We start from the raw sequence: 52,798 nt of genomic DNA on the forward strand, positions 1-52,798 counted from the left end.
CGTCAGCGTGGTATCACGATCAACATCTCGCACGTCGAGTACGAGACCCCCAAGCGTCACTACGCTCACGTCGACGCCCCGGGTCACGCTGACTACATCAAGAACATGATCACCGGTGCCGCTCAGATGGACGGCGCGATCCTCGTGGTCGCCGCCACCGACGGCCCGATGGCTCAGACCCGCGAGCACGTCCTGCTCGCCAAGCAGGTCGGCGTTCCCTACCTGCTGGTCGCGCTCAACAAGTCGGACATGGTCGACGACGAGGAGATCCTGGAGCTCGTCGAGCTCGAGGTTCGCGAGCTCCTGTCGTCGCAGGACTTCGACGGCGACAACGCTCCTGTCGTCCGCGTCTCGGGCCTGAAGGCTCTCGAGGGCGACGAGAAGTGGGTCAACGCGATCGTCGAGCTCATGGACGCCGTCGACGAGTCGATCCCCGACCCGGTGCGTGACAAGGACAAGCCGTTCCTCATGCCCGTCGAGGACGTCTTCACGATCACCGGTCGTGGAACCGTCGTCACGGGCCGCGCCGAGCGCGGCACCCTCGCCATCAACTCCGAGGTCGAGATCGTCGGCATCCGCCCGACGCAGAAGACCACGGTCACCGGTATCGAGATGTTCCACAAGCAGCTCGACGAGGCCTGGGCCGGCGAGAACTGTGGTCTGCTCCTCCGCGGCACCAAGCGTGACGACGTCGAGCGTGGCCAGGTCGTCGTGAAGCCGGGTTCGGTTACCCCGCACACCAACTTCGAGGGCACTGCCTACATCCTCTCGAAGGAGGAGGGTGGCCGTCACAACCCCTTCTACACGAACTACCGCCCGCAGTTCTACTTCCGCACCACGGACGTCACCGGCGTCATCTCGCTGCCCGAGGGCACCGAGATGGTCATGCCCGGTGACACCACCGACATGTCGGTCGAGCTCATCCAGCCGATCGCCATGGAAGAGGGCCTCGGCTTCGCGATCCGTGAGGGTGGCCGCACCGTCGGCGCCGGCACGGTGACCAAGATCATCAAGTAAGTCTCGCGACTTCCTTCGTGGAACCCCTCGGACCTTCGGGTCCGGGGGGTTTCGTCGTTTCCGCAAGCTGTTGACGTTGTGTGCCGCCACGCGCTCTCATAGCGGGATACGACCCGACGAAAGGACGATCATGGGCGTCGACGACATCATCAACAAGGGCAAGCAGATGTTCGAACAGAACCGCGACAAGATCGAGGAAGCGCTCAAGAGCGAGAAGGCCGAGGAGGTCAGCGACAAGTTCCTCCAGGGTGCGGCGGATGCCGTGAAGAAGGTCGTCCCGGAGCAGCACCATGGCAAGGTCGACGAGGTCCGCGAGAACGTCGACAAGAACATCGGCAACCAGTAGGCCGAGCGCCGAGAACGCACCGCCTCCGCGAGAGCGCACCGTGAACGGTGCGTGGTCGCGGGGTCGGTGCGTTCTCGCGTTCGGGGCGGTGGTTCCTCCCCAGGACGGGCGGGGGCGGGAGTGCGCACGGGGAGCAGGGGGGGGCGCGGATGCGGGGGCGGCGCGGGCGGCATCGTGGGGGAGTGACCGAATACGCTGACCTCATCTTCCGGTGCGATGCGCGCCGTCGCGGCGAGACGTCCACGCTCGAACGGGCCGTCGGTGACGGAGAGCTCGTGCGCGTCCGGCGGGGCGTCTACGTCGCGGCGGCGCGCTGGGCGGCCGCGCGACCGGAGGAGCGGATGCGGCTGCGCGCGCACGCCCTCGCCGCTGTCGCGACCCGCGAGCCGGTCTTCTCGCACACGACGGCGGCCGCGCTGCACGGACTGCCGGTCCACCGAGGCGACGTTTCCCGGGTGCATACGCTCGCGCTCGGTCCGGCGCCCGCGCCGAGTCGCAGCGACGTCGTGCGCCACCGGCACGAGGTCGCGGACGCCGACGTCTCGCGCATCGGTGCGTTGCAGGCGACGAACCTCGCGCGCACGCTGTTCGACGTGCTCTGCGCCGAGAGTGCCGAGACCGCGACGGCAGCGATGGACGCGGCGCTGCGAGCGGCGGCGTGGCGCGGCAACGGCGCCTACGACCCCGCCGCCGCCGCAGCGCTCGTCGCCGATGTGACTGCTCGCATCGAGCAGGCGCCCGGTGCCCGCGGCATCCGCAGTGCGCGGTTCGTCGCCTCGATCGCCGACGGGCGGGCACAGCTGCCGGGCGAGAGCATCAGCCGGCTGTGGATGCTGCAGCTGGGCGCTGCGGAACCGGTGCTCCAGCATCCCGTCGCGATCGGCGATGGGCAGTGGGCGTTCCTCGACTTCGCGTGGCCTCGGCTGCGGAGGTTCGGTGAGTTCGACGGCGACGGCAAGTACCTCGACCCGGCGTTGACGGCCGGACGCTCGCCCCGCGACGTGTTGCGCGCCCAGCGCGAGCGCGAGAGCCGCGTCGTCGCGGCGACCGGCTGGACCCCGGTGCGCTGGGGCTGGGAGCGCCTGGCATCCCGCCCGACGTTCGCCGCGTTCCTCCGCGCCCACGGTCTCCTGCGTTGAGCGCGATCCGTCGCTCCGAGGACGCACCGTCGCCGCGAGGGTGCACCATAGAAGGTGCGTGTTCGCGGGGAGGGTGCGTGCTCGGCGGCCCGCCGCCACGGTGCGGGACGCAGGGCGGATATCGCGACACGCCCGGGTTTGCGACACGCCCGGGCGGCACGTAGACTATTCAGGTTCCACATTCCGACGGGTGCCCAGCATCCCGGATCACTGTCACGACAGTGCATAGGCGGCGCGAAGCGCAGAGTCCTAGGCCGCGGGCAGATGAACATCGAACCCCACACCGACCTGGAGACAGGATGCGCGCGTGCGCGCACGGTGCGGAACCGCAGGGAGACCCGCGGGTTTGACATCAGAACAGTGGTGCAGCATCACCGCCCCGGCGGTGAGAAGTGCCCGGCGCAGACCGCGCCACCGGGCGTCCAATGCGCTCGCGACCAGCGAGACGTAAGACGCGATAAAGAGAGTGAGCAGACAAATGGCGGGACAGAAGATCCGCATTCGCCTGAAGTCGTACGACCACGAGGTCATCGACACCTCGGCACGCAAGATCGTCGACACCGTGACCCGTGCGGGCGCGACTGTCGTCGGACCCGTGCCGCTGCCGACCGAGAAGAACGTCGTGTGCGTCATCCGGTCGCCCCACAAGTACAAGGACAGCCGCGAGCACTTCGAGATGCGCACCCACAAGCGTCTGATCGACATCGTCGACCCGACGCCCAAGGCTGTCGACTCGCTCATGCGACTCGACCTCCCGGCCGACGTCAACATCGAGATCAAGCTCTGAGGTTCGACATGGCTGACATCAACTCCAAGGTTTCCAAGGGCCTCCTCGGCACCAAGCTCGGCATGACCCAGGTCTGGAACGAGCAGGGCAAGCTCGTCCCCGTCACGGTCATCGAGATCGCGCCGAACGTGGTCACCCAGGTCCGTACGCCCGAGAAGGACGGCTACTCGGCCGTCCAGATCGCTGCCGGCCAGATCGACCCCCGCAAGGTCAACAAGCCCCTCACGGCCCACTTCGAGGCCGCCGGCGTGACCCCCCGTCGCCACCTCACCGAGGTGCGCACGGCGGATGCCGCTGACTACTCACTCGGTCAGGAGCTCACCGCCGGTGACACGTTCGAGGCCGGTCAGCTGGTCGACGTCGTCGGCACCAGCAAGGGCAAGGGCACCGCGGGTGTCATGAAGCGCCACAACTTCAAGGGCGTCTCGGCCTCGCACGGTGCGCACCGCAACCACCGCAAGCCCGGTTCCATCGGTGCCTCGTCGACGCCCAGCCGCGTCTTCAAGGGCATGCGCATGGCCGGCCGCATGGGTGGCGAGCGCGTGACCGTCCTCAACCTCACGGTGCACGCCGTCGACGCCGAGAAGGGTCTGCTGCTCGTCAAGGGCGCCGTCCCCGGTGCACGCGGCCGCATCGTCTACGTCCGCAACGCTGTGAAGGGTGCCTGATCATGGCTGACTCGACTCTCGCGCTCGACGTCCGGAGCGCCTCCGGCAAGAAGGCCGGCTCCGTGGAGCTGCCCGCCGCGCTCTTCGACGTCAAGACCAACGTTCCCCTCATCCACCAGGTCGTCGTCGCGCAGCTCGCGGCGGCTCGCCAGGGCACCCACTCGACCAAGCGTCGCGGTGAGGTCTCGGGCGCCGGCCGCAAGCCCTTCAAGCAGAAGGGCACGGGTAACGCCCGTCAGGGCTCGATCCGCGCGCCGCACATGACCGGTGGTGGCATCGTGCACGGCCCCAAGCCGCGCAACTACTCGCAGCGCACCCCCAAGAAGATGGTCGCCGCCGCACTCCTCGGAGCGCTCAGCGACCGTGCTCGCGGCCAGCGTCTGCACATCGTCGACTCGTTCGGTGTCGAGGGCACGCCCTCGACCAAGGCTGCCGCGGCGGTTCTGACCGGCCTCGGCGCCACGAAGAACGTCCTCGTGGTCATCGAGCGCGGTGACGAGATCACCGTCAAGAGCGTGCGCAACCTCGCGTACGTCCACGTGCTGACGTTCGACCAGCTCAACGCCTACGACGTGCTCGTCTCGGACGACCTCGTCTTCACCAAGGCCGCCTACGACGCGTTCGTCGCGTCCAAGGCCGGCGCCACCGAGGAGGTCTCGGCATGACCGCCGTCAACAAGGACCCGCGCGACATCATCCTGAAGCCGGTCGTCTCCGAGAAGAGCTACGGGCTCATCGACGAGGGCAAGTACACGTTCCTCGTGGACCCCCGTGCGTCGAAGACCGAGATCAAGCTCGCGATCGAGAAGATCTTCGGCGTCAAGGTCGCAGCGGTCAACACGCTCAACCGCGCGGGCAAGTCCCGTCGCACCCGCTTCGGCACCGGCAAGCGCAAGGACACCAAGCGCGCCATCGTCACCCTGAAGTCGGGCACCATCGACATCTTCACGGCAGTCGGCTGACGGTCGGGATAGAGGACAACGAACATGGCTATTCGCAAGTACAAGCCCACGACCCCGGGTCGCCGCGGTTCGTCGGTGGCCGACTTCGCCGAGATCACCCGATCGACGCCCGAGAAGTCGCTCCTCCGCCCGATCGCCAAGACCGGTGGCCGTAACAACCAGGGCCGCATCACGACGCGTCACATCGGTGGTGGCCACAAGCGCCAGTACCGCGTGATCGACTTCCGTCGCAACGACAAGGACGGCGTCAACGCCAAGGTCGCTCACATCGAGTACGACCCCAACCGCACCGCGCGCATCGCGCTGCTGCACTACTTCGACGGCGAGAAGCGCTACATCATCGCCCCGAACAAGCTCCAGCAGGGCGACATCGTCGAGTCGGGTGCCGGCGCCGACATCAAGCCCGGCAACAACCTGCCGCTGCGCAACATCCCGACCGGTACGGTCATCCACGCCATCGAGCTCCGTCCCGGCGGCGGCGCGAAGATGGCTCGCTCGGCCGGCGCCAGCGTGCGTCTGGTCGCGAAGGACGGCCCCTACGCCCAGCTGCGTCTGCCCTCGGGCGAGATCCGCAACGTCGATGCGCGCTGCCGCGCGACCATCGGCGAGGTCGGCAACGCCGAGCAGTCGAACATCAACTGGGGCAAGGCCGGCCGCAAGCGCTGGAAGGGCGTTCGCCCGACGGTTCGTGGTGTCGCCATGAACCCGGTCGACCACCCGCACGGTGGTGGTGAGGGCAAGACGTCCGGTGGACGTCACCCCGTCACTCCCTGGGGTCAGGCTGAGGGTCGCACCCGCCACCCCAACAAGGAGAGCGACAAGTACATCGTCCGCCGTCGCAACGCCGGCAAGAAGCGCAAGTAGGAGTAGAGGAAGATGCCTCGCAGCCTGAAGAAGGGCCCCTTCGTCGACGAGCACCTGCTTCGCAAGGTGGTCGCGCAGAACGAAGCCGGCTCCAAGAACGTCATCAAGACCTGGTCGCGCCGTTCGATGATCATCCCGGCCATGCTCGGCCACACGATCGCCGTGCACGACGGACGCAAGCACATCCCCGTGTTCGTGTCCGAGACCATGGTCGGCCACAAGCTGGGCGAATTCGCGCCCACCCGCACCTTCCGCGGCCACGTGAAGGACGACAAGAAGGGCCGCCGCCGCTGACGCGGGGGCAGTTCCAGAGAGGACAGAGGAGGAGAGACATGGTGGAATCCACCGCGCGCGTGAAGCACATCCGCGTGACCCCTCAGAAGGCTCGTCGTGTCGTCGCGCTCATCAAGGGCAAGCAGGCTCAGGAGGCACTCGCCATCCTGAAGTTCGCCCCGCAGAGCGCCAGCGAGCCGATTTACAAGCTCGTCGCCTCGGCCGTCGCGAACGCTCGCGTCAAGGCCGACAAGGACAACGAGTTCCTGGACGATGCAGACCTGTACGTGAAGAACGCGTACGTCGACGAGGGCACGACGCTCAAGCGTTTCCAGCCCCGCGCCCAGGGTCGTGCCTTCCAGATCAAGAAGCGCACGAGCCACATCACGGTCGTGCTGTCGACGCCGGAGAACGCGGATGCCGCGGCCGCCGGTACGAGCAAGAAGGCGAGCAAGTAATGGGACAGAAAGTCAACCCGTACGGCTTCCGCCTCGGCATCACCACGGACCACGTGTCGCGTTGGTTCTCGGACTCGACCAAGCCGGGCCAGCGTTACGCCGACTACGTCGCCGAGGACATCAAGATCCGTCGTCTGCTGACCACGTCGCTCGACCGCGCCGGCGTCAGCAACATCGAGATCGAGCGCACCCGTGACCGCGTCCGCGTCGACATCCACACCGCCCGCCCGGGCATCGTGATCGGTCGTCGTGGCGCCGAGGCCGAGCGCATCCGCGCCGACCTCGAGAAGCTCACCGGCAAGCAGATCCAGCTCAACATCCTCGAGGTCAAGAACCCCGAGGCCGACGCCCAGCTCGTCGCGCAGGGCATCGCCGAGCAGCTCTCCGCTCGTGTGGCTTTCCGCCGCGCGATGCGCAAGGGTCTGCAGGGTGCTCAGCGCGCCGGTGCCAAGGGCATCCGGATCCAGGTCTCGGGCCGCCTCGGCGGCGCGGAGATGAGCCGCTCGGAGTTCTACCGCGAGGGCCGCGTGCCCCTGCACACGCTCCGCGCGAACATCGACTACGGCTTCTACGAGGCCAAGACCACCTTCGGCCGCATCGGCGTGAAGGTCTGGATCTACAAGGGCGACCTGACGGCCAAGGAGCTCGCTCGCGAGCAGGCCAACGCGCCGAAGACCTCGCGCGGTCGCGACGACCGCGGTGACCGCCGTCGCGGTCCCCGCAACGAGGCCCCCGTGGCAGAAGGAGCGTCGGCCTGATGCTTATCCCCCGCAAGGTCAAGTACCGCAAGCAGCACCACCCCAAGCGCGATGGCCAGGCCACCGGCGGCACGAAGGTCTCCTTCGGCGAGTTCGGTATCCAGGCACTCACGCCCGCTTACGTGACCAACCGTCAGATCGAGTCCGCTCGTATCGCCATGACGCGTCACATCAAGCGTGGCGGCAAGGTGTGGATCAACGTCTACCCCGACCGTCCGCTCACCAAGAAGCCCGCCGAGACCCGCATGGGTTCGGGTAAGGGCTCGCCGGAGTGGTGGGTCGCCAACGTCAAGCCGGGTCGCGTCCTCTTCGAGGTCGCCGGAGTCAACGAGGAGCTCGCTCGCGAGGCCCTGACCCGTGCCATTCACAAGCTGCCGCTGAAGGCACGCATCATCAAGCGCGAGGAGGGCGACGCGTAATGGCTGTCGGCACCAAGACGCTCGCCCCGAGCGAGCTCGACACGTTCGAAGACCAGCGCCTCGTCGAGGAGCTGCGCAAGGCCAAGGAAGAGCTGTTCAACCTGCGCTTCCAGTCGGCCACCGGCCAGCTCGAGAGCCACGGCCGCATCCGTGCGGTCAAGCGCGACATCGCGCGGCTCTACACGGTGATCCGCGAGCGCGAGCTCGGCATTCGTGCCACGCCCGTCGCGGAGGCGCCGAAGGCGAAGAAGACCAAGGCCAAGAAGGCGGATGACGCCACCGAGGCCGCGAAGGAAGAGACCGAGTAATGGCTACCGACAAGAACGCCGCTGAGGCTGTCGCCGAGGGCCACGAGCACGGCGAGCACGACGTCCGCGACCCGCAGGCCCGCGGTTACCGCAAGGCTCGTCGCGGCTACGTCGTGAGCGACAAGATGGACAAGACGATCGTCGTCGAGGTCGAGGACCGCGTGAAGCACCCGCTCTACGGCAAGGTCATCCGCCGCACGTCGAAGGTCAAGGCCCACGACGAGGCCAACACCGCCGGCATCGGCGACCTCGTCCTCATCAACGAGACTCGCCCGCTGAGCGCCACCAAGCGCTGGCGTCTGGTCGAGGTCCTCGAGAAGGCGAAGTGATCTCATGATTCAGACCGAATCCCGCCTCAAGGTCGCCGACAACACCGGCGCCAAGGAGCTGCTCACCATCCGCGTGCTCGGCGGCTCCGCCCGCCGGTACGCCGGACTGGGCGACATCATCGTCGCCACCGTCAAGGACGCGATCCCCGGTGGCAACGTCAAGAAGGGTGATGTCGTCAAGGCCGTCATCGTCCGCACCGTCAAGCAGACGCGCCGTCCCGACGGCTCGTACATCAAGTTCGACGAGAACGCCGCCGTCATCCTGAAGAACGACGGGGAGCCCCGCGGCACCCGCATCTTCGGACCGGTCGGTCGTGAGCTTCGCGACAAGAAGTTCATGAAGATCGTCTCGCTCGCCCCGGAGGTCATCTGATCATGGCGAACATCAAGAAGGGTGACCTGGTTCAGGTCATCACGGGCGCCAAGCCCGAGCGCGGCGGCGACCGTGGCAAGCAGGGCAAGGTCCTCGAGGTCCTCGTCGAGCAGAACCGCGTCATCGTCGAGGGCGTGAACTACGTCACCAAGCACACCCGCGTCGGCCAGACGCAGCGTGGCACCAAGACGGGCGGCATCGAGACCTTCGAGGCCCCCATCCACATCTCGAACGTCCAGGTCGTCGACCCCGAGACGAAGAAGCCGACCCGCGTCGGCCACCGCGTCGAGGAGAAGACGAAGGACGGCGTGAAGCGCACCGTCCGCGTGCGTTACGCGAAGAAGAGCGGCAAGGACCTCTGAATATGAGCAGCACCACTGCCGCGGCGGCTGGCAAGATCCAGCCCCGCCTGAAGCAGAAGTACCAGAGCGAGATCAAGAAGGCTCTGCAGGAAGAGTTCGGCTACGCCAACGTCATGCAGATCCCCGGTCTCGTGAAGGTCGTCGTGAACACCGGTGTCGGCGAGGCAGCTCGCGACAGCAAGGTGATCGACGGCGCCGTGGACGACCTGACGAAGATCACGGGTCAGAAGCCGATCGTCACGAAGGCCCGCAAGTCCATCGCGCAGTTCAAGCTGCGCGAGGGCCAGGCCATCGGTGCGCACGTCACCCTCCGCGGTGACCGTGCGTGGGAGTTCATCGACCGTCTCGTGAACCTCGCGCTGCCCCGCATCCGCGACTTCCGCGGTCTGTCGCCCAAGCAGTTCGACGGTCACGGCAACTACACCTTCGGTCTGCAGGAGCAGGCGGTCTTCCACGAGATCAACCAGGACCGGATCGACCGCGTCCGTGGTTTCGACATCACGATCGTCACCACGGCGAAGTCGGATGACGAGGGACGCTCGCTGCTCCGCCAGCTCGGCTTCCCGTTCAAGTCGGACGACGCCCAGGCGTAATCCGGTACAATCGATCGTTCGGCCTCGGGGCATGCTCCGGGGCCGAACGACTGCACAACTGAATATGGACATTCATCGAAGGTCGCCTGTCGTGTAACGGCAGTCGAAACCTCATGATCGAAGGAACACACCTATGACGATGACAGACCCGGTCGCAGATATGCTGACCCGTCTGCGCAACGCGAACTCGGCGCACCACGACTCCGTGTCGCTGCCGAGCTCGAAGCTCAAGACCAACATCGCCGAGATCCTCAAGCAGGAGGGCTACATCTCCGGCTGGGAGGTCACCGATGCCCGCGTCGGCCAGACCCTCACCATGACGCTGAAGTACGGCCCCAACCGCGAGCGGTCGATCGCCGGCATCAAGCGCGTCTCCAAGCCCGGTCTCCGCGTGTACGCGAAGTCGACCGAGCTGCCCACGGTCCTCGGTGGCCTGGGTGTCGCGATTCTGTCCACCTCCTCTGGCCTCCTCACGGACCGCCAGGCCGACTCGAAGGGCGTCGGCGGGGAAGTCCTCGCCTACGTGTGGTGATCTGATGTCGCGTATTGGACGTCTCCCCATCGACATCCCTGCCGGTGTGACCGTCGAGGTCACCGGACAGGACGTCCTCGTCACGGGCCCCAAGGGCGAGCTGCGACTGACCGTCGCCAAGCCCATCGAGGCCAAGGTCGAGGAGAACCAGGTTCTCGTCACCCGTCCGGATGACGAGCGCGAGTCGCGTGCCCTGCACGGCCTGACCCGCACCCTGATCAACAACAACATCATCGGCGTGACCCAGGGCTACACCAAGGGTCTCGAGGTCGTCGGCACCGGTTACCGCGTCGCTCAGAAGGGCTCGTCCGTCGAGTTCGCTCTCGGCTTCTCGCACCCCGTCACCGTCGAGGCACCCGCCGGCATCACCCTGACCGTCGAGGGCAACAACAAGCTCACGGTCAGCGGCATCGACAAGCAGGCGGTCGGCGAGACCGCGGCCAACATCCGCAAGATCCGCAAGCCCGAGCCCTACAAGGGCAAGGGTGTGCGGTACGCGGGCGAGGTCGTCCGCCGCAAGGCCGGAAAGGCTGGTAAGTAAGCATGGCTGTGAAGAGCAAGTCCGACGCGCGCGCGCGTCGTCACGCCCGCCTTCGCAAGAAGATCGTGGGCACCGAGGCCCGGCCGCGCCTGGTCGTGACCCGCTCGGCCCGCCACGTCTTCGTGCAGCTCGTCGACGACGCCAAGGGTCACACCGTGGCTTCGGCGTCGACCCTCGAGGCCGACCTGCGCACGTTCGACGGTGACAAGACCGCCAAGGCCCGCAAGGTCGGCGAGCTCGTCGCCGCGCGCGCCAAGGCCGCCGGCGTCGAAGACGTCGTGTTCGACCGCGGTGGCAACCGCTACGCGGGCCGTGTCGCAGCGATCGCCGACGGCGCTCGCGAGGGAGGTCTGAACCTGTGAGCGATGCAGTGACCAACAACAACGGAGAGAACCCTGTGACCGAACAGGCTACGACCGAGCAGGCCGCAGGCACGGCTCCCGTCGAGCGCGAGGCCCGCGAGCCCCGCCGCGGCAGCCGCGAGCGCAGCAACAACCGCGACCGCGGTTCGCGCGACGCCGACAAGAGCCAGTTCCTGGAGCGCGTCGTCACCATCAACCGCGTGTCGAAGGTCGTCAAGGGTGGTCGTCGCTTCAGCTTCACCGCTCTCGTCGTCGTCGGCGACGGCAACGGGCTGGTCGGCGTCGGCTACGGCAAGGCGCGTGAGGTCCCCCTCGCCATCTCGAAGGGTGTCGAAGAGGCCAAGCGCAACTTCTTCCGCGTTCCCCGCACCGGCTCGACCATCCCGCACCCCGTGCAGGGTGAGGCAGCCGCCGGCGTGGTGCTCCTGCGCCCCGCTGCCGCCGGTACCGGTGTTATCGCCGGTGGTCCCGTCCGCGCCGTGCTCGAGTGCGCCGGTATCCACGACGTCCTGTCGAAGTCGCTCGGCTCGTCGAACACGATCAACATCGTGCACGCGACCGTCGAGGCACTGAAGCAGCTCGAGGAGCCCCGTGCGGTCGCCGCACGCCGTGGCCTGGACTTCGACCAGGTCGCACCGGCTCGCCTCGTGCGCGCTGAGGCCGAGGCGAACGCCGCACAGAAGGTAGGTGCCTGATGGCCGCTCGACTGAAGGTCACCCAGGTCAAGTCCAAGGTGAGCGAGAAGCAGAACCAGCGCGACACGCTGCGTTCGCTGGGTCTCAAGCGGATCGGCGACTCGGTCGTCCGTCCCGACGACGCGCAGACGCGCGGCTACGTCAAGACCGTCGCGCACCTCGTGAAGGTTGAGGAGATCGACTGATGGCTGAGAAGAAGGACGACAAGAAGGCGAAGGCCGAGACCACGGCCGCTCGCCCCGGTGTGCTGAAGGTCCACCACCTGCGTCCCGTGCCCGGATCCAACACGGCGAAGACCCGTGTCGGCCGCGGTGAGGGCTCGAAGGGTAAGACCGCGGGCCGCGGAACCAAGGGTCAGAAGGCCCGGTACCAGGTCAAGGCGGGCTTCGAGGGTGGCCAGATGCCGCTCCACATGCGCACCCCCAAGCTGCGCGGGTTCAAGAACCCGTTCCGCGTCGAGTACCAGGTCGTGAACCTGGACAAGCTCGCGGAGCTCTACCCGCAGGGCGGTGACGTCACCGTCACCGACCTGGTCGCGAAGGGTGCCGTCCGCAAGAACGAGAAGGTCAAGGTGCTCGGCACCGGCGACATCTCGGTGGCGCTGAACGTGTCGGTCGATAAGGTCTCGGGCTCTGCCGAGCAGAAGATCGTCGCGGCCGGCGGGTCCATCAAGTAATTCGCCAGCGAGGGCCGGAGTTCGCTCCGGCCCTCGCTTCGTCGTATCCGAGGCGCGCCTGTGAACGGCCTGGGATACCCTGGTTGACGGTGTCTTCCCGAGACGCCGCCCATCCCTTGGGAGGAATCCACTTGTTCAGCGCCATAGCGCGGGTTTTCCGCACTCCGGATCTCCGGCGGAAGATCGGCTTCACCCTGGCGATCATCGCCATCTACCGCCTGGGCGCGCACGTGCCGACGCCGTTCGTGAACTTCCCGAACGTGCAGAGCTGTCTCGACCAGAGCGGCACCGCGCAGGGCCTGCTCTCGCTCGTGAACCTGTTCTCGGGCGGCGCCCTGCTGCAGCTGTCGATCTTCGCGCTCGGCGTCATGCCGTACATCACCGCGACGATCATCGTGCAGCTGCTGCGCGTGGTCATCCCGCACTTCGAGACCCTCTACAAGGAGGGTCAGTCCGGCCAGGCGAAGCTCACGCAGTACACCCGCTACCTGACCATCGCGCTGGCGCTGCTGCAGTCCACGACGCTCGTCACGGTGGCCCGTTCGGGTCAGCTGATCCCGGTGACCGGTGTTCCCGAGTGCGCTCAGCTCGTGACCTCGGAGGCCTGGTACGCCCAGCTCCTGATGATCATCACGATGACCGCCGGCACCGGCCTGATCATGTGGTTCGCCGAGCTCGTCACCGAGCGCGGCGTCGGCAACGGCATGTCGATCCTCATCTTCACCTCGATCGCCGCCACGTTCCCCGCGGCCCTCTGGTCGATCGCGATCGCCCGCGGCTTCGAGATCTTCCTGCTCGTGCTCGCGGTGGGCATCGCCGTCGTCGCCCTCGTCGTCTTCGTCGAGCAGTCGCAGCGGCGCATCCCGGTCCAGTACGCCAAGCGCATGGTGGGCCGGCGCACGTACGGCGGCACGAACACGTACATTCCCATCAAGGTCAACATGGCGGGTGTCGTCCCGGTCATCTTCGCGTCGTCGCTGCTGTACATCCCCGCGCTGATCGCGCAGTTCAACCAGAACCCGGATGCCGACGGCAACGTGCCCGGCTGGGTGGCGTGGATCCAGCAGTACTTCACGACCGGCGACAGCCCGCTGTACATGGCGGTCTACTTCCTGCTGATCATCGGCTTCACCTACTTCTACGTGGCCATCACGTTCAACCCGGTCGACGTCGCGGACAACATGAAGAAGTACGGCGGGTTCATCCCCGGCATCCGTGCCGGCCGGCCCACCGCGGAGTACCTCGACTACGTCCTCACCCGCATCACCGCTCCCGGCTCGATCTACCTGGGTCTCATCGCCCTGCTTCCGCTGATCGCGCTCGCGACGGTCGGTGCCAACCAGAACTTCCCGTTCGGCGGCGCCTCGATCCTCATCATCGTCGGTGTCGGACTCGAGACGGTGAAGCAGATCGACGCGCAGCTCCAGCAGCGCCACTACGAAGGGCTGCTGCGATGACGGCTGCACGTCTGCTGATCGTCGGGCCCCAGGGCTCGGGCAAGGGCACTCAGGGAGTGCGCATCGCCGAGGCGCTGGGCATCCCCGCCGTCTCGACGGGCGACGTCTTCCGGGCGAACGTCAAGGAGGGCACCGAGCTCGGCCAGCAGGTCAAGGCGATCATCGACGCCGGCGACCTGGTTCCCGACGAGCTGACGAGCGCGATCGTGCGCGACCGGCTGGAGCAGGCCGACGCTGCCGGCGGCTTCCTGCTCGACGGGTACCCGCGCAACCTGGCTCAGGTCCGCGATCTCGACGGTTTCCTCCAGGGCCGCGGCGAAGAGCTGACGGCCGTGATCGAGCTCGTCGTCCCCCGCGAGGAGTCCATCGCGCGACTCTCCAAGCGTGCGGCCGAGCAGGGTCGCGACGACGACAACGAGGAGTCGATCGCCAAGCGCCTCTCGATCTACGAGAACGAGACCGCCCCGATCCTCGACGTCTTCCGCGAGCGCGGGATCGTCGATCAGATCGACGGTGTCGGCTCGCTCGACGAGATCACCGAGCGGATCACCGCGGCTCTGACGGCCCGCGGCATCACAGCGTGATCGGTCGCCGCTCCATCTACAAGTCGCCCGCCCAGCTGCAGGCGATGGTCGAGCCCGGCCTGATCACGGCCGCGGCCCTGCAGGCGGTGCGCGACCACGTCGCGCCCGGCGTGACGACGCTCGAGCTCGATGCCATCGCCGCGGACGTGATCCGCTCACGCGGTGCCGAGTCGAACTTCCAGCTCGTCCGGGGCTACCGCCACACCGTGTGCGCGTCGGTCAACGAGCAGGTCGTGCACGGCATCCCGAACTCGCGTCCGCTGGAGCCGGGCGACATCCTCTCGATCGACGCCGGCGCGCAGTTCCGCGGCTGGAACGGCGACTCGGCGTTCACGATCGTCATCCCCGATCCCGAGCGACCGGAGCTCGTCGCGTCGCGCGAGCGGCTGTCGCAGGTCACCGAGGAATCGCTGTGGGCCGGCATCGCCGCCATGGCCAACGCCAAGCGCATCGGCGAGATCGGTGACGCGATCCAAACCTCGATCGAGGCGTCCGGCGAGCAGTACGGCATCCTGCGCGACTACGTCGGGCACGGCATCGGCCGCAAGATGCACGAAGCGCCCTCGGTCTTCAACTACCGCGTGGCCGACCTGGGCCCCGAGGTGAAGCCCGGTCTCGTGCTCGCGATCGAGCCGATGGTCGTAGCCGGCTCGGAGGAGACGTTCACCGAGGACGACGACTGGACGGTCTCGACGATCGACGGCTCGGACGGCTCCCATTGGGAACATAGCGTCGCGGTGCATGATGGGGGCATCTGGGTTCTCACGGCGCCCGACGGTGGCGCCGCGGGGCTCGCCCCGTATGGAATCGTGCCGACGGAAATCGGCTGAGGAGAGAAGTGATGGCTACTGCGGCGACGGGCAAGACCAACTGGTTCGCGATCTGGGTGTCGACGGCCGTGGTGGTCGTGGTGGCCCTCATCGTCGCGCTGGTCGTGTGGATGAACAACAGCGCGACTGACCCCGGCACCCCGCCCACGGGGTCGGGCATCGAGCAGGAGACCGGCGCCGTCGTCGTCGGAGACGGCTCGCAGACGCTCGACACGTACGTCGACTTCATGTGCCCGATCTGCGGTCAGTTCGAGACGACCTACGGACCCGAGATCCTCGATCTCGTGAACGACGGAACGATCACCCTCAAGATCCACCCGATCTCGATCCTCGACCGTGCGTCGCAGGGCACCGAGTACTCGACGCGTTCGGCCAATGCGATGTACTGCGTCGCCGAGGCCGACCCCGACGCCGCCGTCCCGTTCATGCAGGCCCTCTTCGAGCAGCAGCCCGCCGAGCAGTCGACGGGTCTCACCGACGAGCAGCTCCTGCAGATCGCATCCGATGCGGGGGTGACGGGCATCGAATCGTGCGTCACCGATCGCACCTACGAGTCTTACGTCGCCGCGAAGACCAAGGAGACGCCGCTCCAGCCCGGATCGGACCGCGTCGGAACGCCGACGATCGCCGTCAACGGCGAGACGATCTCGAACAGCACGATCCCGGCACGCGGCTCGTTCGCCACGCTCTTCAACTGAGCGGAGCGGGGCGACGCGCCGTGCGAGATACGGCGAGTTGCTCGAGCGTGCGGTAGCGCGTATGCTTGCTCTTTGGTGCGTTGCGCCTCTGTTGGCGTGTCACCGAAAATCCCATCCAACGCAGACCGACCGGCCTGCACAACTGTAAGCGAGCGTATGGCGAAGAAAGACGGTGTCATCGAGATCGAGGGCGTGATCTCCGAGGCTCTGCCCAACGCGATGTTCCGCGTCGAGCTCAGCAACGGACACAAGGTCCTCGCAACGATCTCGGGCAAGATGCGGCAGAACTACATCCGCATCATCCCCGAAGACCGCGTGGTCGTGGAGCTCAGCCCCTACGACCTGACCCGCGGTCGCATCGTCTACCGCTACCGCTGAGCCCAGCGCACGCCGGTCGAGAAGTAACGCCCCGGAGCCCCTGCTCCGTCGGCGAAGACAGCGAATCAGGAACATCATGAAGGTCAACCCCTCCGTCAAGCCCATCTGCGACCACTGCAAGGTCATCCGTCGCCACGGTCGCGTCATGGTCATCTGCAAGTCGAACCCGCGTCACAAGCAGCGCCAGGGCTGATCGGATGCCGCGTCCGCGCGGCACCCGGTACGACGACAACTCAATACACCTCAGGCAGATCAGAACCCGCGCGGCGCAGCCGGCGGGGGACACCTCGGGACGAAGGCCCGAGCACCGATCCTGCTCCACACCTTCGATTACTCCTAGGAGAACCGCATGGCACGTCTTGCCGGCGTTGACATCCCGCGCGACAAGCGCGTGGTGATCGCCCTCACGTACATCTACGGCGTGGGCCGTACCCGCTCGAACGAGATCCTCGCAGCGACGGAGATCGACGAGAACATCCGCGTCAAGGACCTCACCGACGACCAGCTCGTCGCGCTCCGCGACTACATCGAGGGCAACTACAAGGTGGAGGGTGACCTGCGCCGCGAGGTCGCCGCCGACATCCGCCGCAAGGTCGAGATCGGTTCCTACGAGGGTCTGCGCCACCGCCGTGGCCTGCCCGTGCGCGGTCAGCGCACCAAGACCAACGCGCGTACGCGCAAGGGTCCCAAGCGCACCGTCGCCGGCAAGAAGAAGGCGCGCTAAGGCGCGGCCCCCACAGGTTTAGGAGAACACGCACATGGCACAGGCCAAGTCCGCAGCGCGCAAGCCGCGCCGCAAGGAGAAGAAGAACATCGCGCTGGGCCACGCCCACATCAAGTCGACGTTCAACAACACGATCGTCTCGATCACCGACCCGTCGGGCGCCGTCATCAGCTGGGCCTCCTCGGGTGGCGTCGGCTTCAAGGGCTCGCGCAAGTCGACCCCCTACGCCGCCGGCATGGCCGCCGAGTCCGCTGCGCGCCAGGCGCAGGAGCACGGCGTCAAGAAGGTCGACGTCTTCGTCAAGGGCCCCGGTTCGGGCCGCGAGACCGCGATCCGCTCGCTGACGGCCGCCGGCCTCGAGGTGGGGTCCATCCAGGACGTCACGCCGCAGGCCCACAACGGCTGCCGTCCCCCCAAGCGCCGCCGCGTCTGAGCTGACACGGATCCGGATGCCGCATCGCGCGGCATCCGGACTTCCGTCGTTTCCTTGAAAACTCAACACCTCACTGAATTGCACGTGTCATATAGCGGTCACGTGATCGAAAGGAACACATAGTGCTCATCGCACAGCGTCCCACTCTGACCGAGGAGAAGATCGGCGAGTTCCGCAGCCGGTTCGTCGTCGAGCCGCTCGAGCCCGGCTTCGGCTACACCATCGGCAACGCGCTGCGCCGCAGCCTGCTGTCGTCCATCCCGGGTGCCGCCGTCACCAGCATCCGCTTCGACGGTGTGCTGCACGAGTTCAGCACAATTCCGGGTGTGAAGGAGGATGTCACCGAGATCATCCTCAACATCAAGCAGCTGGTCGTCTCGTCCGAGCGCGACGAGCCCATCACGGCGTACCTGCGCAAGACCGGTGCCGGTGAGGTCACGGCCGCCGACATCTCGGCTCCCGCCGGTGTCGAGGTGCACAACCCCGACCTGGTCATCGCGACGCTCAACGACAGCGCGAAGTTCGAGCTCGAGCTCGTCATCGAGCGCGGTCGCGGCTACGTCTCCGCGACCCAGAACCGCAACGAGTACGCCGAGGCCGGTCAGATCCCGATCGACTCGATCTACTCGCCCGTGCTCAAGGTCAGCTACCGCGTCGAGGCCACCCGTGCCGGTGAGCGCACCGACTTCGACAAGCTCGTCCTCGACGTCGAGTCGAAGGCGTCCATCTCGCCGCGCGACGCCGTCGCTTCGGCCGGTCGTACGCTCGTCGAGCTGTTCGGTCTCGCCCGCGAGCTGAACGTCGAGGCCGAGGGCATCGAGATCGGCCCCGCGCCGGTCGCCGAGGTTCTCACCAACGAGCTGTCGATGCCGATCGAGGACCTCGACCTGTCGGTCCGCTCGTACAACTGCCTCAAGCGCGAGGGCATCAACACGGTGTCCGAGCTGGTCGCCCTCTCGGAGACCCAGCTCATGAACATCCGCAACTTCGGTCAGAAGTCGGTCGATGAGGTGCGCGACAAGCTCGTCTCGCTCGGCCTGTCGCTGAAGGACTCGGTTCCCGGGTTCGACGGTGCGCACTTCTACGGCGGATACGACGACGAGAACCTCTGAGCCCCCCTTTCTTCCTGGAGTAATCAAAAATGCCTAAGCCCACCAAGGGTCCCCGCCTCGGAGGCGGCCCCGCACACGAGCGCCTGCTTCTCGCGAACCTCGCCGCGGCCCTGTTCACCCACAAGTCGATCACCACGACCGAGACCAAGGCCAAGCGCCTGCGTCCGTACGCCGAGCGTCTGGTGACTTTCGCGAAGCGCGGCGACCTGCACGCCCGCCGTCGCGTCGCGTCGGTCATCGGCGACAAGAGCGTCGTTCACGAGCTCTTCGCCGAGATCGCTCCGCTCGTCGCCGAGCGCGAGGGTGGCTACACGCGTATCACCAAGATCGGCAACCGCAAGGGCGACAACGCTCCCATGGCTGTCATCGAGCTCGTGCTCGAGCCGGTGAACCCGAAGCCGAAGTCGGCCAAGAAGTCGGCTGCTGCCGCTCCGGCCGCCGCCGAGGAGGCTCCGGTCGAGGAGGCTCCCGTCGAGGAGACCACCGAGGCTCCCGCCGACGACGCCGCGACCGACGCCGGCGCCGAGTCGCCGGAGGAGGGCGCAGCCGCTGAGGCTGCCGCCGAGGACGCCGCTGAGGCTCCCGCCGAGGACGACAAGAAGTAACAGCGCTTCGCGCTGACATCGGGCCCGCACTCTCTTCGGAGGGTGCGGGCCCGATGTGCAAGGGTGGAAGGGTGAGCACGCCGAACGCACCGACCTGCCCCGCCGTCGCGCACTGGCGCACGGCGACCCGCGACGACATCGACGTCATCCACGGCGTGCTGGTGGCCGCCGACCGGGTGGACCACCCGACATGGACGACTCCGCGCGAGGACGTCGCCGAGACGTTCGAGCTGTCGCACGTCGACCATGAACGCGACACGTTGATCGCGTTCGATGAGACCGGCGAGGCGCTCGCGGTCGGTACCGTCACCCTGCATCCCTCGCGCGAGGAGCACCTGCACATCTACCTCACCGGCGCGGTGCGGCCCGACCGGCGCGGCCGCGGGATCGGCACCGCGCTCTTCGCATGGCAGCACGAACGCGCCGAGGAGCAGCTGCGCGAGGCGGCGGCAGCGGATGCCGCGGCGGCGAGCCTGCCCGCCGAGATCCAGGTGTACGCGTCGGAGAAGGACACGGCTCTCGAGCGCATCGCCGAATCGCTCGGCTACCGCACCGAGCGCTGGTTCTCGACGATGCACCGCGACCTGTCCGAACCGATCGCCGCGGTGACGACGCCGGACGGCATCGAGCTGGTGCCGTTCTCGTCCGATCGTGCCGAGGACGCGCGGCTGGCGCGCAACGACGCGTTCCGCGACCACTGGGGCAGCCTGCCGAGCCCGCCGGAGCGTTGGCAGCAGTTCATCGGCGGTCCGTTCCTGCGGCCCGATCTGTGCACCCTGGCCCTCGACGGCGGCGAGATCGTCGCGTTCTGCCTGGCTTCCGTGAACGAGGGCGACTTCGCCGTCCTCGGCCCCAACGCGTACATCGATCTCGTCGGCGTGGTCCGGTCGCACCGCAGGCGCGGGCTGGCGCCGGCGGTGATCTCGCGGTCGCTCGCTGCAATGCGGGAAGCGGGCCTCGGCACGGCGGTACTCGACGTCGACACCGAGAGCCCGACGGGCGCCAACGCGCTCTACGGCGGTCTCGGGTTCACGCCGTACGAGCGCGACCGGGTGCTCGTCCGCCGCTACTGATCCTCGGCGCGGCCGAACAGTTCGAGCAGGGTCGTGCGGGTCTGCTCGGCGGCCCACTGTGCCGCCGCGAGCTGGGTCGCGGCACCGTCGACCGCGCGCTTCACCGTGCGCGCGTAGATGTCGCCGCCGGCTGACTCGGGGTGGATCTGATCGCCGGCGAGCAGATCGTCGTGCCCGGCGATCGCCTGCGACCAGTCGGCGACGGCGACGCGAGGGTGCGACGCCGCGAACGCCGTGAGGTCGCTGTTGACGCCGGGGATCCAGTCCCGCGGTCCGTACGCATTCACCAGGATGACGTAGCGATCGGGGCCGGCGGCGTCGACGATGCTCTGCAGCGCCTCGGTCGAGACCGGGCCGTTCGTGCCGAGGCCGACCACGACATACTCGCGCAGTTCGCCAGAGGCGGCCAGATCGTCGATGATCCGCGCCCCGGCCCACAGCGATCGCGACACCTCGGCGTCGACCTCGATACCCGGCATCGCCTGGAGGAGCCCCGGGGCGGAGGCGAGCATGACCGAGTCGCCGACGGCACTCACGCGGGTGCCGTCGACCGTCTGCGCCCCCGGCGCGGGGGCCGGTGTCGGCAGCCGCCGCGCCTGCTCCAGGGCATCGCGACCGGCGTCCACCGCGCTCTGGCTCGTCGTGGTGCGCGGGGCGGCCGCCACCGCCGCCGTCGTGCCGCCGAGGGCGAGCGCGGCGACGAGGGCGACCGCCAGCGTCGCGGCGCGCCGCGACGGGCGCGCGCGCAGCCCGTGGCGGGCCAGGGCGAGCGCACCTCGGAATCCGTGGCGGCGGACGGGCTGCTCGAGCCAGCGGTACGACCCGGCCGCCAGAACGACCGAAGCCAGCGCCACGCCCGCGCCCGCCAGGACCGGGACGCCCGTCTCGGGGCCTGCGCCGGTGAGCTGGAACGACAGCAGCACGAGGAGAGGCCAGTGCCACAGGTACACCGCGTACGACCGTTCGCCGAGCCACCGCAGCGGGGCGATGTCGAGCGCGCGACCGAACCACGAGCCCGGCCACGCCGCGATCAGCAGCACGACGGCGGTGAGGAGCGACGCGGCGAGGCTCGAGGCCGGGAACGTGATTGCCTCGCCGCCGCCCACGGCTGCGGCGGCCACGATGCCCGCGGTCGCGAGCGCTCCGACGATCACGCCCCACACGGGTCCGACGCCGGCGACCGACGACCTCCTGACGACGAGGCCGTGGAGGGCGAACGCGACGGCGACGCCGATCAGGAGCCCGAAGGCGTGCGTGTCGGTGCCGAAATAGACGCGAGTGAGGTCGGCGCCCGCGGTGACGCTCGTGAACGCCCACGCGGCCGACAGTGCCGCGAGCCCGAGCGCTGCCGCGGCGCGCGAGCGGCGGCCGGGAAGCAGGAGGAAGAGCGGCAGCAGGAGCGGCCAGAGCAGGTAGAACTGCTCCTCGACCGCGAGCGACCACAGGTTGCGGAAGATCTCGGGGTCGGCCGCGGAGAAGTAGGTGCCGCCGTCGGCCATCGACACCCAGTTGTACGAGAACGTGGCCGCCCCCAGCACATGGAGGCCCATGTCGACGAGGACGTCGCCGCCGACCAGCCAGGCCAGCGAGGCGCTCACGGTGACGACGGCCGCGAGGGCGGGCAGCAGGCGCCGCGCGCGCCTCGCCCAGAAGCGTCGCAGCCGGATCCGCCCCTCGCGTGCACGTTCGCGCAGGAGGAGCGTCGTGATGAGGAAGCCGGAGATGACGAAGAACACGTCGACGCCGACGTAGCCGCTCCGCAGGAAGGCGTCGGGGAAGAGGTGGTACACGACGACGAGCACCACGGCGACGGCGCGCAGGCCGTCGAGTCCCGCGATGCGGGCGCGCGGAAGAGGCGGAGGAGTCATACGGCTGTGTCCGGGGTCGTCGGGGGGACGGGCGGCGGCAGCCTCCCAGTGTAGAGCGGGTGCCTGGGGGTGATGTGGTAGACCGGAGGAGAAGCGCGGATCCCGCGCGGACCGTGTCGTGAGAACAGGTGGAACATGGGCGCTCCCGAGGTGCTGGTGCTGGGTGAGGCGTTGGTCGACATCGTCGAGACCGACGATGGTGTGACCGAGCACGTCGGCGGCAGCCCGGCGAACGTGGCGGTGGGCGTCGCCCGGCTCGGCGTCCCCGCCCGGTTGGCGACGCGGCTCGGACGCGACGAGCGCGGTGAGCGGGTCGCCCGCCACGTGAGCGAGGCCGGCGCCGTTATCGCCGAGGCGTCGTGGACCGACGCCGCCACCGACACGGCGCGCGCCCGCATCCGCCCCGATGGCTCGGCGGAGTACACGTTCGAGGTCGCCGGCGTCGTCGAGCCCGCTCCCCGTGGCGATGCCGTCCTCGTGCACACCGGATCGATCGCCCTGTTCCTCGACCCGGGCGGAGAGACCTGTCTCGCGGCCCTCGAGTCGGCCCGTGGTCACGCCGTCGTCACGGTCGACCCGAACATCCGTCCGGCGCTCGTCGGCTCGCGCGAGAGCGCGCACGCGCGCTTCGCGCGTGCGGCCGCCGCGGCCGACCTCGTGAAGCTCAGCGACGAGGATGCCGCGTGGCTCTGGCCCGGCGCCGACTCGCGGACGGTGCTCGAGACCATCGCCGACCTCGGCGCCTCGGCGGTCGTCATGACCCGCGGGGGAGAGGGAGCGATCGGGCGGGCGCCCGACGGTGCGATCGTCGAGGTCGCCGGGGTCGCCGTGACCGTGGCCGACACGATCGGCGCGGGCGACTCGTTCATGGCGAGCCTCATCGTCACCCTCGTCGAAAGCGGCGCGCCGGCCCACGGCGAAGCGCTCGCGCAGGCGATGCGGACCGCTGCGCGCGCCGCGGCGATCACGGTGTCGCGGCCGGGGGCGAACCCGCCCTCGCGCGCGGAGCTGGAAGACTGATCGGGTGCGCCTGAGACTGGACATCGCCTACGACGGATCGGGTTTCTCGGGGTGGGCGCGCCAGCCCGGTCTGCGCACCGTGCAGGGGTCGATCGAGGCCGCCGTCAGCCGGGTCCTCGGCGGCGATGCTCAGCTCGTCGTGGCCGGGCGCACCGATGCCGGTGTCCACGCGTCGGGCCAGGTGGCGCACCTCGACCTGAGCGAGGCGCAGGCCGCGAGACTGCAACGCGGACGCGACCCCGAACCGGCCGCCCTCGCCGGGCGGCTGAACGGCGTGCTCGGACGCTACGCAGACGTGCACGTGCGGGCGACGTCGGAAGCACCCGCCGGTTTTGATGCGCGGTTCTCGGCGGTCTGGCGACGGTACGCCTATCGGGTCGCCGACCGGACGACCGGATACGACCCGCTCGAGCGCTTCCGCACGACGTTCGTGCCCGTCGCTCTCGACAACGCGTCGATGGATGCCGCAGCCCGCAGCCTCACCGGGCTGCACGACTTCGCGTCCTACTGCAAGCCGCGCCCCGAGGCGACGACGATCCGCACGCTGCTCGAGTTCGACTGGCGGCGCGACGAGAGCGGCGTGCTGGTCGCGAACGTCAAGGCCGACGCGTTCTGCCACAGCATGGTCCGCGCGCTCGTCGGAGCCTGCGTCGCGGTCGGCGAGGGGCGGCTGGACATCGAGGATGTGGCGGCGCTGCGCGACGAGCGTCACCGCACCAGTGCCTTCGCGGTGCTCGCCGCTCGCGGGCTCACCCTCACCGAGGTCGGGTACCCCGCCGACGACCTCCTCGCGGCGCGGGCGGAGCAGACCCGCGCCCGCCGCGCAACAGACACCTGACCGAAAGGAAGCGGGCGTAGCCTGGCGGCACCATGAAGGTCATCTCGTACAACCTGCGCAAGCACCGCGCCGCATCCGAGCTCTCGGAGCTCGTCGAGCAGCACGGTGCCGACGTCCTGTGCCTGCAGGAGGCCGACACCAGCGGCATCCCGGATCGGATCGGCGGCCTGCGGCTGGCCGATGCGACGGCCCGCAACCGTCTCGGGCTCGCCGTCTACTACCGCGAGAACACCTACCGGGCAGTCGAGGTGCGTTCGCTCGCGCTGAAGAAGTCGCTGCACGACCGCGTGTTGAAGCCCGCGGAGGAGCGCATGCTCGGTGTTCGGCTCCGCGATATCGACGACGGGCGCGACCTGATCGTCGCGAGCTTCCACGCGGCGCCGCTGACGGCGCTCAACTCGCTGCGACGCAACCAGATCCAGGCGGCGCTCGGTGCGCTGTCCGAACTCGGCGCGGGCCTGCCGATCCTCATGGTCGGCGACTACAACTACCCCGTCTTCAAGGAGAACCTCGGGCAGGTGGTGCGCAAGCAGGGGTACGAGCTGACGCTCAGCGATGCCCGCACGTACACGCGGTACAAGTTCTTCCGCGGGCACTACGACTTCGCGACGAGCGTCGGGTTCGACATCTCACGGGTGCAGACGCTGCCGCAGGGGGCGAGCGACCACCTGCCGATCCTGGTTAGCGCTGAACCGGTCTGAGCTGAACCGGTCTGAGACGCCCGAAGCGCGCCGAGAACGACGGATGCCCCGGAGCCGAAGCTCCGGGGCATCCGATCATGCGTTGCGCCTGATCAGGCAGCGGCCTCGCCGTTGCGGTGACGGCGGACCGTGCTGGCCACGGCGATGCTGCCGCCGGCGAGGGCGAGAGCGCCACCGCCGATCCACAGGCCGAGGAGAGCGGCGTTGTCGCCACCGGTGGCGGGCAGCGTGCCCGATCCACCGGTGCCGCCCGTGCCGCCGGCGGCGGCCGGAACGGCGATGGTGACGCTGCTCGCGCCGGAGACGGCGCCGTCGGCGGTGAGCGTGTACTCGCCGCTCGCGTTCGCGGGGAGCGTCACCTGGAAGGCGACCTCACCGGCCGCGTTGGCAGCCTTGGTGGTGCTGGTCGAGGTGACCGCGAACTTGACGAACGCGACGCTGCCCGCAGCAGCGTTCTCGCCCGTCAGGGTGCCGGTGACGGTCTCGTTCGGGTCGAAGTTGTTGAAGGCGATCGTCGCGGTGCCGCCGGCGGTGACGGTGACGGACGAGCCGCCCACGGGTGCCGGGGTGTAAGCGTTGGCGATCGCGGGGGCTGCAAAGACAGCCGCTGCTGCGATGGCCGAGGCCGCCGCCGCCTTGATGAGACGGTTCTTCATGAGTCCTGCTTTCCTTGGGGTCATCCGGAGGCTCACACCCAACGGAGAAGTAATACTAAGGATTACGTCAGGAGTGGTCATAGCAAGTATTCAGGGTCGGAGGTCCCTGATGCAAGCTGGAACATTTCCATCGCGTTAACATTTCGCGATCCGGATGCCCGGCGGCGCGCCGCGGACGGGGGATTCAGCGCGCGTCGCGTGCGCGGCGCACAGCGGAGGCGAGCGCGATCGTCGCGCCCGCGGCCACGAGCGCGCCGCCGCCGACCCACAGTCCGAGCGACGTGCGAGCGTCGCCGCCGGTGGCGGGAAGACCGGCCGCGTCGACGACCGAGGCGCTCGCGGTGCCGCCGGCCGACGATGCCGAGATCGCCTCGATGTTGTAGACGCCGACCGCGTCGGAGGGGAAGGTCAGGGCCACGGGGGCGAGCGCGCCCTCCGCGGACGATTCGCGCACCGTGCTGCCGGTGGAAACGGCGAAGGCGACGCGTGCGAACGTGACGCCGGCGCCGTTCTCGCCGCGGACCGTGATGGTCACGGCCTCTTCCGGACCGAACGTGCCCTCGGCGCAGGCGAACTCGACCGTGCCGCCGGCGACGAACGCGCTCGGCGTGGTCGTGCAGGAGTTCGTCGGCGGGTAGATGGTCGCGCCGGTGGCGGCGGACGCCGCGGCCGGCAGCGCGATGATCGCGGCGGCGAGAGTCGCGACGGCGACGAGGGAGACGGTGCGGCGCATGATCGGTGAGTCTATGCGTCGCCGCAACGAGCGACAACAACGGTAGGCCGGTCCGCGTCGACCGTCGGGGTGACGGCGGCTGTCGCCGTCGTCGGACCGCCCTGCGCGACCACGCTCACGGTGGCCGTGACCGACTCGCCGGGCGCGAGATCGGAGGAGAACACCATCACCTGGCGCCCGGCGTGCGAGCCGCCGCCGAAGCCCGCGCCGTCGGATCGGGCCGCAGACGACAGGGCGTAGCCCTCGGGCAGGTACAGGTAGGCGACGGTGCGGGCGACGCCGGCGGGAACGCCGAAGCTGCCGCCGCCGGTGACGTACGACGGGAGCGAGGTCGCGGCATCCGCCGGGGCGTTGTTCGCGATCGTGACCTCGAGCGTCACGGGCGACGAGGTGCGCCCGTCGCCACCCACCGCGCACGTGTCCCAGGCGAGACGGGTGTCGGCGGTGACGTAGTAGTCCATCTTCGAGCCGGTGCCGTCGTTGAGGAACACTCCGAACCCGGCGGTGTCGGCATCGGTGGTCGGCAGCGGACCCGCCAGCGTCGTGTCGGCCAGGACCGCCTGGTCCTCCGGGATCGCGCTCCACAGCAGCAGCCGTCGCTCGTCGCCGGCACGACCGAGCGCGGCGATCAGCTTGGCCGGGTCGGCGCCGCCGGCCGCGAGCCGCTCGAAGACGGCTGCCGACGCCGAGGCGAAGAACGCGTCCTGCTCGCGCGGGCTCTCGTAGCGCGCGTACACGTCGTTCAGGAGCAGTGAGACGGCGTTGTCGGCGGAGATCACATCGCCCGTCGGAAGCTCGATGGGGCCCGTGGCGTCGAGGATGTACGACAGGGCGACGGGGTCGGTCGCGATCACGCCGTCGACGCTCTGCCCGGTCTGGCGCAGCAGCATCTCTCGCGCGAGCGGGCCGCCGACGGAGAAGTCGGGGATCTGCGTGACGTTCTGGATGTAGCGGCCCGGACGGGTCTCGTAGATGCGCTCGACCTCGGCATCGAGGGGGAGCACCGGCTCGCCGAAGTTCGAGAAATCCGAGGACGAGGCCTGGCCCGCCAGCTCGATCCGGCCGTCGACGGTGCGCACGATCGCCATCGCGCCGACGATGCCGCCCGTCGAGCGCCACTCGGCGTTGTTCTGGAACGCCAAGAGATAGGTGCGTTCGCCGGAGGCGCCGAGCATCGCGGGCAGGAGCGTGGCGGCGCGGGCGAGAGCGTCCGTGGCCGTGGCGCCCGTGTCGAGGAGGTCGGTGACATCGTCGACGGCGGCGCGCACCGGGCCGATGAGGGGGGTGTCGTCGAGAGCCCGCACGGATGCCGCGGCGGCGGCCACGGTGTCGGCGCCGGCGCGGGCGGGCTCGGCGATCTCGCGGAACACGGCGGTGTCGATGCGGCCGTCGACCGGTCGGAAGGAATCGGGCGAGAAGGCCGACGCGACATCGGCGAGCGGGAGGAGGCCATCACGCGCGATGTCATCGGCCGCCGCGGCGATCGTGCCGACGGCGTGGAGCTGAGGCCCGACCCAGGGGGTGCCCTCGACGAGCGACCAGACCGGGTCGGACGTGAGCTCGCGCGCCCGCTCGGCGTGGTCGGCGACGTCGTTGATGTGCGGTGCGGCCGCCGCGGGGTCGGCGATCAGATCCACGGCGGTGCGGGCGGATGCCTCGACCTCGCGGAGCTCGCCGTAGGCGAGGGCGCCGCGCACCCCGACCCACGCGGCGATCGCGACGAGGGCGATCAGGAGCGCCCCGGCGAAGGCTGCCAAGACGAGCTGCGTCCGGCGCAGAGGGCGGGGCTGGTCAGCGGTGCGCACCCGATCACTCTAAGGGGCGGGGGCGTGCGTACACTTTGCGAGAGGAAGCGGAGGACTCGATGAAGCGACGCTGGGGGACGGCCGCCGCGACAGCGGTGATGGCTGTGGCTCTCGTGGGATGCGGGCCCGCGCCGTGGAACCTCCCGTCCGGTGACGGCGGCGACGCGAGCAGTCCCGCGCCCTCTCCGAGCGTCTCGCGCACCGCCGTACCGCCACCGGTGCCGAACGACCTCTCGAGCGGGTCGACCGAGCGCCAGGTGACTGCCGGCGCCGTGACCGGGTCGCTCAACTACTGGTCGGACCTGTCGATGGATCGGTGGTCGGCGACCGCCCTCAAACCGGTCAGCCTGTCGCTCGTGACCACCGTCAGTCCCGACGACGGACAGAAGGTCTACCTGCAGAAGGCGACGATGATCGCCGTCCCCGGCAACGCCCAGGGCGACCTCAGCCCGCTCGCGCCGACGTCGGACCAGTCGGCCACGAACCCGGGCTACCTCGTGCTCTCGCCCTACAGCTACTCGCAGACCTTCTACGTCGGAGAGGTTCCGCCCGAGGCGACGTTCGTGACCATCCGGTTCACCTACGACTTCCTCGTGCAGACGACGCCGACCTCCGACGAGTTCGCGAAGCAGACCGCGACCGACAGCATCACCGTCGCGATCGCGGCGGCATCCGAGGCCGACGGCGGGTGAAACCTCAAGGTCGCCGCAAGGCAACCTGAAGAGATCGGAAAGCGGCCGGGATCGCGTCGGCCGGGGTGCTTGTATGGCGAGGCCCGCGGCATCCGACGCTGGTCCCGCCTTGAGAAACCCGGTCTGCCATGTCTCCGCGCCGCACACCCGCATCCCGCCCTCGTGCCCTCCGCACCGCCGTGTCGGCGGGCGCCATCGCTCTCTCGCTCGTCGCCCTGTCGGGCTGCTCGCAGCTGACCGGGATGATCAACTCGGTCCAGGGCGAGCCGGTGTCGGCGGTTCCAGCGCCCGCGCCATCGCAGTCGCCCGCCATGGCCTTCAACTCGCAGTTCACCTACGACGGGTCGGTCTCGCTCTCCTCCGACGTGGCGCAGGACCTCGAGCTGCGACTCGACGTGTGGGCTCAGGACCCCAAGCGGACGCAGGAGTGGACTCCCGGCGCCGAGAAGACGTTCGGCTTCGCCGTCAACGTCCACGACAACCGCGTCGACGAGAAGTCGGTCCTCTCGCAGAAGCGACGCGTGTTCATCTCGTCGATCTCGATCACCTCGCAGACCGCGCAGACCTCGGGCCAGGTGCAGAGCCCGTTCCAGTTCAGCGCCGACCCGCGCACGCTCGTTCCCAGTGACACGATCCGTTCCGACCGTGGGCTGCTGCTCAACAGCTTCCAGGGCGGGCTCTACGTGCCCGAGACGGTCATCCACGGGCTGCCGGCCGACACCTACGGCATGACGCTGGAGTTCGCGATGACCGTCTGGGTCGAGGGCAACGCCAACGACGACGCCAGCTTCACCCAGCAGACGGTGTACCAGTACCTGCCGGTCGCGATCTTCAGCGACGAGCAGGCGGCGGATGCCGCTCCCGCGCCGGCACCCAGCGCCACCCCCTGAGCCGGTCCGGCACGCCCCGAATTCCTTGCGCAGAAATTGCGGTTGACTTCGTCCTCTCTGAACACGGCGCGTTCCAGAATGGATCCCGGCGGACAACAGCCGCCCATCACCTCGCACAGGATGTGACCGCATGACTCACACGCCGTACACGCCGTACACGCCCAACCCGGCGTTCGGCCAGCAGCAGCACCCCGCCCCGCAGGCGCCGGTGCAGCTGGCCGACCAGTTCGAGACGGCGTTCCCCGACGACTTCGAGTCGGTCCTCGAGAACACGACGGTCCACCGTTCCACCATCGGCTGCGTCATCCCGGCGTACAACGAGGAGGAGTCGATCGCCGACGTGATCGAGGGCCTGCTCGCCCAGACGCGCGTGCCGGACGTCATCCACGTCATTGCGAACAACACCTCCGACAACACGGTGAAGATCGCGGCCGGGTACGCCGGGCCGCACGAGGTCACGACCGAGCTCGGCACGCAGTTCACCGAGGTCTTCGTCCACGACATCGGCAAGAACCCCGACAAGAAGGTCGGGGCGCTCAACTACGGCTACTCGCTCGTGGAGGGGTACGACTACCTGCTCGGCGTGGACGGCGACACGATCGCCGACCGGCGCGCGGTCGAGTACCTGGAGTCGGAGGCGGTCGGCGATTCGCGCATCGGCGGCATCTCGGCCATCTACTCGATCGACGACAAGCCCATCAAGGGAACGATCGCCAAGTTCCTCATCGCCGGTCAGCGCACGCAGTTCGCGGCCTTCAACATGCAGAACCTGCTGCGCGGACGCAACATGGCCGTCCTCGGCGGGCAGTTCTCGATCTTCTCGACGAACGCGCTGCGCGACGCGATGAAGCAGAACCACCAGTCGACGCCCTGGGTGAAGGACTCCGAGGTCGAGGACTCGCTGCTGTCGCTGCAGATCAAGAGCGCGGGCTACCTGACGAAGATCAGCCCGTATGCCCGCGCCAACGTCGGCGGCATGACGACCCTCAAGGGGTACGACGCGCAGCAGGTGAAGTGGACCTACGGCGCCATCGAGCTGATGTGGCCGGGCCAGCGCGGCGACACGAAGGGACAGCCCTTCCACCCGAACCTGCGACTGCGCTGGTTCGAGAACTTCGGGATGCTGACGAACCTGTTCGTGCGCGTCGCGTTCCTCATCCTGCTCGCCGGCTCGCTGTCGATCAGCGCGTTCGTCTTCTCGCCGCTGTGGCTGATCCCGCCGCTCGTCGCCGTGCTGCTGAACCTCCGCATGGCCCGCAGCATCAAGGACCACAACCAGCGCGACATCCTCTTCGCGATCCTCGTCTTCCCCGCGGAGGCGTTCATGTGGATCAGGCTCGGCCACTTCATGCGCTCGTGGTCGCGGTTCCTGTCGAAGAAGAAGGTCGACAACTGGGCGATGCAGGCCAAGGCCGAGAGTGGTGGCGGCAGCATCGGTCACTGGATGCCGATGGTCATCCTCGCCGCCGTGCTGCTGGCGATGGCCGTGGTCTGGAACCTCATCGGACCCGTCGCGCAGTCATCGATCCTGTGGATCGGATGGCCGATCGTCGGCGTCGTGACCGTGCTGCAGACGCTGCTGATGTTCTCGAAGCTCGTCCGTCGTCAGAACGGCTACAAGGTCTGAACCGGATGCCGGTCTGAGCGATCAGACCGCTGCGTTCTCCGACGTCATGCGGTACCCGACGCCCCGAACCGTCTCGATGTAGCGCGGGGTCGTCGGGTTGTCGCCGAGCTTCCGGCGCAGGTTCGTCATGTGCGCCTCGATCGCCCGCTTGTCCGCCTCGCCGACGAAGTAGCTCGTGACGTAGGACTCACCGCGCAGGACGAGCGTCAGGTCGGCCTTCGACCGCACGCGGCGCTTCGAGGCCATCAGGGTCGAGAGCAGATCGAACTCGGTGCGCGTGAGGTCCAGCTCGCGTCCGGACACGTAGGCCAGCCGCGTGTCGGTGTCGACCTGCAGGTCGCGGTGCGCGAGCCAGTGCTCTCCCGCGGCCGGCACGAGGTCGCCGGCGGGCTGGTGGACGACGAGGTCGGCGCCGGCCGTCGGGACCGGGGCGGGCATCGGGGCGTCGCTCGGGTGGTGGACGATGACCTGCTGCGGTGGCACCTGCTGGGGCGGCACCTGCTGGGGCGGCGCGGGCTGCTGCGGCATCGGCTGTTGCGGGGCCGCGCCGGGGAAACGGGCGAGGTACTCCTCGTACGACATCGGCGCAGCCTCGGCGGGTGCCGGTGCCGGTGCCGGCGGTGGCGCCGGGGTGAAGGCCGCGGGGCGGGCACCCGGGAAGGAGGGGCCGACCGAATCCTGCTGCGGAGTCTGCTGGGGCGCGGCGGCGCGCGGGCGTCGCAGCAGCGCGTCCACGCGCGCACGGAACTCGCGCGGGCGGAACGGCTTGACGATGTACTCGTCGGCGCCGGAGCCCAGACCGAGGACGACATCCGCCTCTTCGGACAGGCCGGTGAGCATGATGATGTACGTGTCGCTCTGGGCGCGGATGCGGCGGGCGGCCTCGAAGCCGTCGATGCCGGGCATGTTGACGTCGAGGGTCGTCAGCAGCGGGCGGTACGACAGCACGGCCTGGATGCCGTCGATGCCGTTGCCCACCGAGACGGTGGAGAAGCCGGCCGCCTCGAGCACCTCGACGAGGAGATGGCGGATGTCGGGATCGTCCTCGACGATGACCGCCGTCTTCAGCTGCTCGGACATCATGCTCGACACTCGTCTCCCTCAGGTTCGGGTTATTTTGCCACACGCAAAGGACGAGGTAGTTCCCGGGCGCGGTCGGCGGGTCAGGGCGCGACGCCGCGGGTGAGCTCGACGGCCCCGGCGGGCCACCACACGCCGGCGTCCGGGCCGCCGTTGCACGGCCCGTCGCTCTCTCCCGGCGGCTTGATCCACAGGTTCGTGTCGACGACGTCGTCGCCGTAGGTGCCGCTCGGGTCGCCCACGGCGCGTCCCGGCGGATTGCACCACTCGTCGTCACCGGGAGCGCCTGCGCCGTTGCGCGAGGTGTCGACGAGGGCGTGCATGCCGCCGAGCCGATCAGACAAGGCGTGGGCGTAGGCGAACTCGTCGTACGTGTCGTTGAAGTTCGACACGTTCGTCACGAAGCCGCGGACGCCCGAGACCGCGACCCGCTCGACGAGCTCGGCCATCGCGTCGGCCCCGAGCCAGTTCGAGTGCCCGCCGTCGACGTACACCCAGGTGTCCGTGCCCGTGAGGCGCCCCAGGGCGCCGCGCAGCTGGTCGACGCGTTCGTCGACGTTGCCGCACTGGGGCGCGAGCGCGAGGCTGTCGGGCTCGACGATGACGACCTTCTTCACGTCCGGAACCGACCGCAGGGCCGTGCCGATCTGCGTCGTCCACGTCTCGTAGTCCGCCTCGTCGAGGCCGCCCGCGGAGTGATTGCCGCAGTCGCGTCCGGGGAGGCCGTAGACGACGACGGCCATCGCCGTATCCGTCTCGCGGGCCTCCTGTGCGATGTTGAGCACGCGCTCGCCGACCTCGCCGATGGGGTCCTGTTCGGGGGTGAGCCAGTACGCCGTCGGCTGGGCGGCGAGGTACCGGGCGGCGGCGACCTCGTCGGCCGAGCCGCCCTCGGCGACGGCGCGCGCGGCCTTCGACTCCGCGGGCGCGACGAAAGCGGTGCCCACGCCCGGGGGTCTCGCCGTGAGCGCCTGCACCCCGCCCATCACGAGGGAGACCGCCAGGGCGATCCCGGCGACGATGAGGGCGACGGCGGCGACGATGATCGCGATCCATGCCCAGCGAGGCAGCCGACGTCGCCGGCGAGGGGGCCGAGGCGGTGCGGGCCGTTCGGGACGCGGCGGCGCTTCGTAGTGGCCGCTCACGACATAGGGGCCGGCATCGCGACCGGCATCGGGATGCGATGCATCGGAGCCGGGTCGCTGTGCCACGGACTGACTCTAACCGCTGGCGACCGCGAGGCCCATCGTGCCGGTCCGCCGTGGCCGATACCCTGGGGCCATGGGCGACGTGATCCTGGGAGTGACCGACGCGACCGGCGCGGGGGCGCGCGAATGGGCGGTGCGCCGGGCCGAGGCGCTCGGCCTCGCGCTGCGTGAGCTGCTGATCGCCCCGACGCGCGACGATGTCGATCGGGTCGCCGCGGCCACGGCGGATGCCGAGATCCTCGTGCTCCCCGAAGAGCACGGTCATCCGTATCGCACGCTCATCGCGCACGCGCACTGCCCGATCGCGATCGTGCCCGACCACCGCAGCAGCGACGACGGGGCTCCCGCCGTGGCGAGGGAGGGCGTGCTCGTCGGCGTCGACGCGTCGGACGTCTCGGCCCGCGCTCTCGACTTCGCCGCTCGCGAGGCTCAGCGAACGGGGCAGCCGCTCGTGGCGCTCGCGGCATGGGAGCCGGTCTCGGTCGGCACGGAGCCGGGCCTCGACCTCTGGACGGGGCCGATGCCGGTCGACCTGACGGAAGCGACCGCCGGGATGCTCGACCGCATGCTCGAGCCGGTGCGCGCGGAACACCCGCAGCTCGAGGTGCGCACGCGCATCGACGTCGGCGACGCCTCGACGCTCATCGAGGACGCCTCCCGCGGCGCCACGCTGACGGTCGTCGGCTCGCACGGTCGTACCGGGCTGTCACGTCTGCTGCTCGGGTCGGTCAGCGAGCGCGTGGCCTCGCACGTCGGCTCTCCGACCGTCATCGTGCGGTGACGCGCGCCGCGCGAGTCCTGCTCGCCGGCTACGTCGTCGTCCTCGCGCTCATCGCGTTCTGGCCGACGCCCGTCGACCGCGACGCCGGCCCGATCCTCCGGGCGATCACCTCGGCCGTGCCGTGGCTGACCTATGCCCGCATCGAGTTCGCCGCCAACATCGCCCTGTTCGTCCCGTTCGGGTGGTGCGCGGCCCGGGGCTGGCCCCGCTGGCAGGCGTACGTCATTCCCGCCGGGCTCATCATCTCCGCCGTGATCGAGACGGCGCAGGGCATTCTGCTCGCACAGCGGACCGCGAGCGTGTGGGACGTCGTGGCCAACACCCTCGGCGCGACCGCCGGCTGGCTGATCGCCCGCGGGCGGGTCGTCGGGCGGCGTCAGCCGGCCTCGGGCGACTGAGACCCCTCCGACGACGAGGAGCCGCCGCGCGCACGGCGCCGCCGGACCTCGGCCTCGAGCTCGGCGATCTCGATCTCGCGTTCGAGGTCGGCGAGCTGCTGCGCGGTCGTGCGGTAGTCGCGGGGCTGCGGACGGCTCGCGGGCGCGGGCGGTGCCGGCTCGTCCCGCGACCACCGGCGCGGGTCGCCGAAGCTCATCGACTCCCGCGGGGCCGTGTCCCACTCGCGCCCGAGGGTGAACCAGAGCACGGAGCCCACGAACGGCAAGAAGATGATGAACAGCACCCAGGCGAACTTGGGCAGGTGCTTGACCTGGTCTTCGCGGCGGGTGATCGCGTCGACGAGGGCGGCGACCATCAGGACGAAGACGAGCAGGGGAAGCAGCAGATACACCCCGCCAGGGTGGCGCAGATCCGCGCGGTCGCGCAAGGGAGGGGGGATCAGAACGCGTAGCGGATGCGGCACGACGGCAGCTCGCGCTCGATGAGAGCGCAGAGTGTCGCGACGGCCTCGCCCTTGAGCGGTGAGCGGTACCGGACGTTGATGGCGCCGTTCTGCGAGCGTTTGGTCTCCTGCATCCGCGGGGTCCACAGCAGGTCTTCGCCGCGCGGATGCCACCCGAGGTTGACCTCGTGCAGCCCCTCGTTGTGGGTGAGCATGATGATCTCGCACGCCAGCTGCGCCTTGGCGCGGTCGGAGAGCACGTCGTTCAGCTCGCGCAGCAGCGCGGTCCAGTCGGCCACCCAGGTCGGGGTGAGGATGACGGGCGAGAAGTTCAGGTGCACTTCGTAGCCGGCCTCGACGAAGTCGTTGATCGCGGCGATCCGCTCGGCGACCGGCGACGTTCGGATGTCGGTCACTTTCGCCGTGTCGTGCGGCATGAGCGAGAAGCGGATGCGGGTTCGCCCGAGCGGGTCCCAGTCGAGCAGGTCGCGATTGACGTACTTCGTCGCGAACGAGGCCTTGGCCGTCGGCGACATCCGGAACAGCTCGCACAGATCGCGGACGTTCTCGCTGATCATCGCGTCGACCGAGCAGTCGCTGTTCTCGCCGATGTCGTAGACCCACGCCTCGGGGTCGCACTGGTTCGGCTCGGTCTTGGGGCCCTGCCGGGAGATGTGCCGTGCGAGATGGCGCGAGATCTCGTCGATGTTCGCGAACACGGTCACGGGGTTGCTGTAGCCCTTGCGTCGCGGCACGTAGCAGTAGGAGCAGGCCATGGCGCAGCCGTTCGCCGTCGACGGCGCGATGAAGTCGGCCGAGCGGCCGTTGAGGCGGGTCGCGACCGACTTCTTCACACCGAGCACGAGCGCCTCGGTCTTGATCCGCACCCAGCGGCGCACGTTCGTCTCGTCGCCGTGGATCTCGGGAACGAGCCAGTGCGAGTCGATCGGCACGATCTCGGCATCGGGCCACCGCGCCACGATCTCCTGCCCGCGGGGCAGCGCGAGCGCGGCCTCCTCGGCGTAGATGCGGCTGATCTGCAGCAGCGGGGCCCGATCCCGGGACATCCGGCCGGTCAGCCGGCCTGCTCGAGCTCGATCTCGCCGGCGGCGAGGGCGTCGGCGTACGTGCGGACGTCGGGGCCGGGCTCCCAGTCGATGAACTTGTCCTTCATGTGGCTGACGAGCGCGGCGTAAGCCTTGTCGGCGTCGTTCGCGTCATCGGTCGCGGCGACGGCGGCGACGGCATCCTGCAGGACACGGTCGGCGTCGTCGAGCACCTTCTGGCGGGCTTCGTCGTTCCAGTGGATCTCGCTGATCTTCATAGCGGCACGCTAGCCAGCGGGAACGGATTCGGCGACGGACTTGCGCGAGGCCATCCGACGCCCGATGATCCCGTGTCTCGGGCTGAAGAGGTAGACCGCGGCGAACACGACGCCCTGCACGAGCACGACGAGTCCGCCCGACGAGGCGTCCACCCAGTAGCTCAGGTAGATGCCGACGATCGAGGATGCCGCCGAGAGCACCGGCGCGATGACGAGCATGCGGCCGAAGCGGTCGGTGAGCAGGTGCGCCGTGGCTCCCGGGATGATGAGCATCGCGACGACGAGCACGACGCCCACGACCTGGAGCGCGACGACCGCGGTCAGCGCGAGCACGCCCAAGAGCAGCCCCGAGAGGAGCCGGGGCGAGAGCCCGATCGCGAAGGTGTGGATCGGATCGAAGGCGAACAGCGTGAGGTCGCGGCGCTTGATGAACAGGATCGCGAAGGCCACTGCGGCCAGGACCGCGATCTGCACGAGGTCGCCGGTGGAGACCCCGAGGACGTTGCCGAACAGGATGTGGTTGAGGTCGGTCTGGCTCGGCGTGACCGAGATGAGCACGAGGCCGAGCGCGAACAGCGTCGTGAACACGATGCCGATGGCGGCATCCTCCTTGACGCGGCTCGTGCCCCGGATGATGCCGATGAGGGCGACCGCGAGGAACCCGAACACGAGGGCACCGATCGCGAAGGGGGCACCGAGGACGTACGCGAGCACGACGCCGGGCAGCACCGCGTGACTGACGGCGTCGCCCATGAGCGACCAGCCGATGAGGACGAGCCAGCACGACAGGACGGCGCAGACGATCGCGGCGATCGCCGTGGCCGACAGGGCGCGCAGCATGAACTCGTACTGGAGGGGCTCGAGCAGGATGTCGATGAGGTTCACGGGCGCTCCTCGATGGTCAGGCCGAAGGCGCGCGCGAGCAGCTCGGGGCGGAGCGCCTCGTCGACGGCTCCCTGGAAGACGACGCGGCGCAGCAGCAGCACGGCTTCGTCGGCGAGCGAGGGGAGGGCGTGCAGGTCATGGGTGGAGACCAGCACGGTGCGGCCGTCGGCCGCGATCTCGCGGAGCAGGCGCACGATCGTCGCCTCGGACTTCTTGTCGACTCCTGCGAAGGGCTCGTCGAGGAGCAGGACGCCGGCATCCTGGGCGATGCCGCGCGCGACGAACGCGCGTTTGCGCTGCCCGCCCGACAGCCGGCCGATCTGGCGGTCGGCGAGGTCGCCCAGTTCGACCCGCTCGAGGGCGGCGTCGACGGCGCGATGGTCCTCGGGGCGCGGGCGGCGGGTGAGGCCGAGGCGACCGTACCGGCCCATCATGACGACGTCTCGCACCGAGACCGGGAAGGTCCAGTCGACGTCCTCGCTCTGGGGCACGTAGCCGATGACGCCGCGGCGGCGGGCGAGCGCGGGGGTCTGACCGGCGATGCTCACCCGGCCGCTCGCGGGACGGACGAGACCCGTGATCGACTTGAACAGCGTCGACTTGCCCGATCCGTTCATGCCGATCAGCGCGGTCACGCGGCCGGGCGTGACGGTGAGGTTGACGTCGTCGAGTGCCACGATGTCGCGGTAGCGCACCGAGACTCCGGTGACCTCGATTCCCGGAGACGCGCCGGCCACGCCGCTCACGAGGCGCTCCCGGTCAGCGCCGCCGTGATGGTCTCGGCGTCGTGGCGGAGCAGGTCGAGGTAGGTCGGCACGGGGCCGTCCTGCTCGGAGAGCGAGTCGACGTAGAGGGTGCCGCCGAAGACGGCATCCGTCGCCTCGACGACCTGCTGCATCGGGCGGTCCGAGACCGTCGACTCGCAGAACACGGCGGGCACGTCATTGTCGTCGACGAACTCGATCGTCTGCCGGATCTGCTGGGGTGTCGCCTGCTGCTCGGCGTTGACGGGCCAGATGTAGGCCTCGGTGAGCCCGGCATCTCGAGCGAGGTACGAGAAGGCCCCTTCGCACGTCACGAGCGCGCGCTGCTCGACGGGCACCGTCTCGAGGTCGGCGACGAGATCGTCGTGGATGCGCTGCAGCTCGTCGTTGTAGGCGGCACCGTTCGCGGCGTAGGCGTCGGCTCCCGCGGGATCGAGCTCGCTGAACGCCGCGACGATGTTCTCGACGTACAGCTGCACGTTCAGGGGGCTCATCCAGGCGTGGGGGTTGGGCTTGCCGGCGTAGGCGTCTCCGGTGATGTCGATCGTCTCGACGCCCTCGGACACGACGGCGTGCGGTGCGTCGGCGGTCTCGACGAACCGCGCGAACCATGACTCGAGGCCCAGCCCGTTGTCGAGGATCAGGTCGGCGTCGGACGCCGCCGCGATATCGCGCGGGGTGGGCTCGTAGCCGTGGATCTCGGCCCCGGCCTTCGTGATCGATCGCACATCGAGTCGGTCTCCCGCGACGTTGCGGGCGATGTCGGCGAGCACCGTGAACGTCGTCAGCACGACGGGCCGGTCGCCCGACGGTTCGCCGGCGACGTCGGCGTTCGAGCCCGTCGCGCAGCCCGCGAGGAGCGCAGCCGTCGCCCCCAGGGCGACCAGCGCGGAAAGGCGGCGAGGTCGATTTTTCGGCATACCGAAAAATTACCCGCTGGCCTCCCGGGCGTGCAATTCCTCGTCGACGACATCGGCCCAGGGTTGACGCGTCGAACGCACGGTGTTACCGGACTCGGCCGCCTGCCGCATCAGCAGCGCGAGGTAGTGGTCCTGGCTGGCCTCGGCCAGCGAATAGACCGGCGCGTGCCCGTCGATGGCGCCCGGCATGCCGTCGAGCATCCGCGCGATCGCGATCTCGTCGTCGTTGAGGCGGGCCGGGAGGAAGGGGTTGCGGAAGACCCACTCGTCGCCGAGGAGGATGCCGCGCAGGAACATCCCCTCCAGGTTGCCGCCCTCGCCCGTCATGACCCGTCGCAGCGAGTCGAAGACGGGCTCGTCGAACCGGCGGAGGTGGCGCACCTCGCCGTTCTCGATCTCGCCGCGCTCGCCGCGGATCAGCAGGCGGTTGCCGCGGATCCACGAGAAGTACTGCTCGCCGGCGAAGTCGTACACGCCCAGGCGGTCGCCGAACGCGAACCGTGCCGTGGTCTGCGTCGCGGTGACGATCCGCTCCTCGGTGGGGTCGCCGTCGCGGCCCGGGCCCGCCACGAGCGGAGACCGGAAGACGGATGCCGTGATCTCGGTCTCGTCGGCCCCGATGCCGAGCGCTCGCCGCATGACGCTGACGCCGTGATAGTCGTGGCACTGCGCGACGAGCGCCTGTGACGGGGTGCCCAGCCGTCCGGAACGGGCCACCGCGAGCTGCGCCGACAGCAGCGGCGACAGGTGGTACTGCTCCGCGACCTGCACCGTCGGCATCCCCGGGCGGGCGAGGTGCTCCCACAGGTCGACGAGGTCGTCGATCCCGGCGGCGGGCGGTGTCTCGGTCAGGACCGGGATGCCGCGGCCGGCGAGGTCGACGATGATCCCGGGAGCCACGTCGCGCGGCACCGAGACGACGACGAAGTCGGGGGTGCCGTCGGCGAGCAGCGCGTCGAGGTCGCTGTAGCCGCGGACGCCCCACCGGTTCTCGATCTCGGCCGCGGTCGCCGCGCTGCGGGTGACGAGGCCGGAGACGCGGAACCGCTCGGGAAGGGCGGCGGCGATGCGCAGGAAGAAGTCACTGCGCCATCCGCTGCCGACGATGGCGAAGGTGAGGGTCATCGGCACAGTCTGCACGGGGCGGCGTGTGAGACGGTAGGGGCATGGTGGAGGGGCGCGCTCGCGGCGGTGAACATGATATGGAGCCGGCCGACATCGACGTCGAGACGGTCGCGTTCGACGGGGTGCGCACTCGGGTCACGCGGGTGCAGACCGCGTCGTCGGCGGATGCGGGGCGGGCCTTCGTGCTGATCGCGGGCATCGGGGTGGCCGCGACGTACTTCGACCTGCTCGCCCCGACGCTCGCGCAGAACGCGCGGGTCTACGCTCTCGACCTTCCGGGCTTCGCCGGTCAGCGTGCGCCGCGCGACGAGCCGTCGGTGGCGTTCTTCGCCGACCAGGTGGAGGCGGTGCTCGATCGGTTCGAGCTCGATGATCCCGTGCTGCTCGGGCACTCCTTCGGCACGCAGATCGTCACGGAGGTGCTCACGCGGCGCCCCGGCATCCGTCAGGCCGTCCTCATCGGTCCGGTCGTGAACGACCGCGAACGCTCGGTGGTGCTGCAGGCGATCCGGTTCGGGCAGTCATCGCTGTTCGAGCCGTTCCGCCTCGTGATGCTGGCGGTCAGCGCCTACCTGCTCTGCGGCTTCGCCTACTTCATGCGGGTGCTGCCGCACATGATGCGGTATCCGCTGCGCGAGCGCCTGGCGGACGTCTCTGCGCAGGTGCTGCTGATCCGCGGCGCGCGCGACTTCTCGTCGCCGCGGTACTTCCACTCGGAGCTCCTGGCCGTCGCGCGCGACGCGTGGCGGTGGGAGATCCACGGCGCCGCGCACTCGGTCATCAACGGCAACGCGATCGGCGTAGCCAAGCTCATGGACGCCTTCGTCGCGGGCGACCTGCCCCGCCGCGGTCAGATGTCGCAGGAGGAGGCGCGCGTGCCCCGGCCTGCGTACGGCGGGATCGCCCTCATGTGGCGCGCGGCGCGCTACCGCGTGCAGGAGTGGTTCAGCGCGCGGGAGGGCGACGAGGTCGGCGTCGAGCATGCGAAGGAGTCGCACGCCGCCGTCATGTGGCGCGCGTTCACCGGCGGACGCAGCTGAGTCGGCGGGCTCGCGACGTCACTTCCTCGTCGTCACTCCCACACCGCGGTGTTGGGGTCGATGCCGTGCGCGCGGGCGCTCGCGTCGATGCTGCGGCGCAGCCACGAGGTGAGGCCGGGACGGAGACGATCGTAGTGCGCGGTGAACGCGGCATCCGCTTCGTACATCCGGCCGAGGCAGACCTGCATCGACCGGCTCACCGGGAAGTACTCGCTGATCGCGGCACGGTGGCGCTCGACGAGCGCCTCGGCCTCCGGCGCGCCGGGCTCGATGCCCGCGTCGGCGGCCGCGGCGAGGTCGGCCTCGAGCGCGGTCATCGTCGCGGTGATCTCCCGCCACTGGTCGGGGGTGCGGGTGGCGGCGCGTTCGGCGTACTGCTGCCACTGCGGGGAGTCGCCGTAGCGGCGCCGGGCGAGGGCGGGCCAGTCGGGGTTCCAGTCGGGGCCGAAGATCGACAGCTGCTCCTCGGCGGTGAGCAGCACGCCGCGCTCGTGCGCCTCGATCATGCGGTCGAGACCGGCGCGGAGGCCCTCGAGCCGGGCGAGCGATCGCGACACCTCGTCGCGTTGCTCCCGGAGAGCCGCGGAGGTGTCGCGACCCGGCTCGTCGAGGATGGTGCGGATCTGGTCGAGCCCCAGCCCGACCTCGCGGTACACGACGATGCGCTGCAGGCGAGCGATGTCCGCCGCGGTGTACAGCCGGTACCCGGCGTCGGTGCGCAGCGACGGCGAGGCGAGACCGATCTCGTCCCAGTGGTGCAGGGTGCGCACCGTGACCCCGAGATCGGATGCCGCGCGCCCGACCGTCACCCCGTCCGTGCTGATGTCGCTCATGGGTGCTCCTGCTCCTTCGCCGGGTTCTTCGGGGGTGTGATGCCGATGGCGGCGAGGGAGCGTGCTGCGGCGCTGTCGGGCTCGTAGGGCTTCGCCGCCGTGACGACGATACGCGCGTTCTCCGGGGTGAGGATCTCGACCTCGCGACTGTTCCACGGGGTGTCGCGGGGCTCGCCGGCCGCCCCCGGGTCCAGCGCGCGGCAGGCCTCGACGATGCCGTCGAGCTCGGCGAGGACGCAGGCGTAGCTGTAGGTCAGTGCGGGCGGTTCGGACGTCGGCGCCGAGGCCGGGTCGGCGGCGACGAGCAGGACATCCTGGAACGCCCACCGGCGCAGGTGGATGAGCGCGCTGGGGATCGAGAAGAGCTCGAAGAACCCCAGGCCCGCGGTCCAGAACCGCGACGAGCTCGTCAGATCGTGCGTGGGGATCGTGACGAACGCCGGCATCCCGTAGATGCCGCGATAGGGCTCGGGGGCCACGGCATCCGGTCCGGGCGGGGGAACGGGGCTGATCTCGAAAGCGTCGTAATAGGGGGTCTCGGGGTCGGTCATGCGACCACTCTCGGCCCTCACGTCGCGTGAGGGTCAAGCGGGGGTGCCGGTCAGCGGTAGACGCCGCGCGGGAGCAGCATGGCCGCAGCGATGGCGAGCACGACCATCGCGACGCCGCCGACGATGACGCCGAGCATCGGGTTGAGGGTGAGGAGTCCCACCAGGAATCCGAGGGCGATGCCGACAAGAGCGCCGGTGGCGGTGTGGGCGAGTGCTTCGACGTCCATGCTCTCGACGCTACGGATCTCAGCGCCGGGGCGCGTCCCCCATACGGGTGATTTCGACTCGTCCTGCGGGACCATGCTCCCGGCTGTCGCGCAGTACCTGGGCACCGAGCAGACCGGGCAGGCCGCGGCCGCCCTGCGTCGTGAACGTGAGGATCGCGCAGGCCACGAGGAAGACGAAGGCGAGGAAGCCCCAGGGGCCGGGGAGCTGATCCAGCAGCGCGTAGCCGCCGATGCCGCCGAGGAACCGCGTGAGTCGGGTCACCACGGCGGGGGCCGGGCCACCGGCGTAGCGGAGGCGCACGGTCAGGTCGCCGATCGTCCGGCCCGACACCAGGACGCATCCGCCGACGACCGCGAGCGCGGCGATCGAGCCGGCCTGACCCGCGAGGTCGGTCTCGACGGCGACGTCGCGGTTGCCCGTGAAGACGAGGGCCGCCTGGATGCCGACGCTCACGAAGATGCCGACGAGCGAATAGGCGAGCAGGTCGCACACCATCGCGAGGATGCGGCGGCCGCGCGTCACCGGTCGCGGGGCGTCCGGCTCTTCGGAGACCGGGCGGCGCGGCACGAGGAGCGCGAGGATCGAGCCGATGACCGCTCCGACGGTGTTGGTGAGCAGGTCGTCGACGTCGAAGACGCGGTAGGCGCACGGGTAGACGCCCCAGACTCCGGTCAGCTGCGTGAACTCGACGATGAGCGAGATGCCGAGGCCGGCCGCGAACGCGACGAGGATGCCGCGGCGGGCGAGAACCCGCACGAAGAAGCCGAGCGGGAGGAAGAGCAGGACGTTGAGGGCGAGCTGCAGGAAGGCCGAGTCGGAGAGAAACGCCCGCGGGCTGCCTCCCGCACGCTGCGCGGCGCCGCGGATGTCGTCGACGAGCTCGAAGAGGTTCAGGTTGGACCCGGCGCACCGCATGCTCGACGGGTCGGGGAGCGGCAGGAGCGTGTAGGTCCAGATCGCGAAGAAGTAGACGAGGGCCGCGCCCCACAGCACGAGCTGGCCCGCGGTGAGGTGCCCGGCGCGCCGGTACTGGACCGCGACGAAGGGCACGAACAGCACGAGGCCGACGAGCGCGCCGATGCCGATCGCGACGGCGCCGAGGAAGACGTTGTCACCCATTCCGACAACTTTTCCAGACCAGGCGGGTTCTTCTGGACACTGTGAGTGTTACCGGTAACATGACGACCGCCGGTCCCGGAGGCGGAGCCGGCTGATTCCGAGAGGCGGAGGAGTCCGATGGAACACGAAGCGGTGGCGCGGGTTCGGGCCGAGGTGGCGTCGTTGCACGCGGAGCTGGTGCGTTACGGGCTGGTCGTGTGGACCGGTGGCAACGTGTCGGGGCGGGTTCCGGGGGCTGATCTGTTCGTGATCAAGCCGTCGGGGGTGTCGTATGACGAGTTGGCTCCGGAAAACATGATCGTGTGCGATCTGGACGGCAATGTGGTGCCGGGGACGCCGGGCAGTGATCGGTCGCCGTCCAGTGATACGGCGGCGCATGCGTATGTGTATCGGAATATGCCCGAGGTGGGTGGTGTGGTGCACACGCATTCGACGTATGCGGTGGCGTGGGCGGCGCGGGGTGAGGAGATCCCGTGTGTGATCACGGCGATGGCTGATGAGTTCGGGGGGCCGATCCCGGTGGGGCCGTTCGCGATCATCGGTGATGACTCGATCGGCCGGGGGATCGTGGACACGCTTCGGGGGCATCGTTCCCGGGCGGTGTTGATGCAGAACCATGGGCCGTTCACGATCGGGTCGAGTGCGAAGGATGCGGTCAAGGCTGCGGTGATGGTGGAGGACGTGGCTCGCACGGTCCACATCGCCCGGCAGGCGGGGGAGTTGCTCCCGATTCCGCAGGACGCGATCGATGCGCTGTACGACCGGTATCAGAACGTTTACGGACAGACCACCGACGACCGCCGGTAGCCCCGCACCGGTCAGACGGACTCGGTCGGCGCCTCGTCGGCGATACCGGCGAGGCGCTCGCGGGTCTCGCGTTCGGCGATGATGCCGATGAAGTCCGTGACGCGGGCGTCGGCGTGGCTCTCAACCGAGGCCGCCGCCTCGCGGTGGATGAGCTCGTCGTCGAGGTCCGGCATCCGCTTCTTGACCCGGTCGGCGACCTCTTCCGTCACCTCGTGGGCGTCGAACTCTTTCGCAGGCTTGTCCATGGCCACATCATCCGACGTCCGAGCTGCCGGCGAAACCCGTCGACGCGACGCCCCGCGCGTGCGATCATGTGCGGGATTAGGCTGGATCAACGTGAGCGATCAGACGAGTTCCGAATGGCCCTGGTCGGAGGGCGGCATCAACTTCCACACCCGCAAGTGGGTGCGGCCGGAAGACCTGAACGCCAACGGCACGCTCTTCGGCGGCAGTCTGCTCCGCTGGATCGACGAGGAAGCCGCGATCTACGCGATCATCCAGCTCGGCAACTACCGCGTGGTGACCAAGCTCATCTCGGAGATCAACTTCGAGTCGTCGGCGCTGCAGGGCGACCTCATCGAGATGGGGCTGACGGCGACGCACTTCGGTCGCACCTCGCTGACGATGCGGGCCGTCGTGCGCAACATGATCACGCGCAAGCGCATCCTCTCGATCGAGCGTCTCGTGTTCGTGAGCGTCGACGAGGACGGGCAGCCGATCCCGCACGGCTACTCCGCCATCACGTACGACCGTGATCGGATGCCGCGCGAGCACCCCAAGACCGACTCGGTGCGCCTGCCCTGATCACCGGGACGCGGCCCTCGCGCGACGTCGCCACACGAGCAGCGCCAGGCCGAGGGCTGCGACGAGAGCCGCCAGTCCGGCGACCCCGCCGATCGTCCCTGCGTCGGCGCCGGTAGCGGCCAGAGCATCGCTCGACCCGGCATCCGGCCCCGACCCGCCGCCGGAACCGGGCATGCCCGGCCCGCTGTCGCCCGGTGCGCCCGGCCCGCTGTCGCCCGGTGCGCCCGGCCCGCTGTCGCCCGGTGCGCCCGGCCCGCTGTCGCCCGGTGCGCCCGGCCCGCTGTCACCCGGTGCGCCCGGCTCGCCGTCACCCGGTGTGCCCGGCTCGCCGTCACCCGGCGCCGCGACGACCGTGACCTCCACCGTGTCGGTCACCCCGTTCACGGTCACCGAGATCGAGGCATCGCCGGCCGACACGGCGGTCAGCTCACCGGAGGAGGGGTTCAGGCGCAGCGGGCCCGAGGCGGCTGCTTCGGTCTGCGCGCGCTCGGCGCGCCCCGATCGCGCCTCGGCGTCCGCCCGTGCATCCGACCCGACGACGTCGAGCCCGGCGCCGGCCCAGTCCGCGCTCACCGGCCAGGCGACGGGAACCGTGCGCCCGCCGTCCTGTGTCAGCGTCGCCGACACGGGCACCGTCTCGCCGACCTCGAGCACCGTCGGTGCCGCGAGATCGAGCGATTGCACGCGCGGCTTCGTCTCGGCCTGCATCCATCGGATGCGGTCCTCCACCACGGCGGGCCCCGTGCCCACGACACCGGCGCCGGGGTTCACGCCGAGCATGGTCCAGCCGGTGAAGCCGCCGGCATCCGGGGTTCCCGAGGGCCCCTTGCCCGAGTTGCCGTTCAGCACCCGCGAGACGCCGTCGTAGCTCGTCGCGTCGAAGACGCCGACGTGGCCGTTCACCATGGCGACCGACTTGCCGGTGTCGGCGCGGAAGGCCGCGAGCGTCGACACGAACTGCGCCGCCTCGTAGCGGTCGGAGAGCTGGCTCGCCTTCGACGGCAGCGGGTCGTCGGCCGGGTGGTGCGAGAAGACGAGCACGCCCGTCACCGACGAGTCCTCCGCCGCGGCGGCCAACTCGGAGTCCAGGAACTCCAGCTGCTCCATGCCCGACGCCCGGAACGAGCCGGCCGACGAGTTCAGGGTGATCATGCGCGTCGAGCCGAGGTCGACGGATCGGAACGCCGCGCCGAACGCCGAGGTGAAGTTCGAGATCGCGCCGCCCATGATCTCGTGGTTGCCGGGCACGTAGATGTAGGGCACACGGTCGCCGACCTCCTCGTCGAGGATGCGGGCAGCGAGCTCGAAGTCGGCGACGGATGCCTCGTCGACGAAGTCTCCGTTGATGACGAGGTAGTCGGGCTCGGCCGCGACGATCTCGCGCAGTGTCTCGCGTGCGGCGACGACGACCTCGGAATCGGGGTTGCGGGCGACGAACTGCGCGTCGCTCATGACCGCGATCCGCTGGGAGCGGCCGTCGACGCTGCCGTCGGTGACGATCACCGGGTCGAACACCTTCGGGGCCACCGGCTGGTCGACGTCGGGTGCGACGATCGACTCGAGGCCGGAGATGGCGATGTCGCCGTGGTAGGTGGCCGACGACCGGGTCTCCATAATGCGCACACGCTGGAATGTCAGCGGATACGCCGTGCCCGCCGGCACGGTGAAGCGTGCCTGGCGCCAGCCGGTCCAGTCGATCATGGGGCCGTCGAGGTTGATCGTCGTGTCGGTGCCGGTTCGCATCTGCAGGCGGGGCCAGGCGCCCGAGCCGTCGCCGTCGATCCACAGCGTGATCGCTTGCGGCTGGCCCTCGAGCACGCGGCCCGACGCGGCATCGACCTGCTCCGGAGCGATCGCGTAGTAGCCGCGCGTGCTGGTGGTGGTGGTGAAGTCGTAGGTCATGCGCAGCGCGGCTCGACCGTCGGGGCCGGTGGTCGGGGTGAGCTCACCGGTCGCACGCGCGACTCCGGCGGTCCACGACGCCGCGTCGGTGAAATCGGCCACCGAGATGGTGCGGTAGCCGATGGTCACCGCGACGTCGACGCTGCGTCCACCGGCGGTGAAGGTCACCGTCGCCGAGCCGCTGTCGGTGGTCGGGGTGATGAGGAACGCGTCCAGGCCGTTCCGCTCGACGGTCACGTCGGCCCCGTGCTCGACGCTGACGTCGGCGGTCTCGAGCGGCGCGGTGAAGCCGTCGGCGTCCAGACCCGTGAGGCGGACGGTCGCGGTCTGGCCGGGCTCGGGCAGGGCGACGACCGTCGACGACGGGCGCACCCGCTCGAGGTCGCCGAGCACCCGCACCTCGGTGGTCGCGGTCTTGCCCTCGGCCTCGAACGAGACGGTGGCGGTGCCCGGGGTCACGCCCGCGACGAGCGCCGTCGCGTCACCCGACGCAGACACCGTGACAGCGGCATCCGTCGCGGAGAAATCGCCGATGACGTCGACCCCCGTGAGGTTGGCGTCGAGGCCGGTGCCGGCCAGCGTGCGGTGGAGCCCGGGGAAGACGGCGTCGGAGCCGGCCGCGTCGAGGGCCGGTGCGACCTTCACGTCGTCGACGACGCCGGCCGGGGCCGACGAGAAGAAGGCGAGGCTGTTGGCGACGACGCGCTCGCCCCCGTCGGAGGGGCGGTTGTGGATGGACGCCTCGGCGTCACCGGGTTCGCGCACGGCGAGCATCGTCGAGCCGCCGCCGTCGAGGTTGACGGCGTTGTAGACGTCGAGGTCGAGCATGAGGTCGCCGAGCTCTCGGATGGTCATGCCGCGGCTGTCGCCGGCGCGTCCGTCGATGGTGACGACGGTGACCTCCGTGCCGTCGCGGTTGACGCCGATGGCGGTGCGGGCCGCCTCGACCTGGTCTTCGTCGGTCTGCACGCCGTCGACGATCATGCGCTGCGACCCGCTGACGGCGAGGTCGACGTCGGCGGACGCCTCGACCGTGACCTCGACCGTGTCGCCGACCTCGAAGGCGGCCAGCGTGGTGGCGCCGCCGTCACGGCCGATGAGCACGCCGGAGCCGTCGGCGATGGCCGTCGTGCCCGTGACGGATGCCGCGTCGGTGGTGACCTCGGTCACGACGCCGTCCTGCACCGTGACGCGGGCGATCGAGCCGGCGATCTCGGCGGGTCCGCCGAGCGGGCGGCTCAACGGGTGGGAGCCCCACGCGGGGGTGTACCACCCGATGCCGTCGACGCCGATGTCGGGGCTGTTGACGCCGGCCAGTCGGTGCACGGTGCCGTCGACGGCGACCGTGGCGCCCGAGGTCAGGGCCTGCACGGCGGCGAGTCCGTCGGAGATCGTGAACGCCTGGCGCATGCCGGGGGCCGCGGTACGCAGACCTTCGGTCGGTGACACGTTCGTGCCGACCGGTGCGGTCGAGTAGTTCATGTCGAAGTAGTCGCCGTTGATCGCCGCGACCGCACCGGTGCCGGCGATCTGGTCGCTGAGCATGGCACCACCCGACACCGTGCCGGCGTCGAGCACGTCGAGCGACAGGGTCGGTGTCGTGAGGTCGGCGCGCATCACGTGGCCGGTCACCCAGCCGGCGGGTTGCAGCCGGCGGAAGTCGGTGAGCTCCAGTCCGGGCGCGAGCGTCTGAGCGTCGGCGCTGAGCATCGACGAGTTCCCGCCGCCGAGGTCGAGTCCGCCCGTGTCGGGCGCGGCGACGGCGGATGCCGGGCTCAGGGCGCCGATGCTCGCAGCGGTCGCGGTGACGACGGCGAGCAGTGCGACTGCGCCGCGGCGCGTTCTCGGGGCCGGGCGGGAGAGACGTGAGGTGAGGGCGGGCACGCGGAGCACCCTACGGACGGGGGCGTCCGAGAGGATGATGGTCCGGTGGCGGGGGGATGACCCTCAGGTGAACCGTCGGTGCCGCGCCCGGTGACGATGCGCGCGGCCTGAGGACCTCAGTGCCTCAAGGTGACACCTGACCTGAGAAGCGCTGGTGCGTCGCCTGGACGAACGCCGCGTAACCCCCGGGCGTCCGGCCCTCGAACCGGCCCGAGGTCGTGACCTCGTTGACGTCGGTGGCCACGACCCGCGCACCGGCGGCGCGCGCGGCTCGGACCGTCTCGACATCCTCGTGCTCGTCGAGATCGGGGAATCCGCCCGCTGCGCGGTAGGCGGCGGCGCTCATCCCCAGGTTCGCGCCGTGCACGTTGCCGGCGGGTCGTCCCCGGGGGTGCGTGGCGAGCCAGTGCGCGGTGTGGGCCGACGTGAGGTCGGCGAAATCGGGGCGCACGGTTCCGAGGACGACCTCGGCGCCGGCGGCGCGGAGATCGAGCTGGTGGCTCAGCCAGGCGAGCGGCACGGTGGAATCACCGTCGGTCGTCGCGATCCAGGTGTCTTCGGGCGCGGGGTCGCCGAGCTCGGCGAGAGCCGCCTCGACCCCTCTCCGGCGTGCGGTGCCGACGCGGCGCGCGTCGATGCGGCGGATGCCGACGGGCCATGACCTCGCGATGCGTTCGGAGGCGTCGGTGCAAGCGTCGAGGACGACGACGGGTGCGACCCGGATGCCGGGATGGGTTCGACGCGCGTGAGCGACCGCGGCGGTCAGTGCAGCGAGGCAGGCATCGAGCAGCGCCGCTTCGTCGTGCACGGGGACGACGACGGCCACGGCGATCGGGCTCACGGAATGAGGCCCGTCTCGACCGCGACCGATCGTGCATGCGTTCGTCCGAACACCTCGAGGATGAAGTCCTCCTCTTCGTGCCGAACGAGCCGGGTCAGCGCGTTCTCGCGCTCGAGAGCCGCGTGGACCTCATCTCCCGAGAGCGGGTACTCCGTCACCGGGTGCCGCCAATGGCAGGCGACGAGGTGGCCGTCGGCGGCGAGGGATGCGGCAATCCGCGTGATCGCCCGGGCGAGGTCATCGGGGTCCCAGTAGTAGCCCACCTCGGACGCGACGATGAGATCGAATTCACCGGCGGGCCACTCGGCGGGCAGCTCGGCGCGAGCGAGACGAACCCCCGCGCGCTCGCCGAGGCGACGTCTGGCGACGGCGAGCGGAGCGTCGGCGATGTCGAGGGCGAGCACGGCCTCGCAGCGGTCGGCGAGGAGCGCGGTGAGCGCACCCGTCGAGCAGCCGAGCTCGAGGGCGGACCGGTAGCGTGCGCGGGGCATGGTCGCCATCGTGATCGCACGCTTGCGCTGCTCGTACCACCGCGAGTCGAACCCCCAGGGGTCGTCACCGTTTCGGCGGTAGAAGGCGTCGAAGAAGTCGCGGGGGAGGCTGCCGGTGCGGCGCGGGGGACGCACGAACACCTCGAACCCGCGCTCGAAGTGCTGCTGCATTCCCCCGTGGAGCATCTCCTCGTCCCCCGCGGCCGCCGAGAGCGGCTCGACCTGTGTGCGGTGGAGGCGCATGGCGGCCCGCTTGCGCTCGAGCGCATCCCCGTCGAGGTCGACGAGGTCGACGTCGTCCCAGGGCGCGTCGTCGGGGGAACCCCAGTGCCAGAGCCAGATCGGGTAGGACCGCCACGGGACGTCGCGCTCGCCGCACACCGCCGCGGCGACCTCGCCGACGACGCGGTGATCGCGATGGCCGTCACCTGTCCATGTCGAGACCACGAGCGTGCGTTCGGGGACCGGTTCGTCGCCGAGCGCGTCTGCGATCGCGCCGGCGATCTCGTCGCGGTGGTCGTCGGTCCGGCCGTCGGGGAGACCGAGGAAACGCCGTCGGATGGCGGGTGAGAGGTGCTCGAGTGCGCGCTCGGCCTCGTCTCGACGGAGCGTGGCCAGCTCGTCGGGCGTGTGCGTCGGGGAATCGGGATGCGACCCTTCACCGTCGGTCGCGATGATGACGGAGACCGTTGCTCCGCGCCGGGCGGTGCGCGTCATCAGGCCGGCGGCGCCGAGAGTCTCGTCGTCGGGATGGGCGGCGACGACGAGGAGGTGGTCGAAATCCTCGGGCAGCACCGGCAGCGACCGTTCGGCGAAGGCCGCGGCCCACGTCGCTTCAGGGGTGCCGGGATCTCGGTGGCTGAAGCTCACCACTCGCCGCGCCCTTCGCTCACGCTGCCGCCGAGGCGAGCGAGATCGCGCTCGCCGTGGTGCTGACGGATGTAGATCTGCAGGTCGGCGACGCGCCGGGCGTGCCTCTCATCGGCGACGAGAGGCAGGGGGCCGAGCGCGTGCGCCGCCTCAGTCAGCGCCGTCTCGACGGCATCCGACACGATCGCGCGCACCCGGCCGGCGAGCAGTGCCGGGTCCGGGTCGGCGTCGATCGTCGCCGCTGCGGCCTTCAGCGTCAGCCGCGCGTTCCACAGAGCGGTGTCGACGCGGGCGAGGTGGACTCGTGACAGCTGGTCGGCGCCGGTACGCCGAGCCGCCTCGAGCAGAGCGTCTCGGAGGGGGAGGGCTCCACCCCACCAGCAGGCGGCCACGCCGATCCCGCCGTGCGCGAAGCCGGGACGGCGCAGATACCAGCCGGCTTCTCCGATGGGCACCGCGGGCGCGTCGGCGAAGTCGACCGGCGCACTCACCACCTGAGTGAGCCCGCGAGCGTGCCAGGGCCCCGCGTGCGGGTCGACCTGGGGAGTGCGCAGCGCCACGGCGAACAGTCGGCGCTCATCGCCGACCCACGCGGTGACGAGCGCGTGGGTGAGCTCGTGCGCGAGCGAGCACCACGGCTTGGTTCCCGAGAGTCGCCACCCGGTGGCGGCGCGGTGGGCTTCGAGGCGTGTGCCCGGCCCCTCAGCGGCGAACACGCCCCACGACGAGCCCGGATGCACCCCGATGGACTCAAGGTCGACGTTCACGTCGAGACGATGCGCCTGGTCGAGGATGTCGAGCGCGTCGAGGTGGGGTTCGAGGATGCGGGCAGCGGCGACGTCGACGCTCGCCACCGATGCCAGCAGTGACCAGTCGTCGACCACCGGGCGCTCGGCGGGCCGTGCGGCGCCGACCGCGACCGCCCAGTCGAGGGTGGCGGCGACATCCGTGCCGAAGCCGTCTATGGTCTCAGCGGCGTCGAGTGCGCGGGTGATGCCGTGGGTCAGAGGCCGCTCCGCCAGGAGGGGACTGGTTCTCGGGTCGCGGTGTGCGGGCATCGCTTCATCATCGCCTGCGGGACGAGCGTGCAGGTTGCAGATGCTCGATCCGGCGCGGTGGTGTATGTCGGCGGTGGGTGGGTCAGGGGCGGCCCATGCCGCGGTAGTCCCAGCCGGCTGCGCGCCAGGCGTCGGCGTCGAGGCAGTTGCGGCCGTCGACGATGAGCCGGCCGGCGGTGAGCGTCGCGGCGTGCGCGGGGTCGAGCTCGCGGCGATACTCGTCCCACTCGGTGACGACGATGACGGCGTCGGCGGCG

Annotated in this window: 68 protein-coding genes (2 of these 68 cut by a window edge); 45 read left to right on the forward strand and 23 right to left on the reverse strand. The window is 69.7% G+C overall.

The annotated features are described in order from the left end of the window. The 34 genes from tuf to ACLBWJ_RS11055 form a co-directional block, all read left to right on the forward strand. On the forward strand, positions 1–1,017 hold the 3' portion of the coding sequence (gene tuf / locus ACLBWJ_RS10890) for an elongation factor Tu (RefSeq protein ID WP_023954029.1). 177 nt of this gene lie to the left of the window's left edge; only the last 1,017 of its 1,194 coding nucleotides appear in the window; its start codon lies beyond the left edge, outside the window; its stop codon occupies positions 1,015–1,017. Positions 1,018–1,147: 130 nt separating this feature from the next. Beyond that, a complete protein-coding gene (locus ACLBWJ_RS10895) occupies positions 1,148–1,363 on the forward strand; it encodes an Rv0909 family putative TA system antitoxin (RefSeq protein ID WP_023954031.1) in 216 nt (71 codons plus the stop codon). A 182-nt stretch (positions 1,364–1,545) separates the two neighbouring features. Next, positions 1,546–2,502 (forward strand): hypothetical protein, encoded by a 957-nt coding sequence (locus ACLBWJ_RS10900; protein ID WP_447660289.1) that lies wholly within the window; start codon positions 1,546–1,548, stop codon positions 2,500–2,502. A gap of 478 nt (positions 2,503–2,980) precedes the next feature. Beyond that, entirely contained in the window at positions 2,981–3,289 is a 309-nt protein-coding gene (gene rpsJ, locus ACLBWJ_RS10905) for a 30S ribosomal protein S10 (RefSeq protein ID WP_017201594.1), read from the forward strand. Between the two features lie 8 nt (positions 3,290–3,297). Beyond that, positions 3,298–3,957 carry a 50S ribosomal protein L3 gene (rplC, locus tag ACLBWJ_RS10910; RefSeq protein ID WP_023954036.1) on the forward strand — a complete coding sequence of 220 codons (660 nt, stop codon included), beginning with the start codon at positions 3,298–3,300 and terminating at the stop codon, positions 3,955–3,957. Between the two features lie 2 nt (positions 3,958–3,959). Then, the gene (gene rplD, locus ACLBWJ_RS10915; protein WP_023954038.1) at positions 3,960–4,622 is read left to right on the forward strand and encodes a 50S ribosomal protein L4; all 663 of its coding nucleotides are present in this window, start codon (positions 3,960–3,962) and stop codon (positions 4,620–4,622) included. Next, positions 4,619–4,918, forward strand: a complete 300-nt coding sequence (gene rplW, locus ACLBWJ_RS10920; protein WP_023954040.1) for a 50S ribosomal protein L23 — start codon at positions 4,619–4,621, stop codon at positions 4,916–4,918. The genes rplD and rplW overlap by 4 nt, the downstream gene beginning before the upstream one ends. A gap of 24 nt (positions 4,919–4,942) precedes the next feature. Continuing rightward, positions 4,943–5,782: a 50S ribosomal protein L2 gene (rplB, locus tag ACLBWJ_RS10925; RefSeq protein ID WP_023954042.1), complete on the forward strand. Its 840-nt coding sequence runs from the start codon at positions 4,943–4,945 to the stop codon at positions 5,780–5,782. 12 nt (positions 5,783–5,794) lie between these two features. Then, entirely contained in the window at positions 5,795–6,076 is a 282-nt protein-coding gene (rpsS, locus tag ACLBWJ_RS10930; RefSeq protein ID WP_023954043.1) for a 30S ribosomal protein S19, read from the forward strand. A gap of 38 nt (positions 6,077–6,114) precedes the next feature. Continuing rightward, positions 6,115–6,513 carry a 50S ribosomal protein L22 gene (rplV, locus tag ACLBWJ_RS10935; RefSeq protein WP_036304774.1) on the forward strand — a complete coding sequence of 133 codons (399 nt, stop codon included), beginning with the start codon at positions 6,115–6,117 and terminating at the stop codon, positions 6,511–6,513. Beyond that, positions 6,513–7,271, forward strand: coding sequence for a 30S ribosomal protein S3 (gene rpsC, locus ACLBWJ_RS10940; protein ID WP_023954045.1), 759 nt, complete (start codon positions 6,513–6,515; stop codon positions 7,269–7,271). The genes rplV and rpsC overlap by 1 nt, the downstream gene beginning before the upstream one ends. After that, positions 7,271–7,690, forward strand: a complete 420-nt coding sequence (gene rplP / locus ACLBWJ_RS10945) for a 50S ribosomal protein L16 (protein WP_023954047.1) — start codon at positions 7,271–7,273, stop codon at positions 7,688–7,690. The genes rpsC and rplP overlap by 1 nt, the downstream gene beginning before the upstream one ends. Next, positions 7,690–7,998, forward strand: a complete 309-nt coding sequence (rpmC, locus tag ACLBWJ_RS10950) for a 50S ribosomal protein L29 (RefSeq protein ID WP_023954048.1) — start codon at positions 7,690–7,692, stop codon at positions 7,996–7,998. The genes rplP and rpmC overlap by 1 nt, the downstream gene beginning before the upstream one ends. Beyond that, complete coding sequence (rpsQ, locus tag ACLBWJ_RS10955) at positions 7,998–8,327, forward strand: 30S ribosomal protein S17 (protein WP_023954049.1); 330 nt, start codon at positions 7,998–8,000, stop codon at positions 8,325–8,327. Before rpmC ends, rpsQ begins: the two co-directional genes overlap by 1 nt. 4 nt (positions 8,328–8,331) lie before the next feature. After that, positions 8,332–8,700: a 50S ribosomal protein L14 gene (gene rplN, locus ACLBWJ_RS10960; protein WP_023954050.1), complete on the forward strand. Its 369-nt coding sequence runs from the start codon at positions 8,332–8,334 to the stop codon at positions 8,698–8,700. A gap of 2 nt (positions 8,701–8,702) precedes the next feature. Then, entirely contained in the window at positions 8,703–9,062 is a 360-nt protein-coding gene (gene rplX / locus ACLBWJ_RS10965; RefSeq protein WP_112617789.1) for a 50S ribosomal protein L24, read from the forward strand. Positions 9,063–9,064: 2 nt separating this feature from the next. Next, positions 9,065–9,655, forward strand: a complete 591-nt coding sequence (rplE, locus tag ACLBWJ_RS10970; protein WP_112617790.1) for a 50S ribosomal protein L5 — start codon at positions 9,065–9,067, stop codon at positions 9,653–9,655. 133 nt (positions 9,656–9,788) lie between these two features. Beyond that, positions 9,789–10,187: a 30S ribosomal protein S8 gene (rpsH, locus tag ACLBWJ_RS10975; RefSeq protein WP_112617791.1), complete on the forward strand. Its 399-nt coding sequence runs from the start codon at positions 9,789–9,791 to the stop codon at positions 10,185–10,187. Positions 10,188–10,191: 4 nt separating this feature from the next. Next, entirely contained in the window at positions 10,192–10,728 is a 537-nt protein-coding gene (gene rplF, locus ACLBWJ_RS10980) for a 50S ribosomal protein L6 (protein WP_112617792.1), read from the forward strand. Positions 10,729–10,730: 2 nt separating this feature from the next. Then, positions 10,731–11,090, forward strand: coding sequence for a 50S ribosomal protein L18 (gene rplR, locus ACLBWJ_RS10985; RefSeq protein WP_404568927.1), 360 nt, complete (start codon positions 10,731–10,733; stop codon positions 11,088–11,090). Continuing rightward, the gene (gene rpsE / locus ACLBWJ_RS10990; protein WP_023954060.1) at positions 11,087–11,785 is read left to right on the forward strand and encodes a 30S ribosomal protein S5; all 699 of its coding nucleotides are present in this window, start codon (positions 11,087–11,089) and stop codon (positions 11,783–11,785) included. Before rplR ends, rpsE begins: the two co-directional genes overlap by 4 nt. After that, positions 11,785–11,970: a 50S ribosomal protein L30 gene (gene rpmD / locus ACLBWJ_RS10995; RefSeq protein ID WP_023954062.1), complete on the forward strand. Its 186-nt coding sequence runs from the start codon at positions 11,785–11,787 to the stop codon at positions 11,968–11,970. Before rpsE ends, rpmD begins: the two co-directional genes overlap by 1 nt. Continuing rightward, on the forward strand, positions 11,970–12,461 hold the full coding sequence (gene rplO, locus ACLBWJ_RS11000; protein ID WP_447660290.1) for a 50S ribosomal protein L15: 492 nt from the start codon (positions 11,970–11,972) through the stop codon (positions 12,459–12,461). Before rpmD ends, rplO begins: the two co-directional genes overlap by 1 nt. Positions 12,462–12,592: 131 nt before the next feature. Further along, positions 12,593–13,918, forward strand: a complete 1,326-nt coding sequence (gene secY, locus ACLBWJ_RS11005; protein WP_112617794.1) for a preprotein translocase subunit SecY — start codon at positions 12,593–12,595, stop codon at positions 13,916–13,918. Beyond that, positions 13,915–14,502, forward strand: coding sequence for an adenylate kinase (locus tag ACLBWJ_RS11010; protein ID WP_114588836.1), 588 nt, complete (start codon positions 13,915–13,917; stop codon positions 14,500–14,502). Before secY ends, ACLBWJ_RS11010 begins: the two co-directional genes overlap by 4 nt. Next, a complete protein-coding gene (gene map / locus ACLBWJ_RS11015; RefSeq protein ID WP_274179220.1) occupies positions 14,499–15,332 on the forward strand; it encodes a type I methionyl aminopeptidase in 834 nt (277 codons plus the stop codon). Before ACLBWJ_RS11010 ends, map begins: the two co-directional genes overlap by 4 nt. 11 nt (positions 15,333–15,343) lie before the next feature. Next, positions 15,344–16,030, forward strand: a complete 687-nt coding sequence (locus ACLBWJ_RS11020) for a DsbA family protein (RefSeq protein ID WP_447660291.1) — start codon at positions 15,344–15,346, stop codon at positions 16,028–16,030. Between the two features lie 156 nt (positions 16,031–16,186). Next, entirely contained in the window at positions 16,187–16,408 is a 222-nt protein-coding gene (gene infA / locus ACLBWJ_RS11025; protein WP_017201569.1) for a translation initiation factor IF-1, read from the forward strand. 76 nt (positions 16,409–16,484) lie between these two features. Then, a complete protein-coding gene (gene rpmJ / locus ACLBWJ_RS11030) occupies positions 16,485–16,601 on the forward strand; it encodes a 50S ribosomal protein L36 (RefSeq protein WP_005050492.1) in 117 nt (38 codons plus the stop codon). Positions 16,602–16,757: 156 nt separating this feature from the next. Then, positions 16,758–17,132, forward strand: coding sequence for a 30S ribosomal protein S13 (gene rpsM, locus ACLBWJ_RS11035; RefSeq protein WP_023954076.1), 375 nt, complete (start codon positions 16,758–16,760; stop codon positions 17,130–17,132). Positions 17,133–17,166: 34 nt separating this feature from the next. Further along, positions 17,167–17,565 (forward strand): 30S ribosomal protein S11, encoded by a 399-nt coding sequence (rpsK, locus tag ACLBWJ_RS11040; RefSeq protein ID WP_023954078.1) that lies wholly within the window; start codon positions 17,167–17,169, stop codon positions 17,563–17,565. 122 nt (positions 17,566–17,687) lie between these two features. Further along, entirely contained in the window at positions 17,688–18,677 is a 990-nt protein-coding gene (locus ACLBWJ_RS11045; protein ID WP_023954080.1) for a DNA-directed RNA polymerase subunit alpha, read from the forward strand. 29 nt (positions 18,678–18,706) lie between these two features. Next, a complete protein-coding gene (rplQ, locus tag ACLBWJ_RS11050; RefSeq protein WP_282501553.1) occupies positions 18,707–19,282 on the forward strand; it encodes a 50S ribosomal protein L17 in 576 nt (191 codons plus the stop codon). A gap of 71 nt (positions 19,283–19,353) precedes the next feature. Then, positions 19,354–20,355, forward strand: coding sequence for a GNAT family N-acetyltransferase (locus tag ACLBWJ_RS11055; RefSeq protein WP_323986649.1), 1,002 nt, complete (start codon positions 19,354–19,356; stop codon positions 20,353–20,355). On the opposite strand, the gene ACLBWJ_RS11060 is transcribed toward ACLBWJ_RS11055, so the two are convergent. Beyond that, the gene (locus tag ACLBWJ_RS11060; RefSeq protein ID WP_323986648.1) at positions 20,349–22,223 is read right to left on the reverse strand and encodes an acyltransferase family protein; all 1,875 of its coding nucleotides are present in this window, start codon (positions 22,221–22,223) and stop codon (positions 20,349–20,351) included. The genes ACLBWJ_RS11055 and ACLBWJ_RS11060 overlap by 7 nt on opposite strands. Before the next feature lie 135 nt (positions 22,224–22,358). Between ACLBWJ_RS11060 and ACLBWJ_RS11065 the strand changes: the two genes are divergently transcribed. Genes ACLBWJ_RS11065 through ACLBWJ_RS11075 form a run of 3 tightly spaced genes read left to right on the forward strand, consistent with a single transcriptional unit; the run spans position 22,359 to position 24,782 of the window. Further along, on the forward strand, positions 22,359–23,243 hold the full coding sequence (locus tag ACLBWJ_RS11065; RefSeq protein ID WP_323986646.1) for a PfkB family carbohydrate kinase: 885 nt from the start codon (positions 22,359–22,361) through the stop codon (positions 23,241–23,243). A 4-nt stretch (positions 23,244–23,247) separates the two neighbouring features. Continuing rightward, on the forward strand, positions 23,248–24,081 hold the full coding sequence (gene truA, locus ACLBWJ_RS11070; protein WP_282501549.1) for a tRNA pseudouridine(38-40) synthase TruA: 834 nt from the start codon (positions 23,248–23,250) through the stop codon (positions 24,079–24,081). Between the two features lie 32 nt (positions 24,082–24,113). Continuing rightward, positions 24,114–24,782 (forward strand): endonuclease/exonuclease/phosphatase family protein, encoded by a 669-nt coding sequence (locus ACLBWJ_RS11075; protein WP_112617802.1) that lies wholly within the window; start codon positions 24,114–24,116, stop codon positions 24,780–24,782. A 92-nt stretch (positions 24,783–24,874) separates the two neighbouring features. Here ACLBWJ_RS11075 and ACLBWJ_RS11080 read toward each other — a convergent pair whose 3' ends face one another. The 3 genes from ACLBWJ_RS11080 to ACLBWJ_RS11090 form a co-directional block, all read right to left on the reverse strand. Beyond that, positions 24,875–25,438, reverse strand: a complete 564-nt coding sequence (locus tag ACLBWJ_RS11080; protein WP_282501548.1) for a hypothetical protein — start codon at positions 25,436–25,438, stop codon at positions 24,875–24,877. 184 nt (positions 25,439–25,622) lie between these two features. Then, on the reverse strand, positions 25,623–26,171 hold the full coding sequence (locus ACLBWJ_RS11085) for a cell wall protein (RefSeq protein WP_269268138.1): 549 nt from the start codon (positions 26,169–26,171) through the stop codon (positions 25,623–25,625). Positions 26,172–26,182: 11 nt separating this feature from the next. Beyond that, on the reverse strand, positions 26,183–27,976 hold the full coding sequence (locus ACLBWJ_RS11090; protein WP_447660292.1) for a DUF4012 domain-containing protein: 1,794 nt from the start codon (positions 27,974–27,976) through the stop codon (positions 26,183–26,185). A 59-nt stretch (positions 27,977–28,035) separates the two neighbouring features. Between ACLBWJ_RS11090 and ACLBWJ_RS11095 the strand changes: the two genes are divergently transcribed. The 3 genes from ACLBWJ_RS11095 (at position 28,036) to ACLBWJ_RS11105 (ending at position 31,185) form a co-directional block, all read left to right on the forward strand. Then, a complete protein-coding gene (locus ACLBWJ_RS11095; RefSeq protein ID WP_274179213.1) occupies positions 28,036–28,668 on the forward strand; it encodes a hypothetical protein in 633 nt (210 codons plus the stop codon). Positions 28,669–28,796: 128 nt separating this feature from the next. After that, entirely contained in the window at positions 28,797–29,558 is a 762-nt protein-coding gene (locus tag ACLBWJ_RS11100; RefSeq protein WP_447660293.1) for a fructose 1,6-bisphosphatase, read from the forward strand. A 130-nt stretch (positions 29,559–29,688) separates the two neighbouring features. Then, a complete protein-coding gene (locus ACLBWJ_RS11105) occupies positions 29,689–31,185 on the forward strand; it encodes a glycosyltransferase family 2 protein (RefSeq protein ID WP_447660294.1) in 1,497 nt (498 codons plus the stop codon). 21 nt (positions 31,186–31,206) lie between these two features. Here ACLBWJ_RS11105 and ACLBWJ_RS11110 read toward each other — a convergent pair whose 3' ends face one another. Together ACLBWJ_RS11110 and ACLBWJ_RS11115 are read right to left on the reverse strand one after the other, a co-directional pair. Next, positions 31,207–32,268, reverse strand: a complete 1,062-nt coding sequence (locus ACLBWJ_RS11110) for a response regulator transcription factor (protein WP_282501543.1) — start codon at positions 32,266–32,268, stop codon at positions 31,207–31,209. A gap of 80 nt (positions 32,269–32,348) precedes the next feature. Next, positions 32,349–33,476, reverse strand: coding sequence for a glycoside hydrolase family 6 protein (locus ACLBWJ_RS11115; protein WP_282501542.1), 1,128 nt, complete (start codon positions 33,474–33,476; stop codon positions 32,349–32,351). A gap of 70 nt (positions 33,477–33,546) precedes the next feature. Here ACLBWJ_RS11115 and ACLBWJ_RS11120 point away from each other — a divergent pair, with 70 nt between their 5' ends. Both ACLBWJ_RS11120 and ACLBWJ_RS11125 read left to right on the forward strand, forming a co-directional pair. Continuing rightward, positions 33,547–34,254: a universal stress protein gene (locus ACLBWJ_RS11120; protein ID WP_282501541.1), complete on the forward strand. Its 708-nt coding sequence runs from the start codon at positions 33,547–33,549 to the stop codon at positions 34,252–34,254. Then, positions 34,251–34,652: a VanZ family protein gene (locus tag ACLBWJ_RS11125; RefSeq protein ID WP_269268128.1), complete on the forward strand. Its 402-nt coding sequence runs from the start codon at positions 34,251–34,253 to the stop codon at positions 34,650–34,652. Before ACLBWJ_RS11120 ends, ACLBWJ_RS11125 begins: the two co-directional genes overlap by 4 nt. Here the strand turns inward: ACLBWJ_RS11125 and ACLBWJ_RS11130 are convergent. From ACLBWJ_RS11130 to ACLBWJ_RS11160, 7 genes are read right to left on the reverse strand one after another with little or no spacing between them, the layout of a single operon-like run. Further along, positions 34,631–35,044: a PLD nuclease N-terminal domain-containing protein gene (locus ACLBWJ_RS11130; protein ID WP_404568923.1), complete on the reverse strand. Its 414-nt coding sequence runs from the start codon at positions 35,042–35,044 to the stop codon at positions 34,631–34,633. The two genes, ACLBWJ_RS11125 and ACLBWJ_RS11130, sit on opposite strands and share 22 nt — an antisense overlap. Positions 35,045–35,091: 47 nt before the next feature. Then, positions 35,092–36,162 (reverse strand): spore photoproduct lyase family protein, encoded by a 1,071-nt coding sequence (locus tag ACLBWJ_RS11135; RefSeq protein ID WP_282501539.1) that lies wholly within the window; start codon positions 36,160–36,162, stop codon positions 35,092–35,094. Positions 36,163–36,170: 8 nt separating this feature from the next. Further along, positions 36,171–36,419 (reverse strand): hypothetical protein, encoded by a 249-nt coding sequence (locus ACLBWJ_RS11140; protein ID WP_023954097.1) that lies wholly within the window; start codon positions 36,417–36,419, stop codon positions 36,171–36,173. Between the two features lie 9 nt (positions 36,420–36,428). Further along, positions 36,429–37,259 carry a metal ABC transporter permease gene (locus ACLBWJ_RS11145; protein ID WP_407667144.1) on the reverse strand — a complete coding sequence of 277 codons (831 nt, stop codon included), beginning with the start codon at positions 37,257–37,259 and terminating at the stop codon, positions 36,429–36,431. Between the two features lie 41 nt (positions 37,260–37,300). After that, entirely contained in the window at positions 37,301–38,050 is a 750-nt protein-coding gene (locus ACLBWJ_RS11150) for a metal ABC transporter ATP-binding protein (protein ID WP_323986637.1), read from the reverse strand. Next, complete coding sequence (locus tag ACLBWJ_RS11155; protein ID WP_274179206.1) at positions 38,047–38,988, reverse strand: metal ABC transporter substrate-binding protein; 942 nt, start codon at positions 38,986–38,988, stop codon at positions 38,047–38,049. The genes ACLBWJ_RS11150 and ACLBWJ_RS11155 overlap by 4 nt, the downstream gene beginning before the upstream one ends. Positions 38,989–38,997: 9 nt before the next feature. After that, positions 38,998–40,113 (reverse strand): Gfo/Idh/MocA family protein, encoded by a 1,116-nt coding sequence (locus ACLBWJ_RS11160; RefSeq protein ID WP_447660295.1) that lies wholly within the window; start codon positions 40,111–40,113, stop codon positions 38,998–39,000. A 77-nt stretch (positions 40,114–40,190) separates the two neighbouring features. Between ACLBWJ_RS11160 and ACLBWJ_RS11165 the strand changes: the two genes are divergently transcribed. After that, the gene (locus ACLBWJ_RS11165; protein WP_274179204.1) at positions 40,191–41,153 is read left to right on the forward strand and encodes an alpha/beta fold hydrolase; all 963 of its coding nucleotides are present in this window, start codon (positions 40,191–40,193) and stop codon (positions 41,151–41,153) included. Positions 41,154–41,185: 32 nt separating this feature from the next. Here ACLBWJ_RS11165 and ACLBWJ_RS11170 read toward each other — a convergent pair whose 3' ends face one another. From ACLBWJ_RS11170 to ACLBWJ_RS11185, 4 genes are read right to left on the reverse strand one after another with little or no spacing between them, the layout of a single operon-like run. After that, positions 41,186–41,986, reverse strand: coding sequence for a MerR family transcriptional regulator (locus tag ACLBWJ_RS11170; protein ID WP_447660296.1), 801 nt, complete (start codon positions 41,984–41,986; stop codon positions 41,186–41,188). After that, positions 41,983–42,537, reverse strand: coding sequence for a VOC family protein (locus tag ACLBWJ_RS11175; protein ID WP_447660297.1), 555 nt, complete (start codon positions 42,535–42,537; stop codon positions 41,983–41,985). The genes ACLBWJ_RS11170 and ACLBWJ_RS11175 overlap by 4 nt, the downstream gene beginning before the upstream one ends. A 50-nt stretch (positions 42,538–42,587) precedes the next feature. Then, complete coding sequence (locus tag ACLBWJ_RS11180) at positions 42,588–42,764, reverse strand: hypothetical protein (RefSeq protein ID WP_162815494.1); 177 nt, start codon at positions 42,762–42,764, stop codon at positions 42,588–42,590. Between the two features lie 19 nt (positions 42,765–42,783). Next, the gene (locus ACLBWJ_RS11185; RefSeq protein ID WP_447660298.1) at positions 42,784–43,884 is read right to left on the reverse strand and encodes a VanZ family protein; all 1,101 of its coding nucleotides are present in this window, start codon (positions 43,882–43,884) and stop codon (positions 42,784–42,786) included. A 117-nt stretch (positions 43,885–44,001) separates the two neighbouring features. On the opposite strand from ACLBWJ_RS11185, the gene ACLBWJ_RS11190 reads away from it, so the two are divergent. Beyond that, a complete protein-coding gene (locus ACLBWJ_RS11190; protein WP_447660299.1) occupies positions 44,002–44,691 on the forward strand; it encodes an L-ribulose-5-phosphate 4-epimerase in 690 nt (229 codons plus the stop codon). An 11-nt stretch (positions 44,692–44,702) separates the two neighbouring features. Here the strand turns inward: ACLBWJ_RS11190 and ACLBWJ_RS11195 are convergent, their stop codons facing one another. After that, positions 44,703–44,936 carry a three-helix bundle dimerization domain-containing protein gene (locus ACLBWJ_RS11195; RefSeq protein WP_447660300.1) on the reverse strand — a complete coding sequence of 78 codons (234 nt, stop codon included), beginning with the start codon at positions 44,934–44,936 and terminating at the stop codon, positions 44,703–44,705. Between the two features lie 91 nt (positions 44,937–45,027). Between ACLBWJ_RS11195 and ACLBWJ_RS11200 the strand changes: the two genes are divergently transcribed. Continuing rightward, the gene (locus ACLBWJ_RS11200) at positions 45,028–45,495 is read left to right on the forward strand and encodes an acyl-CoA thioesterase (RefSeq protein WP_240309703.1); all 468 of its coding nucleotides are present in this window, start codon (positions 45,028–45,030) and stop codon (positions 45,493–45,495) included. Here the strand turns inward: ACLBWJ_RS11200 and ACLBWJ_RS11205 are convergent, their stop codons facing one another. From ACLBWJ_RS11205 to ACLBWJ_RS11225, 5 genes are all read right to left on the reverse strand, one after another. Continuing rightward, entirely contained in the window at positions 45,496–49,281 is a 3,786-nt protein-coding gene (locus ACLBWJ_RS11205; RefSeq protein ID WP_447660301.1) for a phosphodiester glycosidase family protein, read from the reverse strand. It abuts the gene before it with no gap. Positions 49,282–49,405: 124 nt separating this feature from the next. Then, a complete protein-coding gene (locus tag ACLBWJ_RS11210) occupies positions 49,406–50,122 on the reverse strand; it encodes a glycosyltransferase (RefSeq protein WP_447660302.1) in 717 nt (238 codons plus the stop codon). Further along, the gene (locus ACLBWJ_RS11215; RefSeq protein WP_447660303.1) at positions 50,119–51,486 is read right to left on the reverse strand and encodes a PIG-L family deacetylase; all 1,368 of its coding nucleotides are present in this window, start codon (positions 51,484–51,486) and stop codon (positions 50,119–50,121) included. The genes ACLBWJ_RS11210 and ACLBWJ_RS11215 overlap by 4 nt, the downstream gene beginning before the upstream one ends. Next, positions 51,480–52,541, reverse strand: a complete 1,062-nt coding sequence (locus ACLBWJ_RS11220) for an acyl-CoA dehydrogenase family protein (protein WP_447660304.1) — start codon at positions 52,539–52,541, stop codon at positions 51,480–51,482. Before ACLBWJ_RS11220 ends, ACLBWJ_RS11215 begins: the two co-directional genes overlap by 7 nt. An 82-nt stretch (positions 52,542–52,623) precedes the next feature. Then, on the reverse strand, positions 52,624–52,798 hold the 3' end of the coding sequence (locus tag ACLBWJ_RS11225) for a UDP-glucose dehydrogenase family protein (RefSeq protein ID WP_447660359.1). The gene runs 1,136 nt beyond the window's last position; only the last 175 of its 1,311 coding nucleotides appear in the window; the start codon falls outside the window, past its right edge; its stop codon occupies positions 52,624–52,626.

The sequence above is a fragment of the Microbacterium sp. M4A5_1d genome, from assembly GCF_053345465.1.

Excerpts from the sequence above, each read along its gene's own strand:
- ACLBWJ_RS10895 (WP_023954031.1), top strand. The coding sequence starts at position 1,148 with ATGGGCGTCGACGACATCATCAACAAGGGCAAGCAGATGTTCGAACAG.
- rpsJ (WP_017201594.1), top strand. The coding sequence starts at position 2,981 with ATGGCGGGACAGAAGATCCGCATTCGCCTGAAGTCGTACGACCACGAG.
- rplC (WP_023954036.1), top strand. The coding sequence starts at position 3,298 with ATGGCTGACATCAACTCCAAGGTTTCCAAGGGCCTCCTCGGCACCAAG.
- rplD (WP_023954038.1), top strand. The coding sequence starts at position 3,960 with ATGGCTGACTCGACTCTCGCGCTCGACGTCCGGAGCGCCTCCGGCAAG.
- rplW (WP_023954040.1), top strand. The coding sequence starts at position 4,619 with ATGACCGCCGTCAACAAGGACCCGCGCGACATCATCCTGAAGCCGGTC.
- rplB (WP_023954042.1), top strand. The coding sequence starts at position 4,943 with ATGGCTATTCGCAAGTACAAGCCCACGACCCCGGGTCGCCGCGGTTCG.
- rpsS (WP_023954043.1), top strand. The coding sequence starts at position 5,795 with ATGCCTCGCAGCCTGAAGAAGGGCCCCTTCGTCGACGAGCACCTGCTT.
- rplV (WP_036304774.1), top strand. The coding sequence starts at position 6,115 with ATGGTGGAATCCACCGCGCGCGTGAAGCACATCCGCGTGACCCCTCAG.
- rpsC (WP_023954045.1), top strand. The coding sequence starts at position 6,513 with ATGGGACAGAAAGTCAACCCGTACGGCTTCCGCCTCGGCATCACCACG.
- rplP (WP_023954047.1), top strand. The coding sequence starts at position 7,271 with ATGCTTATCCCCCGCAAGGTCAAGTACCGCAAGCAGCACCACCCCAAG.
- rpmC (WP_023954048.1), top strand. The coding sequence starts at position 7,690 with ATGGCTGTCGGCACCAAGACGCTCGCCCCGAGCGAGCTCGACACGTTC.
- rpsQ (WP_023954049.1), top strand. The coding sequence starts at position 7,998 with ATGGCTACCGACAAGAACGCCGCTGAGGCTGTCGCCGAGGGCCACGAG.
- rplN (WP_023954050.1), top strand. The coding sequence starts at position 8,332 with ATGATTCAGACCGAATCCCGCCTCAAGGTCGCCGACAACACCGGCGCC.
- rplX (WP_112617789.1), top strand. The coding sequence starts at position 8,703 with ATGGCGAACATCAAGAAGGGTGACCTGGTTCAGGTCATCACGGGCGCC.
- rplE (WP_112617790.1), top strand. The coding sequence starts at position 9,065 with ATGAGCAGCACCACTGCCGCGGCGGCTGGCAAGATCCAGCCCCGCCTG.
- rpsH (WP_112617791.1), top strand. The coding sequence starts at position 9,789 with ATGACGATGACAGACCCGGTCGCAGATATGCTGACCCGTCTGCGCAAC.
- rplF (WP_112617792.1), top strand. The coding sequence starts at position 10,192 with ATGTCGCGTATTGGACGTCTCCCCATCGACATCCCTGCCGGTGTGACC.
- rplR (WP_404568927.1), top strand. The coding sequence starts at position 10,731 with ATGGCTGTGAAGAGCAAGTCCGACGCGCGCGCGCGTCGTCACGCCCGC.
- rpmD (WP_023954062.1), top strand. The coding sequence starts at position 11,785 with ATGGCCGCTCGACTGAAGGTCACCCAGGTCAAGTCCAAGGTGAGCGAG.
- rplO (WP_447660290.1), top strand. The coding sequence starts at position 11,970 with ATGGCTGAGAAGAAGGACGACAAGAAGGCGAAGGCCGAGACCACGGCC.
- ACLBWJ_RS11010 (WP_114588836.1), top strand. The coding sequence starts at position 13,915 with ATGACGGCTGCACGTCTGCTGATCGTCGGGCCCCAGGGCTCGGGCAAG.
- ACLBWJ_RS11020 (WP_447660291.1), top strand. The coding sequence starts at position 15,344 with ATGGCTACTGCGGCGACGGGCAAGACCAACTGGTTCGCGATCTGGGTG.
- infA (WP_017201569.1), top strand. The coding sequence starts at position 16,187 with ATGGCGAAGAAAGACGGTGTCATCGAGATCGAGGGCGTGATCTCCGAG.
- rpmJ (WP_005050492.1), top strand. The coding sequence starts at position 16,485 with ATGAAGGTCAACCCCTCCGTCAAGCCCATCTGCGACCACTGCAAGGTC.
- rpsM (WP_023954076.1), top strand. The coding sequence starts at position 16,758 with ATGGCACGTCTTGCCGGCGTTGACATCCCGCGCGACAAGCGCGTGGTG.
- rpsK (WP_023954078.1), top strand. The coding sequence starts at position 17,167 with ATGGCACAGGCCAAGTCCGCAGCGCGCAAGCCGCGCCGCAAGGAGAAG.
- rplQ (WP_282501553.1), top strand. The coding sequence starts at position 18,707 with ATGCCTAAGCCCACCAAGGGTCCCCGCCTCGGAGGCGGCCCCGCACAC.
- ACLBWJ_RS11060 (WP_323986648.1), bottom strand. The coding sequence starts at position 22,223 with ATGACTCCTCCGCCTCTTCCGCGCGCCCGCATCGCGGGACTCGACGGC.
- ACLBWJ_RS11065 (WP_323986646.1), top strand. The coding sequence starts at position 22,359 with ATGGGCGCTCCCGAGGTGCTGGTGCTGGGTGAGGCGTTGGTCGACATC.
- ACLBWJ_RS11075 (WP_112617802.1), top strand. The coding sequence starts at position 24,114 with ATGAAGGTCATCTCGTACAACCTGCGCAAGCACCGCGCCGCATCCGAG.
- ACLBWJ_RS11080 (WP_282501548.1), bottom strand. The coding sequence starts at position 25,438 with ATGAAGAACCGTCTCATCAAGGCGGCGGCGGCCTCGGCCATCGCAGCA.
- ACLBWJ_RS11085 (WP_269268138.1), bottom strand. The coding sequence starts at position 26,171 with ATGCGCCGCACCGTCTCCCTCGTCGCCGTCGCGACTCTCGCCGCCGCG.
- ACLBWJ_RS11095 (WP_274179213.1), top strand. The coding sequence starts at position 28,036 with ATGAAGCGACGCTGGGGGACGGCCGCCGCGACAGCGGTGATGGCTGTG.
- ACLBWJ_RS11100 (WP_447660293.1), top strand. The coding sequence starts at position 28,797 with ATGTCTCCGCGCCGCACACCCGCATCCCGCCCTCGTGCCCTCCGCACC.
- ACLBWJ_RS11105 (WP_447660294.1), top strand. The coding sequence starts at position 29,689 with ATGACTCACACGCCGTACACGCCGTACACGCCCAACCCGGCGTTCGGC.
- ACLBWJ_RS11110 (WP_282501543.1), bottom strand. The coding sequence starts at position 32,268 with ATGATGTCCGAGCAGCTGAAGACGGCGGTCATCGTCGAGGACGATCCC.
- ACLBWJ_RS11120 (WP_282501541.1), top strand. The coding sequence starts at position 33,547 with ATGGGCGACGTGATCCTGGGAGTGACCGACGCGACCGGCGCGGGGGCG.
- ACLBWJ_RS11135 (WP_282501539.1), bottom strand. The coding sequence starts at position 36,162 with ATGTCCCGGGATCGGGCCCCGCTGCTGCAGATCAGCCGCATCTACGCC.
- ACLBWJ_RS11140 (WP_023954097.1), bottom strand. The coding sequence starts at position 36,419 with ATGAAGATCAGCGAGATCCACTGGAACGACGAAGCCCGCCAGAAGGTG.
- ACLBWJ_RS11145 (WP_407667144.1), bottom strand. The coding sequence starts at position 37,259 with ATGCTGCGCGCCCTGTCGGCCACGGCGATCGCCGCGATCGTCTGCGCC.
- ACLBWJ_RS11155 (WP_274179206.1), bottom strand. The coding sequence starts at position 38,988 with ATGCCGAAAAATCGACCTCGCCGCCTTTCCGCGCTGGTCGCCCTGGGG.
- ACLBWJ_RS11160 (WP_447660295.1), bottom strand. The coding sequence starts at position 40,113 with ATGACCCTCACCTTCGCCATCGTCGGCAGCGGATGGCGCAGTGACTTC.
- ACLBWJ_RS11165 (WP_274179204.1), top strand. The coding sequence starts at position 40,191 with ATGGAGCCGGCCGACATCGACGTCGAGACGGTCGCGTTCGACGGGGTG.
- ACLBWJ_RS11170 (WP_447660296.1), bottom strand. The coding sequence starts at position 41,986 with ATGAGCGACATCAGCACGGACGGGGTGACGGTCGGGCGCGCGGCATCC.
- ACLBWJ_RS11175 (WP_447660297.1), bottom strand. The coding sequence starts at position 42,537 with ATGACCGACCCCGAGACCCCCTATTACGACGCTTTCGAGATCAGCCCC.
- ACLBWJ_RS11180 (WP_162815494.1), bottom strand. The coding sequence starts at position 42,764 with ATGGACGTCGAAGCACTCGCCCACACCGCCACCGGCGCTCTTGTCGGC.
- ACLBWJ_RS11185 (WP_447660298.1), bottom strand. The coding sequence starts at position 43,884 with ATGGGTGACAACGTCTTCCTCGGCGCCGTCGCGATCGGCATCGGCGCG.
- ACLBWJ_RS11190 (WP_447660299.1), top strand. The coding sequence starts at position 44,002 with ATGGAACACGAAGCGGTGGCGCGGGTTCGGGCCGAGGTGGCGTCGTTG.
- ACLBWJ_RS11195 (WP_447660300.1), bottom strand. The coding sequence starts at position 44,936 with ATGGACAAGCCTGCGAAAGAGTTCGACGCCCACGAGGTGACGGAAGAG.
- ACLBWJ_RS11220 (WP_447660304.1), bottom strand. The coding sequence starts at position 52,541 with ATGCCCGCACACCGCGACCCGAGAACCAGTCCCCTCCTGGCGGAGCGG.